The organism is Okeania sp. SIO2F5, assembly GCF_010692685.1.
Classification (GTDB): Bacteria; Cyanobacteriota; Cyanobacteriia; order Cyanobacteriales; family Microcoleaceae; genus Okeania; species Okeania hirsuta.
Genome location: NZ_JAAHGU010000009.1, coordinates 1 through 42,491 on the forward strand (window position 1 = coordinate 1; position 42,491 = coordinate 42,491).

Annotated in this window: 38 protein-coding genes and 1 pseudogene; 19 read left to right on the forward strand and 20 right to left on the reverse strand. The window is 37.5% G+C overall.

The annotated features are described in order from the left end of the window. Positions 1 to 335 precede the first annotated feature (335 nt). Positions 336 to 977 carry a TenA family protein gene (locus F6K27_RS06255; RefSeq protein WP_353735943.1) on the reverse strand — a complete coding sequence of 214 codons (642 nt, stop codon included), beginning with the start codon at positions 975 to 977 and terminating at the stop codon, positions 336 to 338. Between the two features lie 898 nt (positions 978 to 1,875). On the opposite strand from F6K27_RS06255, the gene F6K27_RS06260 reads away from it, so the two are divergent. Then, positions 1,876 to 2,814, forward strand: a complete 939-nt coding sequence (locus F6K27_RS06260) for a glycosyltransferase family 2 protein (RefSeq protein WP_124142887.1) — start codon at positions 1,876 to 1,878, stop codon at positions 2,812 to 2,814. Positions 2,815 to 2,931: 117 nt separating this feature from the next. Here the strand turns inward: F6K27_RS06260 and F6K27_RS06265 are convergent, their stop codons facing one another. Continuing rightward, positions 2,932 to 4,119 carry a hypothetical protein gene (locus F6K27_RS06265; protein ID WP_287274198.1) on the reverse strand — a complete coding sequence of 396 codons (1,188 nt, stop codon included), beginning with the start codon at positions 4,117 to 4,119 and terminating at the stop codon, positions 2,932 to 2,934. 589 nt (positions 4,120 to 4,708) lie between these two features. Here F6K27_RS06265 and F6K27_RS06270 point away from each other — a divergent pair. Then, positions 4,709 to 5,926, forward strand: a complete 1,218-nt coding sequence (locus F6K27_RS06270; RefSeq protein WP_287274199.1) for a glutathione S-transferase family protein — start codon at positions 4,709 to 4,711, stop codon at positions 5,924 to 5,926. A 127-nt stretch (positions 5,927 to 6,053) separates the two neighbouring features. Here F6K27_RS06270 and F6K27_RS06275 read toward each other — a convergent pair whose 3' ends face one another. The 5 genes from F6K27_RS06275 to F6K27_RS06295 all read right to left on the reverse strand — a co-directional run bounded on the left by F6K27_RS06275 (position 6,054) and on the right by F6K27_RS06295 (position 8,266). Next, a complete protein-coding gene (locus tag F6K27_RS06275) occupies positions 6,054 to 6,656 on the reverse strand; it encodes a hypothetical protein (protein WP_287274200.1) in 603 nt (200 codons plus the stop codon). A 302-nt stretch (positions 6,657 to 6,958) separates the two neighbouring features. Next, positions 6,959 to 7,165, reverse strand: a complete 207-nt coding sequence (locus F6K27_RS06280) for a DUF5615 family PIN-like protein (protein ID WP_275670261.1) — start codon at positions 7,163 to 7,165, stop codon at positions 6,959 to 6,961. Continuing rightward, positions 7,122 to 7,292, reverse strand: coding sequence for a DUF5615 family PIN-like protein (locus F6K27_RS06285; protein ID WP_287274201.1), 171 nt, complete (start codon positions 7,290 to 7,292; stop codon positions 7,122 to 7,124). Before F6K27_RS06285 ends, F6K27_RS06280 begins: the two co-directional genes overlap by 44 nt. Beyond that, entirely contained in the window at positions 7,289 to 7,519 is a 231-nt protein-coding gene (locus F6K27_RS06290; protein ID WP_287274202.1) for a DUF433 domain-containing protein, read from the reverse strand. The genes F6K27_RS06285 and F6K27_RS06290 overlap by 4 nt, the downstream gene beginning before the upstream one ends. A gap of 327 nt (positions 7,520 to 7,846) precedes the next feature. Further along, the gene (locus tag F6K27_RS06295) at positions 7,847 to 8,266 is read right to left on the reverse strand and encodes a hypothetical protein (protein ID WP_124142892.1); all 420 of its coding nucleotides are present in this window, start codon (positions 8,264 to 8,266) and stop codon (positions 7,847 to 7,849) included. 56 nt (positions 8,267 to 8,322) lie between these two features. Here F6K27_RS06295 and F6K27_RS06300 point away from each other — a divergent pair, with 56 nt between their 5' ends. Both F6K27_RS06300 and F6K27_RS06305 read left to right on the forward strand, forming a co-directional pair. Continuing rightward, a complete protein-coding gene (locus F6K27_RS06300; protein WP_124142893.1) occupies positions 8,323 to 8,607 on the forward strand; it encodes a tetratricopeptide repeat protein in 285 nt (94 codons plus the stop codon). 356 nt (positions 8,608 to 8,963) lie between these two features. Further along, positions 8,964 to 12,953, forward strand: coding sequence for a magnesium chelatase subunit H (locus tag F6K27_RS06305; protein WP_287274203.1), 3,990 nt, complete (start codon positions 8,964 to 8,966; stop codon positions 12,951 to 12,953). A 125-nt stretch (positions 12,954 to 13,078) separates the two neighbouring features. Here the strand turns inward: F6K27_RS06305 and F6K27_RS06310 are convergent, their stop codons facing one another. Continuing rightward, positions 13,079 to 14,764 carry an AAA family ATPase gene (locus tag F6K27_RS06310; RefSeq protein WP_287274204.1) on the reverse strand — a complete coding sequence of 562 codons (1,686 nt, stop codon included), beginning with the start codon at positions 14,762 to 14,764 and terminating at the stop codon, positions 13,079 to 13,081. A gap of 123 nt (positions 14,765 to 14,887) precedes the next feature. Here F6K27_RS06310 and F6K27_RS06315 point away from each other — a divergent pair, with 123 nt between their 5' ends. Both F6K27_RS06315 and F6K27_RS06320 read left to right on the forward strand, forming a co-directional pair. Further along, on the forward strand, positions 14,888 to 15,253 hold the full coding sequence (locus tag F6K27_RS06315) for an FAD-dependent oxidoreductase (RefSeq protein ID WP_287274205.1): 366 nt from the start codon (positions 14,888 to 14,890) through the stop codon (positions 15,251 to 15,253). Between the two features lie 156 nt (positions 15,254 to 15,409). Continuing rightward, positions 15,410 to 15,538 (forward strand): type II toxin-antitoxin system HicB family antitoxin, encoded by a 129-nt coding sequence (locus F6K27_RS06320; RefSeq protein WP_287274265.1) that lies wholly within the window; start codon positions 15,410 to 15,412, stop codon positions 15,536 to 15,538. 188 nt (positions 15,539 to 15,726) lie between these two features. Here F6K27_RS06320 and F6K27_RS06325 read toward each other — a convergent pair whose 3' ends face one another. The 5 genes and pseudogenes from F6K27_RS06325 to F6K27_RS06345 form a co-directional block, all read right to left on the reverse strand. Beyond that, positions 15,727 to 16,227, reverse strand: coding sequence for a hypothetical protein (locus F6K27_RS06325; protein WP_287274206.1), 501 nt, complete (start codon positions 16,225 to 16,227; stop codon positions 15,727 to 15,729). Positions 16,228 to 16,602: 375 nt separating this feature from the next. Next, complete coding sequence (locus tag F6K27_RS06330; RefSeq protein ID WP_353735944.1) at positions 16,603 to 16,770, reverse strand: type II toxin-antitoxin system RelE/ParE family toxin; 168 nt, start codon at positions 16,768 to 16,770, stop codon at positions 16,603 to 16,605. 50 nt (positions 16,771 to 16,820) lie between these two features. After that, on the reverse strand, positions 16,821 to 17,015 hold the full coding sequence (locus tag F6K27_RS06335) for a hypothetical protein (protein WP_287274207.1): 195 nt from the start codon (positions 17,013 to 17,015) through the stop codon (positions 16,821 to 16,823). A gap of 121 nt (positions 17,016 to 17,136) precedes the next feature. Next, positions 17,137 to 17,331, reverse strand: a complete 195-nt coding sequence (locus tag F6K27_RS06340; protein WP_287274209.1) for a hypothetical protein — start codon at positions 17,329 to 17,331, stop codon at positions 17,137 to 17,139. Then, positions 17,306 to 17,562: pseudogene (locus F6K27_RS06345) on the reverse strand (DUF2442 domain-containing protein). The gene F6K27_RS06340 and the pseudogene F6K27_RS06345 overlap by 26 nt, the downstream one beginning before the upstream one ends. A gap of 367 nt (positions 17,563 to 17,929) precedes the next feature. Here F6K27_RS06345 and F6K27_RS06350 point away from each other — a divergent pair. Then, positions 17,930 to 18,136: a hypothetical protein gene (locus F6K27_RS06350; RefSeq protein WP_287274210.1), complete on the forward strand. Its 207-nt coding sequence runs from the start codon at positions 17,930 to 17,932 to the stop codon at positions 18,134 to 18,136. 377 nt (positions 18,137 to 18,513) lie between these two features. Here F6K27_RS06350 and F6K27_RS06355 read toward each other — a convergent pair whose 3' ends face one another. Together F6K27_RS06355 and scpB are read right to left on the reverse strand one after the other, a co-directional pair. Then, positions 18,514 to 18,780, reverse strand: a complete 267-nt coding sequence (locus F6K27_RS06355) for a hypothetical protein (protein ID WP_287274212.1) — start codon at positions 18,778 to 18,780, stop codon at positions 18,514 to 18,516. 496 nt (positions 18,781 to 19,276) lie between these two features. Continuing rightward, positions 19,277 to 19,789 (reverse strand): SMC-Scp complex subunit ScpB, encoded by a 513-nt coding sequence (scpB, locus tag F6K27_RS06360; protein WP_287274214.1) that lies wholly within the window; start codon positions 19,787 to 19,789, stop codon positions 19,277 to 19,279. A 564-nt stretch (positions 19,790 to 20,353) separates the two neighbouring features. Here scpB and rpmI point away from each other — a divergent pair. The 3 genes from rpmI (at position 20,354) to F6K27_RS06375 (ending at position 21,579) form a co-directional block, all read left to right on the forward strand. Further along, on the forward strand, positions 20,354 to 20,551 hold the full coding sequence (gene rpmI, locus F6K27_RS06365) for a 50S ribosomal protein L35 (RefSeq protein WP_124142915.1): 198 nt from the start codon (positions 20,354 to 20,356) through the stop codon (positions 20,549 to 20,551). A gap of 18 nt (positions 20,552 to 20,569) precedes the next feature. Then, positions 20,570 to 20,926, forward strand: a complete 357-nt coding sequence (rplT, locus tag F6K27_RS06370; RefSeq protein ID WP_124142898.1) for a 50S ribosomal protein L20 — start codon at positions 20,570 to 20,572, stop codon at positions 20,924 to 20,926. Positions 20,927 to 21,048: 122 nt separating this feature from the next. Further along, the gene (locus F6K27_RS06375) at positions 21,049 to 21,579 is read left to right on the forward strand and encodes a tetratricopeptide repeat protein (RefSeq protein ID WP_287274216.1); all 531 of its coding nucleotides are present in this window, start codon (positions 21,049 to 21,051) and stop codon (positions 21,577 to 21,579) included. Positions 21,580 to 22,222: 643 nt separating this feature from the next. On the opposite strand, the gene F6K27_RS06380 is transcribed toward F6K27_RS06375, so the two are convergent. The 4 genes from F6K27_RS06380 to F6K27_RS06395 form a co-directional block, all read right to left on the reverse strand. Next, positions 22,223 to 26,302 carry a PAS domain S-box protein gene (locus F6K27_RS06380; RefSeq protein WP_287274217.1) on the reverse strand — a complete coding sequence of 1,360 codons (4,080 nt, stop codon included), beginning with the start codon at positions 26,300 to 26,302 and terminating at the stop codon, positions 22,223 to 22,225. Positions 26,303 to 27,335: 1,033 nt separating this feature from the next. After that, positions 27,336 to 27,746, reverse strand: a complete 411-nt coding sequence (locus tag F6K27_RS06385; protein ID WP_287274218.1) for a transposase — start codon at positions 27,744 to 27,746, stop codon at positions 27,336 to 27,338. A gap of 90 nt (positions 27,747 to 27,836) precedes the next feature. Continuing rightward, positions 27,837 to 28,028 carry a hypothetical protein gene (locus F6K27_RS06390; RefSeq protein WP_287274220.1) on the reverse strand — a complete coding sequence of 64 codons (192 nt, stop codon included), beginning with the start codon at positions 28,026 to 28,028 and terminating at the stop codon, positions 27,837 to 27,839. Positions 28,029 to 28,207: 179 nt separating this feature from the next. After that, positions 28,208 to 28,420, reverse strand: a complete 213-nt coding sequence (locus F6K27_RS06395; protein ID WP_287274222.1) for a hypothetical protein — start codon at positions 28,418 to 28,420, stop codon at positions 28,208 to 28,210. Positions 28,421 to 28,772: 352 nt separating this feature from the next. On the opposite strand from F6K27_RS06395, the gene F6K27_RS06400 reads away from it, so the two are divergent. Continuing rightward, positions 28,773 to 29,375 (forward strand): DUF1517 domain-containing protein, encoded by a 603-nt coding sequence (locus F6K27_RS06400; protein WP_287274224.1) that lies wholly within the window; start codon positions 28,773 to 28,775, stop codon positions 29,373 to 29,375. A 372-nt stretch (positions 29,376 to 29,747) separates the two neighbouring features. Continuing rightward, positions 29,748 to 30,626 (forward strand): hypothetical protein, encoded by an 879-nt coding sequence (locus tag F6K27_RS06405; RefSeq protein ID WP_287274226.1) that lies wholly within the window; start codon positions 29,748 to 29,750, stop codon positions 30,624 to 30,626. A 954-nt stretch (positions 30,627 to 31,580) separates the two neighbouring features. On the opposite strand, the gene ppk1 is transcribed toward F6K27_RS06405, so the two are convergent. After that, a complete protein-coding gene (ppk1, locus tag F6K27_RS06410) occupies positions 31,581 to 33,752 on the reverse strand; it encodes a polyphosphate kinase 1 (RefSeq protein ID WP_287274227.1) in 2,172 nt (723 codons plus the stop codon). 882 nt (positions 33,753 to 34,634) lie between these two features. Between ppk1 and F6K27_RS06415 the strand changes: the two genes are divergently transcribed. The 7 genes from F6K27_RS06415 to F6K27_RS06445 all read left to right on the forward strand — a co-directional run bounded on the left by F6K27_RS06415 (position 34,635) and on the right by F6K27_RS06445 (position 41,741). After that, on the forward strand, positions 34,635 to 36,443 hold the full coding sequence (locus F6K27_RS06415) for a choice-of-anchor Q domain-containing protein (protein ID WP_287300850.1): 1,809 nt from the start codon (positions 34,635 to 34,637) through the stop codon (positions 36,441 to 36,443). A gap of 109 nt (positions 36,444 to 36,552) precedes the next feature. Next, positions 36,553 to 37,473, forward strand: a complete 921-nt coding sequence (locus tag F6K27_RS06420) for an ATP-binding protein (RefSeq protein ID WP_375340851.1) — start codon at positions 36,553 to 36,555, stop codon at positions 37,471 to 37,473. A 374-nt stretch (positions 37,474 to 37,847) separates the two neighbouring features. Beyond that, positions 37,848 to 38,417, forward strand: a complete 570-nt coding sequence (locus tag F6K27_RS06425; RefSeq protein WP_287277881.1) for a DUF4255 domain-containing protein — start codon at positions 37,848 to 37,850, stop codon at positions 38,415 to 38,417. Between the two features lie 61 nt (positions 38,418 to 38,478). Next, complete coding sequence (locus F6K27_RS06430; RefSeq protein ID WP_287277879.1) at positions 38,479 to 39,294, forward strand: hypothetical protein; 816 nt, start codon at positions 38,479 to 38,481, stop codon at positions 39,292 to 39,294. A 418-nt stretch (positions 39,295 to 39,712) separates the two neighbouring features. Next, entirely contained in the window at positions 39,713 to 39,982 is a 270-nt protein-coding gene (locus F6K27_RS06435; protein ID WP_287277877.1) for a hypothetical protein, read from the forward strand. Continuing rightward, complete coding sequence (locus tag F6K27_RS06440) at positions 39,982 to 41,067, forward strand: phage tail sheath C-terminal domain-containing protein (protein WP_287277875.1); 1,086 nt, start codon at positions 39,982 to 39,984, stop codon at positions 41,065 to 41,067. The genes F6K27_RS06435 and F6K27_RS06440 overlap by 1 nt, the downstream gene beginning before the upstream one ends. Before the next feature lie 212 nt (positions 41,068 to 41,279). Further along, entirely contained in the window at positions 41,280 to 41,741 is a 462-nt protein-coding gene (locus tag F6K27_RS06445; protein WP_287277874.1) for a phage tail protein, read from the forward strand. The last annotated feature ends 750 nt before the right edge of the window (positions 41,742 to 42,491 follow it).

Here is a 42,491-nt window from a genome sequence, read left to right on the forward strand (position 1 = left end):
CGCATCCTTAAAACTTTAACCTTTAGCGATCGCCTAATTTATGAAAAATACAGCTCATACAGTTACTTTTATGTTACATTATCAATATTTATGTAATATGTAAAGATGCCAGCGCTCATTGCTATAAGTGGAATAAACTTTGAATAACAAATACCAACAGGGCTTACCAAAGAGAACTCAGAAACCGGGTTTCTGATAGATGTTTGTTGTTATGACTGACGGTATAAACTGGGTTTCTTTGCATAAAGTCCTCACTAACAGATAACTACAACTACTAAATCAGGACTTACGCAAAATATAAAAGTATGCACTCTTTATGACTTATGACTTCTAACTTATGATTTCATTTCCCAAGCTGCTTGAAAGAAATCTCGTTCGCAGAGCATGGCATAACAGTAGGTTGATTCTGCTTCTTGAGTATTATCTGCGTAACTGTCTATCACTTTCTCCAGCTTTTGCGTCAAATGTTCAAATTTCTGACTGCTGTAAGTACGAATCCATTCAGAATATTGATGATCTGGGATTTCTGGTGTAGCTAAGTGTTGTCCCAAAAAAGCATAAAGTCGCATACAAGGAGTCATTGCTGCAGCGATCGCTCCAATATTATTGCTCCAAGCTGTTGCTAGCAGAAAATCTGTGTAACGCCGTGTAGAAAATCCTGGCGTAATAGTTTCTAGGTTGACTCCCCATTTTGCAGCATAGTTTTGATGTAGTTGCAATTCCTCTTTTACCCCACCTGCAAGAGTATGAAACAATTCAAATATTTTCCAATCAGGAGATTTAGCTGCAGCAATACTGTAAGCACGGGCAAATGCTCTGAGGAAAAAAGCATCTTGCCCAACATAATAGGCAAAACTTTTATGAGGCAGTGTACCGTCAGCAATTCCTTCCACAAAAGGATGAGATAAACAGACTGTTGCTAATTGTTGATTTATTTTCCATAAATTATTTGATAAGCTGTTTTGCATTGAAACCATATATCTAAATAAAATTTTTGTCACAGGGAACATGGAACAGGGAACAGGGAACAGGGAACAGGGAACAGGGAATCTAAACTCTTCTTAGCTTATCATAATTTTCCATAAATTCATTTAGTGGTATTATATTATGTTTTAGTCTAAGATTATTCAACAAATTTCAGGAATGTAGATACAGCAGATTGCAGATAGATAAGGTACAAATATAAATGGTAAAGTGAATGCAAGTGCGGGCATCTTGCCCGCGACTGGTATACCTGAATAATATGAAATATGCTGATGATTTATGGAAAAATTTATTTTAATAGAAAATTATTGTTTCTTCCCTCTTCCTCCTTCCTTTTTTTAGGAAGTTATTGTTTCTTCAATCTTCCCTCTTCCTTCTTCCTTCTTTATTCTTCATGGAAAAATTTATTTTAATAGAAAATTATTGTTTCTTCCCTCTTCCTCCTTCCTTTTTTTAGGAAGTTATTGTTTCTTCAATCTTCCCTCTTCCTTCTTCCTTCTTTATTCTTTATTCTTCATGAAAAAATCTATTTTAATAGAAAATTATTGTTTCTTCCCTCTTCCTCCTTCCTTTTTTTGAGGAAGTTATTGTTTCTTCAATCTTCCCTCTTCCTTCTTGCTTCTTTATTCTTTATTCTTCATGGAAAAATCTATTTTAATAGAAAATTATTGTTTCTTCCCTCTTCCTCCTTCCTTTTTTGAGGAAGTTATTGTTTCTTCCCTCTTCCCTCTTCCTTCTTGCTTCTTTATTCTTTATTCTTCATGGAAAAATCTATTTTAATAGGAAATTATTGTTTCTTACCTCTTCCTCCTTCCCCCTTCCTTTTTTGAGGAAATTATTGTTTCTTCCTTTTTCCTTCTTCCCCTTTCCTTCTTCCTTATTCCTTCTTCTATGAAATATTCTATAGTAATTCCTATTTATAACGAAGAGAAAAATCTCCCAGAATTATATCGGCGTATCAGTGCCATTCTGAATAGAATGGATGGAGATGTAGAATTAATTTTAATTAATGATGGGAGTCGCGATCGCTCTCTACAAATACTCCGAGAATTACATCAACAAGACTCTCGAATTTGTTACTTAAGTTTTGCCCGTAATTTCGGACATCAAATTGCTGTTACTGCTGGTTTAAATTTTGCTAGGGGGAAAGCTATTGTAGTTTTAGATGGAGATTTGCAAGACCCACCAGAATTAATTCCAGACTTAATTGAACAGTGGCGACAAGGTTATCAAGTTGTCTATGCTCAACGCACAAAAAGACATCAAGAAAGTTGGTTAAAAAAGTTGCCTGCTTTTCTATATTATCGGATTTTAAAACATTTAGCAGATGTGGATATTCCCATTGATACGGGAGATTTTTGTTTAATGGATAGATGTGTGGTAGATGTGTTGAATAAAATGCCAGAAACTAATCGTTATATTCGAGGTTTAAGAGCATGGGTTGGTTTTAAACAAACAGCAATTAAATTTGAGCGCGAACCTCGTTTTGCTGGTGATATTCAATATACTTTTGCTAAGTCTTTAGCTTTAGCAATTAATGGTTTAGTCTCTTTTTCTAAAGTACCTTTACGACTTTCTACTTATATAGGATTATTTGCTGCTTGTATTGCTTTATTGATGGCTTGTTTAGTTTTATATTGGCGGATTTTTTATCCAGATTCACCATTAACTGGTTTGGCAACAATTATCATGGCAATATTCTTTTTAGGAGCAGTACAATTAGTAAGTATTGGAATTTTAGGAGAATATATCGGACGTATTTATGAAGAAGTGAAAGGTAGACCTCTTTATACTTTATCTGAAGTGGCAGGATTTGAGGATAAGAATTAATACCATCAGGACTTACGCATACAACTCCCTTGAAAACGACATATGTAGGGGCGAATAGCATTCGCCCTCAATGGCATTTGCCCTAAATTGATGAGGGAAGCGGTTTCTTACTCATTTTTAGAGAACTGACTGAAGTATACGTGCTAACAAACGAATTCCATCAGAATTTTTCATATCTTCCCAGGAAAGTGCCCAACCTTCAGATGCTGTTATTAACGATTCATCAAGTTCTGGGTGAAACTGGGTAGTTAGTGCTTTCCGGCCGTTATCCCAATAAATACCGGTTGCTGCCACCTCACATAACGGATCGCCACTTTGAGTATGTGTTGAAGCTAAAATTTCGACACCAATGGGTGCATCCATTAGGCTTTGTAGGTCTAGTATCGAGGCCGCTTCAAGGCTGTAAGCAGTTATCGCATGGTGAATTTGCTGATAGGCCCAACATACGAACCGCATTGATTCTTCTGATACTTCGTTGCCATGAAATGCCTGAATGTGCAGATTGTTCTCGTACTGGAGTGCTACATCAATGATGGCATCAAAACGTTTTGCTACTACACGATATGCCTCCGTGATTTGAGTCGGAACATGAGGAATCTCAAGATCCCGGTAGGGGTATAAACGTGTATTAGAATGGCTAATTTCTTCATTCTTAGCAACTGCAAACGATTCATCATTCCAAGATTGGGCGACAGTACCATAACTCTTTTCGACCTTCAGGCGATTTGCCACCTCGGCAATGCGACGACTGACAGCAACAAACGCTGGTTGTTGTGATTTTTCTAGACGATCCACAGATTCACGGATTAATTCTACATGGGCCTGCGCCGTAAGCTGATGAGATAGACAAATGCCAATGAAAGGCACCTGTTTTAAGAGGAATTCAACAATCAGTTGCGTAGCATCTGAACGAGGAAATGCTGGCGAAAAAGTATCTTTTACATGAACATCCGGTTCGCCCCCTTCCAATACTATAAGTTTGGCTACCCTTGCCAGGGAAGCAAAGCGCTTTAGGTCAGAAATACCATGCTTCCAAGCGGGCACAATAAGGGTAGGTAAACCCAGTATCTGATCGACAATATAGGCCACGTTCTCTGATGCAATGACCCCAACTTTATCCTTGGGTCGTTCGCCAACATGCTCCCAGGGTTCAATAACTACAACACTTTCTGCAATTTCTCCAGGATCGACCAGAGAAAGATCGTCTACATGACGACCCCAGGTAGGACTACGGTCACCGAGAGGATTTGGTGTATTACGTTCAGCGAGAAAAGCATCAATTAAAACTTGACTAGATTTAGACATTTATAGTGCCTCTGATTTTATTAGGACTTATATTTTACAATTTTTCTGAGTGCAGCCTTAATTCCTTAACAAAAAAATCAGAAGGTTTTAGATCGGTAATTTCAATGACACAATTATGCGTCCAGAACAACTGAATTCTAGCATTTCGGATATTTTTCCACCATCTTGGGGTCTGGTATCGCGCGATCAGCGACAAGAAGAGGATTGACTCAAAGGAAAATTTTTCTCTATTATCCCTTTAAAAGGGGAGGCTTTAAACCACAATTTTTCGGTAAATAAAGCTTTTAGCCTTTTTCGACTCTAAAAAAGTGCGCCTGTTTTAATTCCCTTACCCTCAAAAATTCAGAATTTGGGGGTGAGGGGGGGAAGAAAAATCAAAGAAAAATTATTCCTCCTACTTTCTCTGTCTTCCCACCCTCCCCAAACTTCCCACACTCCCCACCCTCTCAACACTTAGCCCTATTTAATTTTTGGGCGAAAGTATGAACAATCGCATGGTTTCCTATATTCCTCAAGCTGCTAACCGTCAGACTCCGAATCGGATAAATGAAGTTGTGATAAAATTAAACATTATTTTCTGGAGTAACTTATGATATCGACCAAATCTTTGCCTTTGAGTTGGGAAGAACTACAACAACTCGCCACATTTGAGCGAGATACCATTAACGGACCAACCAATTCCCAAGCAAGATTGCGGCTGTTTGGACAAGCCGAATCAGATGTGCGAGTTACTCTTTATCGCGATCATCATGCTTGGTGTCCTTATTGTCAAAAAGTGTGGCTGTGGTTAGAGGAAAAGCAGATTCCCTATCGTATCGATAAAGTGACTATGTTCTGTTATGGAACCAAAGAAAAGTGGTATAAGCAAAAAGTGCGATCGGGAATGCTTCCTGCGCTAGAACTTGACGGTCAGTTAATTACAGAAAGTGATAATATCTTATTAGCATTAGAAAACGCATTTGGTCCATTAAATCGGGTGGGGATGGGCGATCGCCCATCGCTGCCTCTGCGCCAGCTAGAACGCCTACTCTTTCGCGGTTGGTGTAGTTGGTTGTGCTACCCCACGCGATCGCAAAGGGACGAACAACGCAGTCGAGATCAATTTACCACCATCGTGGCTCAAGTTGAAGCAGCTCTTGCCAGTACTCCAGGATCTTATTTTCTGGAAGAATTTGGTATAGTTGATTTGGTTTTTACTCCATACATCGAGCGGATGAATGCCAGTCTCTACTACTACAAAGGCTATTCATTGCGGGAAGAAAACCCAAAGCTCTCTGATTGGTTTGATGCTATGGAAACCCGATCCACCTATAGAGGAACACAAAGCGATTTTCATACCCATGCCCACGATTTACCACCGCAAATGGGTGGATGTTATCCTAACCAAGAATCTCAAACTGAGATTAATCAAAAACGAGTCGATTGCGGTCCTTGGTTCGGATTACCAGATGTGATGTATCCAGAACCCGAAACGTCTCGAGCAGAAGCTCTGCACCGGGCGATCAAGCATCGTCATAATATCATTCGCGTTAATCCAGCCGACGATCGCCTTTTTGATGAAGCCTTGCGTTGTGCTCTGACTTACATGATAACAGGAGAACTCTGTCCGCCACCATCTGCTTCCGATCCAGCCCTGCGCTACCTGCGCGATCGTATTAATGTACCCAGAGATATGTCTATCTATGCTAGCAAACGACTGAGAGAAGCATTAGAAACGACAGCAGCTCTATCTGGCGATCGCCAAGGAATACCCATTCCATTACGCGATCGGCGCGATCAAAACCCCGCTAATTTTACCCAAATTTAACAATGGAGTGAGAATTCCCCTCTGCAATCCAAGGTTTGAAGAGGGGAACCCCTATTTGATTTTCAATAAAGGACATGGGATACTATTAAACTTTGGTGTTGAAGGCAAGAAAAAACCGAGTTTAATTTCAATCTGCTTCCCTTTTGCTTGACAATAAAAAACTTATTGTTCCGAAAATTTTATCTAAATCGGTAATAGCAATTCTCAACTTGCTTTTTGTGAATTCATCGGATACTAATTTTCCAAATTGCCATAATTCTCCATCTGTTACTATCCCATACACAGCAAGTTCCTCGGCTTTATTTAATTTTTGCACAGCAATCAACTCAGCGAGACATTGCCCCCATCCCTCACTAAAATCATTCTTTTTTGCTTCAACAACAACGACGATTGGAAAACCCAAAACAGTTTTACCTAATTCTGACTTTGTTGAGAACAAGTAATCAGGCGTTCCATTTAGTTTAGTATCGTATGTTATGAACTTGTGGCTCCAAAGAGTATACTTATCAATAAAACTTTTATAAACTTCTCTTAAAATTGGATAAATAATATTTTCACATCTTGAGTATTCAGATGTGTATATATCCATGTTCTGTTCGCTGAATTTCAATTCCCTGACAAACAGATCAGAAGGTTTTAAATGGGTAATTTCAATAAAGTCTGCTTCCAAATACTTGATCTTATACTCTTGTTGAACTTGAGCAATAGTTTTATAATCACTAAAAGCCATTAATAACTCTTACCTCTCAACGTGAAACTCTTGATTTAATTGCATTATATCTTAATTTTCTGCTTTTTATCGTTCAAGTCCCGCTAGAACATCGGCGGTGTCAAAGGCTAGGGTGTTATACTGGCTAAAGCTGTAACTTGTGGCAGGGTCAAGAATTGAAGGTTTCACCATTGCTTTACTCCAGCAGCTTTTAACTTCCCGGTGTTTGTCTCGTCGGTATGGACTGTCTTTGAGGGAAGTATAGCAAGCAAGCGCTCGCAAAACAAAATGTATGCGATCGCAGCAGGTAAAAACCTAGTGCATCATGATAAAGCAAGCAGGGATAAAGTCTCATCTTCGTCAAATAATTTGATCGCGCTAAACTCCCGACGCAGCAAATTTTCAACTTGTAATGTCGAACAGTTCCCAAGGCGAAGCCAAATCACTTTCAGTGGATTTCCAAATACTAAACTCAGATCGTGCATATCAGCATCTTTCGAGACGATGATTAGATCGTTGTATGCATGCATAATCCCAAACGATTGGGTCGACTGTCGCTTTCATGCCCACATCTCGAAGGTGAAGGGAGTTTGGGAAAAAATCGCTCAAACGGTTTGGTAATTTAGGCGATAGATTCTCATCAAAAAGTAATTTCATGGGGATAATGGGGCACTCATAAACCGACGCTCGCGGTCAGCAGCATAAGCAATGCATGCTTTTAAATCTTCTCGCGTCAGATCGGGAAAATCGTCTAGAATTTCTGCTTCAGTCATCTCAGAAGCTAGGTACTCAAGGACTTCATAGACTGTAATACGCAAGCCACGGACGCAAGGCTTACCACCACCTTTTTCAGGCTCAATTGTAATGATGTCTCGGTAGTTCATAAACTGGCATGAGGAAAAAATGTTTACTTAGCATTATATCGAAAACTTTTGCTGCCCGCAGACAGAGAAGACTTCTAGAGCTTATCTGCAATGCGATCGCCAAGCTGTTCGATTTAGTACAGGGATAGGCAGGGAAACATTCAAGGATGAGTTGAGTTAATCCTGTGGTAAGTTCCCTATTGTTAACACACCTTACTGCTGTGGCTAGATTAGTTATGCAAAGGATTTTGTGAGTTACGCAGGAACAGAGATTATCTATTTATTGATAGATTGCTTCCCTGCTAACATAGCCTACGCGATCGGCGATCGTACTCAGCCAATAGCCAATTAACGACCATTTGTACCCGTAGACCAAAGTGGCACACCACGATTGGTGTAGACAACCACGTTACCATCTTGTTGAATAGCTAGGAAAGCACCTGGATTCCCATGAGTGTTTGAAGCCCAAAGAACACGGCCTCCATCTGCATAGATAACTAAATTACCATCTGCTTGCATTGCCAACACTCTAGCACCTTGGTCGTGAGTGTTTGTTGCCCATACTGACTGCCTGGATGGATTATAGAACCCCTGAGCGTATCTTTGGACGCGGTATGTGCTTTTGGCTTCCGTCCTCAGCCTGAGGAAGTTGTGGAAATTCAGGAACGAGAATGGGGAAAAAGCGGATGAGACCCCGCGTCGCCCAATAGCAAACCTGGTAGCTTCCCTTGCAGGTAGAAAAATACTCTCATCTCCCCATCTCCCCATCTCCTTCTCTATTTTTAAATAGATCCGTTTAGGGGTTCTATACAGAAGCTTTGGAAATGAGAAAGCAACTACTGGGGTCGGCACATCCAGATATTGCCACCAGTCTCAACAACCTGGCAGGTCTCTACAAATTCCAGGGGCGATACACAGAAGCGGAACCTTTATTTTTAAAAGCATTGACTATTTTGTTTTCACAACTAGGAGAAGAGCATCCCAATACTCAGACTGTTATGAAGAATTATGGAATATTTTTGCAGCAAGTCCTTAACGAAAATCGTCAAGGGGAGTTATCTGATCAAAGGAGTTTGCAGATTATCTCCCAGATGGAGAGCGAAGAGTAGGGAGGTGATTTCCGTTCTCGGTTTGTTTTTTACCTCAGTAAAATGCAGGTCAGAAAATTAGTTAAGTTCTGTCTTATTAAATTCATAAGCAAAACTAATTACATATCCTAATTTCTCATCATCAGGTAATTGATAATTTATACCCTCATCCCAGATTATTTTGTATACAAATCGCCTTAACTTTTATGAACAAAGATTGAGAGTATATACTCCTCATTTTGTCAATAAATGTAACGAAAAATTTCCAAATTCTTATAGAATTGTATCAAAACAAGAACTTACCCTACCTTTTTTTCACATTTTCTGGTAAATATACTCATTAAGTATCAGCAATTATCCTCAAGGAGCAATACTTAATGTTCACATCTGTTAAACCCGCCGTTCGCCACATTGTCCCAGAAGACTTGAAAGGGCGATCGCTCTTAAAAGTTGTATATATCGTTCTAGAAGCACAATATCAGAGTTCTCTCTCAGCAGCGGTGCGCTCTATCAACGAAAAAAGTCCTAATTTGGCCATTGAAATTAGTGGCTATTTAATAGAAGAACTCCGTGACCCACAAAATTACGAAAACTTTAAAAAAGAAGTTTCTGAAGCTAACATCTTTATCGCTTCCCTAATTTTCATTGAAGACCTGGCCGAAAAAGTAGTGGAGGCTGTTACCCCCCACCGAGATAAGCTGGACGCTGCTGTTGTATTCCCTTCCATGCCTCAAGTGATGCGCCTGAATAAAATGGGAAGTTTCTCAATGGCACAACTAGGTCAGAGCAAAAGCGCGATCGCTCAGTTCATGCGGAAGCGGAAGGAAAAATCTGGTTCTTCTTTCCAAGATGGAATGCTGAAGTTGTTGCAAACTCTGCCGAAAGTGTTGAAGTATATGCCTATTGATAAGGCGCAGGATGCTAGAAACTTTATGCTTAGTTTCCAATATTGGTTAGGGGGTTCGTCGGAAAACCTGGAAAATTTCCTACTGATGTTGGCAGATAAATATGTTTTTAAAGATAAGAAAAACAGCTCTCTCCAATATGTTGATCCAGTAGTTTACCCAGACATGGGTGTTTGGCATCCCCTAGCACCTAAAATGTTTGAGGATGTTAAAGAATATCTCACCTGGTACAACAGTCGCAAAGATATTTCTGAAGATTTGAAAGACCCTCTCGCTCCCTGTGTTGGGTTGGTATTGCAGCGGACTCACTTAGTTACCGGAGATGATGCTCATTATGTTGCTATGTTGCAAGAATTGGAAGCAATGGGAGCGCGAGTTGTGCCTGTATTTGCCGGAGGGTTAGATTTTTCCAAACCAGTCGATGCTTATTTCTGGGAAGTTGCTGCTAAAGGAGTTGAACCCACACCATTAGTAGATACGGTTATTTCTTTAACTGGTTTTGCATTGGTAGGGGGACCTGCTAGACAAGACCATCCGAAAGCTATTGAATCGTTGAAACGTTTGAATAGACCATATATGGTAGCTTTACCTCTAGTTTTCCAAACTACGGAAGAATGGGAAGAAAGTGAACTTGGTCTCCACCCCATACAAGTAGCTTTGCAAATAGCTATTCCAGAATTGGATGGAGCGATCGAACCTATTATTATGTCTGGACGGGATGGGGCGACCGGAAAAGCGATCGCTCTCCAAGACCGCATCGAAGCTGTTGCTCAACGTGCTCTCAAGTGGGCAACTCTTAGACGTAAACCTAAACTGAATAAAAAAGTTGCTATTACTATTTTCAGTTTCCCACCAGATAAAGGAAATGTTGGTACTGCTGCATATTTAGATGTATTTGGTTCTATCTATGAAGTTGTCAAAGCACTCAAAGGTAACGGTTACGATATTCAAGATTTGCCAGACTCCGCAGAAGAGTTGATGAAGCAAGTCATCCATGATGCGACTGCTCAGTATCAAAGTCCGGAGTTGAATATTGCTCACCGGATGTCAGTTGCAGAATATGAAAGTTTGACACCATATTCCGAACGTTTACATGAAAATTGGGGACCCCCTCCAGGAAACCTGAATAGCGATGGCGAAAATTTATTAATCTACGGTAAGAGTTTCGGCAACGTTTTTATTGGAGTACAACCAACATTTGGTTATGAAGGCGACCCGATGCGGTTGTTGTTCTCTCGTTCCGCTAGTCCCCATCATGGTTTTGCTGCTTACTATACTTATTTAGAACAAATTTGGAAAGCTGATGCGGTGCTGCATTTTGGTACTCACGGTTCTCTCGAATTTATGCCTGGTAAGCAAATTGGAATGTCTGGAGATTGTTATCCTGATAATCTGATTGGTAGTATTCCCAATATCTATTATTATGCAGCGAATAATCCTAGTGAGGCGACTATTGCTAAACGTCGGAGTTATGCTGAGACTATTTCTTACTTGACTCCCCCTGCGGAAAATGCTGGTTTATATAAGGGTTTGCAGGAGTTGAACGAGTTGATCGGTTCCTATCAAACTTTGAAGGATAGCGGACGAGGTATTCCCATTGTCAACACTATTATGGATAAGTGTCGGATAGTGAATTTAGACCAGGATGTGACGCTGCCAGAAAAAGATGCTCAGGAGTTGACTGCTGAGGAACGGGATAAAATTGTTGGGGATGTTTATCGCAGACTGATGGAAATTGAGTCTCGGTTGTTGCCTTGTGGTTTGCACATTATTGGTAAACCTCCTAGTGCTGAAGAGGCGATCGCTACTTTGGTAAATATTGCTAGTTTAGACAGAGAAGAGGAAGAGATAACTGGTTTACCTCGAATTATTGCTAATAGTCTCAACCGAGATATTGAGGAACTTTACCAAAACAATAATAAAGGTATTTTGGCAGATGTGGAGTTAGTTCAGAGTATTACGGAAGCGACTCGTGCTGCTGTTGCTGCATTAGTGAAACAACAAACCGATGCTGAAGGTCGAGTTTCCATGGTGAGCAAACTCAATTTCTTCAACATGAGGAAAAAAGCACCTTGGATAGAAGCTTTAGAAGCAGCAGGTTTTCCTGATGTTGATGGGGAAGTTATTAAACCTCTGTTTGAATATTTGGAATTTTGCTTAGAGCAGGTTTGTGCTGATAATGAATTAGGTTCTCTGTTACGAGCGTTGGAAGGGGAATATATTTTACCCGGACCTGGTGGTGACCCTATTCGCAACCCCGATGTTTTGCCTACTGGTAAAAATATGCACGCTCTCGACCCCCAGTCTATTCCTACTGCTGCTGCTGTTAAGTCGGCAAAAATTGTGGTTGACCGTTTATTGGCGCGACAAATGCAAGAAAATGGTGGGCAGTATCCAGAAACTATCGCCGTTGTGTTGTGGGGAACCGATAATATCAAGACTTATGGTGAGTCACTTGCTCAGGTAATGTGGATGGTAGGTGTGAAACCTGTACCTGATGCTTTGGGTCGGGTGAATAAGTTGGAATTAATTCCATTGGAAGAATTAGGTCGTCCGCGCGTTGACGTCGTGATTAACTGTTCCGGTGTGTTCCGAGATTTATTTATCAATCAAATGAACCTTTTGGATAAAGCTGTGAAAATGGCAGCAGAAGCAGAGGAACCAGAAGAGATGAATTTTGTCCGGAAGCACGCTCTCAAGCAAGCAGAAGATTTAGGAGTAAATTTACGTCAAGCTGCAACGCGGGTATTTTCTAATGCTTCGGGTTCTTATGCTGCGAATGTTAACTTGGCAGTAGAGAATAGTACCTGGGAAGATGAGTCGGAATTACAAGAGATGTATTTGAAGCGTAAGTCTTTTGCCTTTAATTCTGATAACCCCGGAATGATGGAAGATAACCGGAAAGTATTTGAGTCAGCATTGAAAACTGCCGATGCTACATTCCAAAATTTAGACTCGTCAGAAATTAGTTTGACAGATGTGAGTCATTATTTTGATTCCGATCCGACAAAAATTGTAGCGACTCTCCGGGATGATGGGAAAAAACCATCTTCTTATATTGCAGATACAACAACTGCCAATGCTCAGGTGCGGTCTTTGTCAGAGACAGTACGTTTGGATGCGCGGACAAAAATGTTGAATCCAAAATGGTATGAGGGAATGTTGTCTCATGGTTATGAAGGAGTGCGGGAGTTGTCAAAGCGTCTCGTGAATACCATGGGATGGAGTGCGACTGCTGGTGCCGTGGATAATTGGGTTTATGAGGATGTGAACGAGACCTTTATTAAAGATGAGCAGATGCAACAGCGGTTGTTGAATTTGAATCCGCATTCGTTCCGGAAGATGGTAACAACGTTGTTGGAAGTGAACGGACGTGGTTATTGGGAGACCAGTGAGAGTAATTTGGATAAGTTGCGGGAGTTGTATCAGCAAGTGGAGGATAGGATAGAGGGGATAGAGTAATAATGAATAATTAATAATTAATAATTAATGGATAATGAAAGCTATCTCTGATTATTAATTATCTATTGGTAGGGTGGGTGAATATTTGCCCGCCCTTTTTTAATTCTGTCAATATTGCTTAATACCTATTTTTGATACATGGGATGTGCTTCAATACAACCTTCTGAAATAGCTGCATCCCCAAAATCTTTAAACAAAGAGTTAGTATTGTAAATAGTTAGACATTCTTGACTTCTAGTTATCGCTGTATAAAGAAGCTCTTTGCTATGTGCATTTTGTTGCTTTTCATCAGGGTTAAAAAACACCAATATATTACTTAATTCCCATCCTTTGAAACTATGAATAGTAGCAACCTTTATCCTTCCACCTTGCATCCAAAAAGCAGTTTTGTACCTCCGTCTTATTTCATCGACCATATATTTAATCTTTTTTGAATCTCCAGCATAAACTTTTTTCAGCTTCTCATTTTCTTCTTGAGACTCAAAAGCAGCTTGATAAGGTAGACTGAGCTGATTTAGAGCTTTACAGACTTCCCATCCATCTTTTACAGTACAAACTAGAATAGCTATGTCTGCACGAGCATTATTTCTATCTTTAGTTAAGTTTTTAATGTCTACTTTTAAGGCTTCAATTGATTGTTTATATGTACCATTAAACCATAAATTGCGCACCAAAAGATTGCCTTGAAGTGGTTTGACTGATTCGACATTATCTTCAATTTCTAGTTGAGGATAATTAGTAAGAAAGTTAGCTAGTTTTGCTGTTTTTTCTGGGATTCTAAAAGACTCTTTAAGTTTCACAGGACGACCTACTAGAGTTGTTATTTGTTCACCACCATATATGTTTTGTAGACGATCTTCAAAAAACATAAACTCATGGTTTTCTCGACAAATACTTAATAAATCATTAACCCAAGCACGTTGAAAATCTTGACCTTCATCAATGAGTAATACATCTACAGGTGTTTTATCATTTCGATTATCTACTCTTCTGTTTTTCTTATGAATTTTCTTTTCATCAGTTATCTCCTCCTCTGATGAATTTTCATCTATAAAAAGACGGTGATAGTGACCTATTTCAATCTTGTGATAGCAATCTAGCTTACCATTTTTTTGACCATAATAACGAGCTAGACGTTTGACTAAGTCCTTAATATAATTTACCAATGTAATATTAAAGCAAACTACAAGAACCCTTTTTCCTTCTGAAGCTGCTATTGCTGCTTTGTGAACTAACAACAATGTTTTTCCAGAACCAGCAGCACCTATGACTCTGGTACCACGAGATTTTTTTTCCTTCTTTAGTATTTCCCGTTGCTTTTTAGTCAGGTTAAGCAAATGTTCAACATTTGTCATGCCATGTTTAGGTAAAGCTAGTGCGTTAGCTAAACGATCTGCTAATCCTATTTCCTGCATTAAGTTTGCAAATAGTGAACCATGTTGAAGATTGCGCTTTTCTAGGATTTTTTTGAGATTTTTAGGTTCAAGATAATCCCATCCAAAAACATTAGAATATTTATCTAATATAGTTTCTAATTGCCTTTCAATATCAGCAGTTTTATGTTTGTGAAAATAAACAAAAGGTTGGATTAAACTAAGAAGTTTCTGGTTAAGTATTTTCTTAGAACCTAAAATAGGTATCTCATATTTAAAAATAGAATCGCGATACTTATCCACCTGTTTGAAAGGACAGTCTTCTTTTTCCCATTTACCAGTATTTTTGGCGCGAACTTCCCACTTATATTCCTCTTTCTTATTGCGTTTAATTTGATAAGCATTTAAATTCCAATCTTTGACTTCAAAAATTCCCATACCAGCATCTTCGCAAAATATGATAATATCAGATCGTTTTAATTGCTAAAGATAACCGTCTGGAAACATTGAAACCTTTAATTCTTGAAGTAAATCAAGCTTTAGAAAGTTTGAATCAAGGTAATGTTATTTATATTCAATAACTATAGAGGGGAAATAGCTCTAGCTATGGATGCTCTTGACCCAGATGCTAGATTACCTCAATTACTACAGCAATGGAAACCGATTCTACCTCGGGTTACTAATTATCAGGTGAGTTCCATCAGTTATTCTTGGATGAACGATCCTTGGTCTAAGGGAGGTTGGGCGTATCCTAGTGAATCCCAAGAAGAAAAATTATTTAATGAACTTAGTCGTAGTGAAGGACGAATTTATTTTGCTGGAGACCATACCTCTTCTACAAGAGGATGGTTACAAGGAGCATTAGAGTCTGGAGTGATGGCTGCGAAACAGATTCATCAGGCGACATCAGAGCGCATATCTAGTTAAAGACTCACAAGCAAAAGCCTATTAACTCAAACAAATTAGTGCAATTATTATCAAATATCATCTAGCAAATTAAGCTAATGCTACAACGAAAGAATCCTCTACTGGAGTCAAGAAACAAGAGCATTTATAGCAGAAGTTCCAGAATTACCAGGTTGTATTGCTGATGGAGAAACCTATCAGGAAGCAGTGCAAAATGCAGAAATAATTATGCAAGAATGGATTGAAACTGCTCAAGAATTAAGACGAGAAATTCCGACACCAAGAACACCCTCAATATTGGCATAATTTATATAATCTTTGAGCGATCGCCCAGCATAACCTCAGAATCACCAAGCATCCTCTAAAAATCGCCTCATCCAAAAAACAATCAAATTACAAAATTGAACGATGAGCAAATGCAGCAACGCCTGTTGAATTCGATATTACTTTTTCGGTAGATTAGAAACGTTTCACCCTATTAATATCAATTAATGTCAGACATATTTATAAGCTCGCCTCGCGGTCACTGGGTTAAACTGAGTATCCACAAATTCCACTGGATCGTGGGTTTCAATCCACAAATGAGCGCCACAATCTAAAGGTTGATAGGGTTTATAAACTATACGACACGGACCCTTAATAATTATCTGATACCCCAAATCATTGCGGTTTCTCTGCTTAACAGATACTACTGGCTTCAATTTATCGGGAGTCATTAGAGGATCGTGCTTAATTCTCTTGCCATTTTTTTTAATTTTCTGTTGATTGACATGAATTATCGTCGGTTTCTTTCGTTCCTGATGACACCAAATACCTTTCGGACCTCTTGTACCTGGTACAACCACAGGCATTTTCCGCTGACCATAAACAGGAATTTTCCAAAATCCTTTATGCTTATAAGCACCTCTAATTCTACCTTGAGAAAGTAGAACTCTTACTCGTTGACAACAAATACCTAATAAAAAAGCAGCTTCTCTTGTTGTAATAGTAGTCATTTGTACTATAGCACTATAGTTTTTATATAATACTAATTATAAATTTATACTTCTCAAGTATAGTCATCCTATTAAGAAAATGTGTAGCAAATGTAACATATTTTTTGATGATGATCGGATAAAGCTGATGGAGAAACCTATCAGGAAGCACTGCAAAATGTAGAAATAATTATGCAACAATGGATAGAAACTGCTCAAGAATTAGGACGAGAAATTCCTACACCAAAAATTCGGTCAATATTGACATAGATAAAATAGGCGATCGCCCTGCTCATAACAAGAGCGATCGCTAACTTAAATTATCCATCAATATCCTGAGAGAAAATCATCTCCAAATCTCGATAACCGCTAATTACTCGCACTACTTGCACCCCATCATCTATTGATGTAATTTTCTACTGGAAAACTTCTGAGACCAAGTTCTAACTCATCACATTTTTGCCCCATTTCGGGAAAATCAGCTAACAGTTTACATTGCTGTTTAATTCTATTAATAAGTCTTCTAGCAGCATTAGAATTAAACCTAGCAATATAGCGGTTAATTTCCTTTAATTACTGTTTTGCTAAAGGAGATATAATAAATCGACTCATTATTAAATTATCCCTTGTTTCATTTCAGTTTCGATGCACTTAATATCTGCCTCCAACTCTGCAAATACCTCTTCTCCATCAATTCCTTCACCACGATCTAGCTCTTCTATTCCCATTCTTATTTTTTCTTTTAATTCAACAAAATGTTTGGCGCGAATACTCTCTTTTTCTGATAAAAGTCGCAATGCTTCTCCCACTACTTATGTAGCGGACGAATACCTACCACTATTAACTTGTTCCTCAATAAATTTTCGCGCTTCTATACTTAAAGATATGTTCATAAAAACGACCTAAATAATTGTCAAATTATTATTAAAATTATAATCCTAGTAAGAAAATATAGCAAGTTGCATAATTTACAAAATTACCTACACAAAAAATACGGTCAATATTGCCATAGATAAAACAGGCGATCGCCCTCCTCATAACAAAAGCGATCGCCACCATAATTAAACTAACAATACCTGCTACTTTTACACCAACGAACCTACTTGATACCAGGAGCGGGGGCACCTCTTAATAATCCCTCAGTGCTAATATCTTCGTCTATTTCTTCCCAATGAATACCATAACCACCACCACATATTTCCCATGCTTGTAGTTGTTCAGCAGTTATTTCAGACGAGGATACCAAACTAAAGGAACAGTAATAGTTCGTCCATCCATCAGTTCAACACTGAAAGTATCCTCTTGTATTTGTACATTTTTAACTCGCTCATCAGCTTGAGGTGTTGAAATACTCATCCCATTTCTCCAAAAAAATTTGTTGATTAACTTCGACAATTGATTTAATTTTTCTTAACTCTTTAAGACTAAACCCAATATTTTTACCTAGAGATACAGAATTGGCAGAAAGATTATCTCTATCAAAATGATTGCCTAAAAAGCTCAAAAAAGAAATCTTGAAGAAGGAGACAGGAGACAGGAGACAGGAGACAGGAGGAAAATTATATGGGGATAGTCAACGAAGGGCCGCTCCGCGTCTACGCTCCCCCAAGTAATGCGTGAACACCCCCGTTGACGGTGGGGTATTAAACCCACAAAGAAAATGATAAATAATCAATTAATAACAGTTCCAGAACAAGGTTTGGCAGCAAAAAAAAATGGATAATTGTTAAAAATAGCATCAGAAAGTCTTGATGTTTTTATTACAGTAGACAAAAATTTAACTTCACAACAAAATCTTCAACAAATTGATTTAATAATAATCGTTTTAATTGTTAAAGATAACCGTATGGAAACATTGAAGCCTTTAATGATTGAAGTAAATCAAGCTTTAGAAAGCCTGAAAAAGGGTGATATTACTTATATTGAATAAATTAATAGATTAATAGTTGAGCGATCGCGCAGTGTAAAATAGGAATTTTTATTTCTTTTATATAGTTTTATTGTATCCACTAAATAGGGCTTGCTGATTAAATATCAAAGCATTGACTGATATTGGTTTGCTGCCTTTTTTTGCCTTGAAAAAGTGCAAGCTTTTCGGTCGCTCAAGCTCAAAAAGCTAGTGTTTTGGGGCGATTATGGCAGAAAAATCACTCTTACAATTTTTCCGACTACCTCCTCTACAATTCCCATTTCTCCCCTCCTGGGAGGGGTTAGGGGTGGGTTGTCTCCTGTCTCCAGTATAGCTGTCTCCTACCCCTACTAAAAGACTTTTTCAGCAAACCCTAAATATGATGGGGCAGGCAATGATTATAACTGCCAAGACCAACCAAAGGGATTGATAGAAGAGCGATACGGCTGACTCCACGCTCCGCGAACGCCAATAATAGTTGCCAGAAACGGAATTTTACCAGTCCTCAAAATGCGGTCGCGCACATATTTAAAAAAACTCAATCCCAACTTATGAGTAGTAGCCACAAGAGATATAAATGTATCCCAAGCTTTTGTCCCCTCAGCAGTCTGAGTTTCGTAACTGATATTGCGTCGTTGAACCATACTCCTGGCTGCTAATACCATTTCTCTGTCATAATGCGCTTAATAATTCTTACCCAAACCTGAATTTTACTAATAGCTGTTATCTTTGATTAAGCGCAACTTCATGGAGAAATGGTATAACTCCGCCGGATTATTATGCAATGGCAATTGAGGATGGTCTAAGGCCAACAACAACTCCTAAATTTGAAAAGCAGTTAATCGTTTTCGTTCATACAATATTCTTATTTTGGCTACCCTTATTGATTGAACCCATATACTCGCTCTTCTATCATCCCTTTGATTGGCCTTGGCAGTTATAATTATTGCCTATCCCATTAGACATCTGGTAAAAATCAAAAATCAAATTAATTATTACACATAAATTATCAATTATTTCCCCTCCTGGGAGGGGGAGGGGCGAGGGGTGGGTTCCCTACTGCCTACAGCAAAGCTGCCTACTGCCTCATTTGGAGGAGATGTCTATTATATTGAGTGGATACGATTCTGCCTACTTAAGAATTATTTGTATTTCCAAATTTTATTCCTCTTCATCATTGGATAAAGAATTAAGGTCAAGTGATAATTGTTGGGGAAGTTGATCTAGTTGGAAATACTGATGAAATTTATCTGTGACTTGTAACCAATAAGAACGAGATTCCTTTTGACGACGTTTACGAACAAACCCCAAGGTAACAAGTTCTGGAACGTGCTGATAAACTCCTGAACCACGAATATCTACTAATTCTGATTGAGTAATACCTCCTTTGAGGGCGATCGCTGCTAAAGTCCTCAGAGCACCTACTCCCAACTCTGGTTGAATCAAAGATTCTATCAACTCAGCAAAAGTTGCTTTGAGTTGAAGACTATAACCTTTTTCTGTTTCTATAACTTCTAAGGCAGTATGTCGATGGGCATATTCAGACATTAATTCGATTAAAGCATCTTTAACTTGGCCACGCTCACATTTGGCAATTTCAGCAATTTCAGAAATGGAGAGGGGTTGTCCTTTGAGGTATAAAATTGCCTCAATTTTACTAGGAAGACTAAACATTTAGTATCATTACTTTGGGGTTCAAGAATTTATAATTTAGAATTTAGAATTACCTCTTCTTATAAATAAGAGGATTGGATCGATGGATTTTTTTTCTTCTCTTGGTCGATTGGATATGGCTCCGAAAGCTGCTCTGATCAGAGCAGCTTTCCTTACGGAATGCTACCGCAAACGCGGTTCGCCATCCCTCCACCGCTTTTTTCTCCATGAATGGAGAGGCTTTATACCTTAATTTTTCGGTAATTGTGATTAGAAAACTTTGCGCTTCATTGATGAGCAAAGTAGTCTAGTCTGATTTTTTTATCATAAGGTTGTTGTTAGGTCAAACTTGAAGTCCAAATCTAATATCATGTCCGGTAGCAAAGGTCAGGAAGAAGGAAGAAGGAAGATGCAGGAAGCTTAAGAGCAAGAAAAAAAGTTAAGTCCTATATAAATCATCAATTATTTATCCCTGTTCCCTGTTTCCTATTCCCTCTTTTCTGGACATATCCAATAAAATAGGTATTTGATTTTAACAAATTTTTGTGCTATAATAAAACATTGTGTCTAAAATTACTGCAAATCATGCCAAAACTAAAAACTCGCAAGGCGGCAGCTAGACGCTTTAAAGTAACAGGCAGTGGAAAAATCATGCGTCGTAAAGCTTTTAAGAGTCATCTGTTGCAACATAAAAGCTCCACTCGCAAGGGTCGTCTGTCTAAAATGGCTCTTGTCCATGAGACTAATGAAGAAAATGTACGTTTAATGCTTCCATATTTGTAAAATTTTAGGGGGAAATTTATGACCAGAGTCAAAAGAGGTAATGTTGCCCGTAAACGCCGTAACAAAGTTCTTAAACTAGCTAAAGGATTTAGAGGTAGACAGTCTAAACTATTTAAAGTAGCTAACCAGCGAGTTATGCAGGCGTTACGCAATGCCTATCGCGATCGCCGTAAACGCAAACGGGATTTCCGTCGTTTATGGATTACTCGGATAAATGCTGCAGCTCGTCAACAGGGCATGAGTTATAGTCAACTGATAGGTAATATGAAAAAAACTAATATTGCCATTAACCGTAAAATGTTAGCCCAATTAGCAGTTTTAGATCCTGAAACTTTTGCTAAAGTAGTTGAATTAGCAAGTCAAGCTAAAGGATAATATCAACTAGAAGATTTAGGGAGTTGGGAACCGGGAATTTTTATAACAGTTACTTCCTACTTCCTACTCCACTCCTAAGATTTCAAATCTAGCCTTATTACTTATAAAAATTAATATTAATTATGGATAGCACTCTACCAGTTTTATACCTATTAATACTACTGATATTATTGTCTGTGGCAGGTATATTTGTCATTCGCCAGATTGCGAAGACAAGGAAAACTGAAATTCAGCTTTCTAATTTGAAAAGTAAACTGACAAAAGAACAGGGAACAATAGATGAATATTATCAGCTTGGCAGTATATTTTTAGAAAAAAAATTGTATTCTCAAGCAACTGAATGTTTACAAAAAGCTCTGAAATTAAAAGGTTCAGAAAATTCAGAAAGTTTTGCTAAAATTTATAATGCTCTTGGTTTTTCTTACTTTGCTAAAGAGCAATATGATATTGCTATTAGGCAATATAAAGAAGCATTAAAAATAGACCCTAGTTATGTAACTGCCTACAATAATTTGGGTCATGTTTATGAGAAGAAAAAATTAACTGCTCAAGCTTTAGAAGCGTATGAATCAGCACTAAAATGTGACCCAAACAATGATACTGCGAAAAGACGTGCAGAATCTATGAGAAAACGTTTAATACCATCTTCATAAAATCTTAATTAGTTAACTATTAGCTATCTCCAGAAAATAAACTTGCTCTTTATTTAACATAAGCTAGAGTTGTAACAGTCACTTACAAAATAATTTTTCGTGTCTTTGGCGTGAAAATCTATTCCCTGTCCACAGTTATATCATGTCCGGATAATTAGTGATAAAAAAACTTTCTCCTTCTCTTCTCCTTTCTTCCCTCCTGACTCCTGACTCCTGTACGTCGCCAATCTGACGGCTCCCCTACCTGACTCCTCCGTCGTTTATTTATAACTGTTCAACCGGACATGATATTATATCATGTGCTCCCTCCGGGGGAGCTGCGCTAAGGGATAATTACTGATAACAAAGTTTTTGTTTGTAGCTTTGCTCTAGCCCTTACAATATTTATATTAGGGATAGAGCAAAACTACGAGCCTAATTATAACTGTTCTACCGAACATGATATTAAGTGTTCCCTGTTCCCTACTCCTGCAAAAAGTCTATTCTTTTTCGCAGATGTGTATTAGACATCTCCAAAAATAAAAAATAAAATCAATTCTTATCCAGAAATTATCAATTACTCCCCTCCTGGGAGGGGGAGGGGTGGGTTCCCTGTTCCCTGTTACCTGTTCCCTGTTCCCTCTTTTCTGGAGATGTTTATTAGCTATTGACTACTGAGCTTCATCGGAATTTTGATCACAAACTCTGTACCTTTTCCAAGATTAGAGTTAAATTTTAGGCTACCGCCATGTTTCTCAACTACAATTTCATAGCTAATAGACAATCCTAGTCCAGTACCTTTACCAATATCCTTAGTGGTAAAAAAAGGATCGAAAAGATGTTCTTTAGCTTCTGGTGCAATACCAGGTCCATTATCCCGAATACACATTTGTACAAATTTACCAACAACTTTAGTGGAAATGTCAATTAGACTTGGTTCTAATTTAATTTGTTCGGTAGTCCGCTTTGCATCTTTTTCTTCAATAGCATCAATGGCATTACTAATAATATTAATAAATACCTGATTAAGCTGTCCTGGATAACATTCCACTGGTGGAAGATTACCATAATTTTTAACAATCTCTATTGCCGGAAGATGATCTCGCCTATTAATGCGATTGTATAAAATAGTAAGAGTACTATCAATTCCTTCATGGAGGTTAGCTTGTTTCTGTTCAGCTTCGTCAAGGCGTGAAAAACTTCTCAAAGATTTGACAATATCTTCAATACGATTAGCTCCCACTTTCATTGAGTTAAAAAGTTTCGGTAAATCTTCCTGCAAAAATTCTAATTCTATAGCTTCTATTTCTTCCTGAATTTCAGGATGTGGGTTAGGGTAATGGGTTTGATATAGCTCAATCAAATTGAATAAATCTTGAGTATATTTCTTAGCATGAGAAAGATTGCCATAAATAAAACTTACGGGATTATTAATTTCGTGAGCTATTCCTGCTACAAGTTGACCCAAACTAGACATCTTTTCATTTTGAATCATCTGAGTTTGAGTCCGCTTCAGTTTCTTGAGAGTAGTTTCTAATTCTCTTGTCTTACTGCGACTTTGATTATATAGTTCTGCTTGAGTCAAGGCAATATCTAACTGTTCCACTACAGCTTTTAGTAAACTAATTTCTGTATCACTCCAGTGGCGTATCTGAGTGTGATTATGACATACTAATGCTCCAATTTGACCTGATGTTTTTTGAAAGGGAACAGACAGAAAAGATTGAATTCCTATTGATTTGAGCAATTTTCTAAAGATTCGATCTGGTTCTAGGTCATTATCAACTACTTTGATAACTTCTAAATGCAAAGCCTTTTGATTAATCGAACCTAATATTGAAGCTGGATATTTATCTGGTATATCGGGCAAACCTGGAATTTGAGATACATTACTAGAATACCAATAAGGTTCTTCTGCATCAGTGCAATACCAGGAAAAAAGGCATCGATCTGTTTGCATCAACTCCCGAACTCTATTGAGAGTAGTATTTAAAATAGTTTCAATATCCAGAGACTGGCGTATCTGACTGATAATTTGGTTAAAAAGTTGTTCTCGTTGAGCCTTTTCTCGTAACTTTTGTTCAGTACCCTTGAGTTCAGTAATATCTCTTGTCATACCTACAATACCAATAATATTGCCTTCAGCATCTTGAAAAGGTGTTTTTGTTGTGAGGAAGGTTCTGAGTTGACCTTGTATGGGCACAATTTCCTCATAATCTTTTGAAATGCCACTATTAATAGTTTGGCGATCGTTATCTCTGATTTCTCGTACAACTTCTAGAGGCAATATAACTGTCTCATTCTTGCCAAGAAGATCGTCAACTGATTTATTAAAACTATTGGCAAAAGCAGAGTTAACTAACAGAAATTCTCCTTGTAAATTTTTGGCAAAAATTAAATCTGTCGTACTATTAATTACTCCATTTAATAAGTTATAACTCTCTTTGATTTTGGCTTCTGCTTGCTTGCGATCGCTAATATCCCTACAAATACAAATAAGTCCTACATCTGTCATTGTCAAAGCAATTTCCTGGAAGAACTTTGTACCATCTTTGCGTTTAGCAACACACTCTCCCCGCCAAAAACCTTGTCGATCAATTATAGAAAAAGCTTCTTTCTTAATACGTTCTAATTCTTCCGGTTCATATAAAATTTGCCAACTTTTACCCAGTAACTCTTCTGGGTTATCGTACCCGAGAATCTGCACATGAGCATGATTTATGTATGAGTAATGTTCTCCATCAACTAAAATTGCAATCCCATCAATTGCTGCTTCAATTGCCATCATTTGCTGTTTGAGTTGTTCTTCTACTCGCTTGCGTTCAGTGATATCTGCATAAGTACCGAGAATACCGAATATTCTACCCTTTTCATCAACTAAAGGAACTTTGCAAGTATCTAACCAAACCAGATTGCCATTAGGTAGCTGTCTTTGTTCAACTAAGTGCATTTGTGGTTTGCCAGATAACATAATTTCTTGATCGCTCTGTTGTTCTAATCTTGCCTTCTCCTCACTCAAGGCAAAATTATAGTCTGTATTACCAACAATTTCTTCGCAAGATTGGTGATTTATTTCTCTAATAAACGTACTATTACAACCTTTGTAAATACTATTGCAGTCTTTCCAGAAAATAGCTTGGGGCAAAGTATCTACAATAGTTCTGAGTAACTGTCGTTGTTCGACTAATTCAGACTGAATTTTTTGGCGTTCTGTGACATCATGCGCCATACTGAAAAGACTAATTAGCTGATGAGCATCATCATAAAACGCAAAATTGTGCCACTCACAAATAATAATTTTTCCTGTTTTAGTTATGTTTTCATTAATATTGAATGTTCCTCCTGTTCCTGCAAGTAACTGTTGAATTACTTGAGCTACATCATCCTGAGCTGAGGGAGGAACAAGATTAAATTCTGAGGTTGACTTACCAAAGACTTCTGCTTTGCTATAACCAAAGATTTTTTCTGCAGTATGATTCCAGTCAACAACGCGAAAATCAGCATCAAATTCTATTGCAGCTAGAGGAGACTTTTCAAAAAAATATCTTAATTTTTTTTTGCTCTGACGCAAGGCAGCTTCAGTTTTCTTTAGTTCAGTAGTGTCAAGAATAATGCCATCCCAATAGACATTTCCATCTTTTTGTTTGCATGGCATTGCAGTTGCTTGTAGCCACTTGAGCTTGCCAGAAGGAGTGGTAATTCTATATTCTGTTTGCCATATTGCTTCAAGTTTGAATGCCTGAGTTACAGACTGCTGAACAGTAGGGAGATCGTCGGGGTGAACTAATTCCCACAACATACTATTATCCTGAAGGGCAACTTCTGGATCGACTTCGTAGATATCATCACAACCGTCGCTCAGAAAAGTAAATTTTCCTATAGGATCTGTAGGAGATTGGTAATATTGATAAAAAAGTCCAGGGGTGCTAGCAGCAATACGTTGCCAACGATATGTAAATTCTTGTAGTTGTGCTGCTGTGTGCTTTTTCTCAGTGATATCTTCGATGGATACTACTATACCTATTACATTTCCTTCTTGGTCATGGAGTGGTATTTTGTTGGTATCGATCCAAGCTTGACTACCATCTGGACGATGTTGGGTTTCTGTCATATTAAACTCTGGGGTGTTAGTTTCCATAATTCTAAAATCGCACTCCCGATACCACTCAGATTCTTCTTTGGTCGAAGGGAGATCGTAATCAGTTTTACCCATAATTTCTGTAGGTGATGAAAAACCACAAATTTGAGCAGCATAACGGTTGCACCCTAAAAAAACGCTGTTGCGGTCTTTCCAAAAAATCATTTGAGGTAAGCTATTGATAATTGAGTATAATAACTGTTGCGACTTTTGAACCTGTTTCAATTCAGTGATATCTTGAGAAAATGTTACTAAATAACTAATTTTTCCTTGACTATTACGCAGAGGAATTTGATGGATAGCTAAATAGCGTTCTTCTATATGATCATTTAGTTTGACTTGGGTAGTTTTTTCTACTGGATGTCTATGGTTTGTCTCCCTGCTGAATTTTAAAATTTCTGTTTGATCTTCATTGCTGAGTTGTTGAAAAGCACGATTACTATAAAATATTTCCTGGTTCGTCAAATTTTGACAAATCAAGTTTTCAGGTAAAATATCTAATATTTGCTCCAACTGATATAAACGTTCTTGAATAATAGCATTTTCATTTTGTAAATCAACTAACTGTTTTTGCCAGGTGCGCAAACTATTGACATCAGATTTCATAACTTTTTACTCGCTAATATTAGGAAATTATATTATTTTGATTAGTTGAACATTCACTAATATCATAACTAATATCATTGTTTTTGACATCTGTATTTATATATAGTTAAAGCGTACTAATTTTGATGGGGTTCACAAAAATAAGAGCCAATAACTCTACTGCTATAGATTATGTCATTAGCTAGGTAAAGACTAAATACCATTTTGGTTTCAACTGTAAAAATATTTGACAGGAAAAAGACAAAATGATGATAAAAAGGAATCAGAATAATGATATTGTCCATAGCAATTATTTTCTGGGTTTGCTGGATGACTTTGCACTCTAAAGCAAATCCTTCTCTGTAGCGATCGCTATAATTTGCTTGCTGGGGTTGAAATTGTTTTTCTCAGATTAGATCGCCATATTTATTAATATTACTGACATCAGTATTTTTGAAGAAGGAGACAGGATACAGGAGACAGGAGACAGGAGGAAAATTACATGGGGATTCGCTCCCCCAAGTAATGCGTGAACACCCCCGTTGACGGTGGGGTATTAAACCCACAAAGAAAATGATAATATTATGTCCGTTTAATAACGTTATGGAAAAAACCGAGCTTCTAGCTTCAAAGAAGACTATTTAGTTTTTTAAATGTCTCCTTACTGACTAGAGTTGAGTAGTAGTTACCCATCCTCTGATTACCGGATTTAATTTATTAGTTTTTTAAATGTCTCCTTACTGACTAGAGTTGAGTAGTAGTTACCCATCCTCTGATTACCGGATTTAATTTAGCGGTGTTGGTGATTTGAGGTATGATATCAAATTAGTTAACAAAAAACTTTCTCTTATACTACTCTTTCTTCTTACAGCGCTTTCCGTTGTTATGAGGCACAGTAACAACACTTGGCAAACCAGTTTTTTAAATGTTGAGGATTCATTGACTTAATTGCCACAGAGATGATTCTATCAACCATTTTTGCTGTAGTTGGAGAAAAGCTCCGTAAAAAAGATTTTAATTGTGACCACCATAATTCAATGGGATTAAAATCCGGTTAGTATGGAGATAAATTTATGACTTTAGCTCCTACAGATTCAATTCTATGTTCAATTGATGCTAGTTTATGTGCGGGTAAATTATCCATAACTACTACTGATCCTGGCCATAAGTCAGGCAGTAAAAAATGTTCAATAAATACTTTGAATGCTTTGCTATCCATGGAATTATTTATTGTCATTAACCCTACTACTTCTTTAACACTTATTGCACCAATTACTGTAACTTTTTGACCTCGATAAAATGGCTTCATTTCATATACTCTAGTTCCCTTGTTTGAACCGGCATGAGTTCTTGTTAAACCAAGCATTACACCTGTTTCATCTATAAACACTAAATTTTCTGGGTCTATATCTTTCACTTTTTCCCCATATTCTGCTCTTAATTTTTGAACTCTTTCTGTCCCCACTTGGCTACTACGAAGTGTTTTTTTTACGGCTTAATCCCAGTTTTTGTCAAGCTCGAAATATGGCAGTACGACTTACCAAATTTCCTGTTTTTATCCAAATAATTCACATAATTCTTCTAAAGTTGCATCCGGATGCTCTGATACCAGTTGTTTTAAATCTAAATCTGCATTAGCCAGATGACTAAACCTTGGTTTCCCAGGTTTTAAGGGTTCTAAATTTCCATCTTTTTTCTGTTGCTTTACCAGTTTTTGCACTAAACTTTTAGCAACAGAAAATATCATGACCACCCGACGAATTGATACTTTCTGGTGAATATGTGCAGCAACTATTTTTTCTCGGAGTTCTGTTGGATATGACTTGATAACTACATGATTAAATTCTTATTTCTAACTGTACCTCATAACTTGGGAAACTACTGTATTTCTTCCCTCCTGACTCCTGAGGACTGACTCCTAAATAATTAATTAAGATTAATACCATACACGCTCTTCAGCAACGCCAATTTAGCTATTAGTGTTTGAGCTGATGCAGATGTATAAAGGTAACATATTTCTGCTAATTTTCGATTTTCTGCTAATTTTCGATAATGAGTTCTGATACTTTTGGAGGATGGTTTAATCAGCGTTTTCAATCCTTTCAGTTTTTTCATGTCTATAGATTTGGCAAATTCCATAAGTCTTTCTTCCATACCGTGTAATGTGACGTTTGGACTTTAGGGGACTTATTTCCCCTCCTTGAGGTGTGCCCACCCCCATTCCCCAGGAGGGAAGCTAGAGGGGTGGGTGGAATTGCTTGTTGTCAAACACTCGCTACTTTAGCCATTGCTTGATTAATTTTCTATAGGGAGATTAACCTATCCTTCCTAACAACGCATGAGAGAGAAAAACATTTTTATTATGGCTAATTAATGAGATTTGATATAACCACTAAATTTTAATCATAACTGATTATCCAAACATGATATAATTAACGTTTATTACTTTTGACTTTTTAATTTTGACTTTTGATTTTTTTGAAGGTAAATTATGAGTTCTTGGCAAGATAGTTTCAAGAAATTTACAGGTAAAACTCGATTTGTTGTCTCTCGTTTATTTGTTCACTTAGCGGGTTCAGAGGTAACGCCTTTATTGGGTGTTTTGAATCGAGCTGTGAGGGAGATAGTTGCATCAGAAGGTAACTTGGAAGTAGCAGGAGAAAGACTGGTTGAAGTCTGTCAGAGTCTCCTACAGTATGATACCTATTGGCAGTCTGCTTCTAATGAGGGAGATGTGATCTGGGATGAAGGAGAAGCAGGAGATTTCTTTGACGAACTCTTTACAGACTCAGCCTCTCGTTACCTAAGCTCTGGGGACAATGAAGATTATGAGGCAGATGACCAACCTTTAACTTTATCACCTACTGGTAATTTAGTAGTAATGCTCACAGTTGCTTTTCAGGGAGAAGTGCCAGATATTGAAGCCGATCTTGCTAGCATGAATGCAATGACTGTAGCATTAAAAGCCTTAATTAATCTGCATTATCAAGAAAAACTGCGAGGTATTCAAATACATTTTTCTCCAGCACGTTTAGGGGATGAGTTAGACAATGAACAACTATTACTCAATTTTTCAGAATTGATTCCCCTGTAGGTTATTTCAGTTATCAGTTAGCCTCCTCCGGAGGAGCTACGCTAACAGTACCTCTCCAATAAGGAGGCTACGAAAATACGGAATTTTCTTTTTTTTATCCCCTTAAAAGGGGAGACTTGAGACTACAATTTCTCGGTAAAACTTAAGATAGTTCGGTTGATCAAAATAATTGGGTCGCGCAACCTCGCCTTTTAAGGCGATCGGGTTTTTGGAGGGTTGCTCACGCATCCCCTACTTCCCCTCCCAGGAGGGGTTAGGGGTGGGTTAACTTCTGACTTCTGACTTCTTTATTCCCCTCTCAAAGGTAAAATAAAGGTATAATAATAAGTAACACTCACTCAAAATTAGATTATTTAGGAGCGATCGTAAAATATGTTGCGTAAATTGACGGTATTGTTTATGTGTTTAACATTGTGTTGGACAACAGTCGCTTGTGGCAGTTCAAACACAACTTCAGATCAAAACTCAAATCCCAATATTTCCTCCAACCCCATTAAGCAAAACCGAAACCAAGTAACCCAGGGGCAATATCCTGTACAACAGGCAACTTATAATGATGCTAACGGTGAGTATACATTAATGTTGCTGAATACTCCGTCAGGTACACCACCGATGTATAGTACGACAGATTTGCAAATGGCAAGTTTGACTGAGGAAGAAATTCAGGAAGGCAAAACTAACTATGCTGAGATTAATGGCAACCAAGCTAGTTTACACATTAAACCAGACTTTAAAATTGAATATGTACATAACGTAACTGAAACTCAAACCGATCCCCAAACAGGTAGACAAGAAACAATAATTGTGCGTCGGGAGTCTAATTTCTGGACACCTTTTGCTGGAGCAATAGCAGGTCAGGTAGTTGGTGGAGCAATTAGTAATATGTTGTTCAGACCTCAATATTATGTACCGCCAGTTTATCAACCAGGTGGAGTAATGACTGGTTATGGTGGGTATGGCAATAGCTATGACCAAGCTGTTAACCGATATCAAGAACGTTATCAAGCTCCACCAGCAGCAGTGAAAAATCGTCAAACATTGCGTACTACAGGTGTAACTAATTCAACTAGAAGTAACAACACTCGCAGACAGCAGCAAAATCTCAATCGTTCCACAGGAAGCGGTGCTAGTGCCAGTGACTTGCGTCGTTCCAATCAAGCAAAACCTCGCCAACAACGTCGTAGTTTTGGTAGTGGTGGGTTATCTCCCTCTCGTCGCGGTGGTGGTTTTGGATCTAGACGACGCCGATAAATTAATCACATTTATCTAAAATTATAGCCACAACAATTAATTAATTTGAGCAGGGGCGAAAATTTGTTCGCCCCTAAATTTTGAATTAATTAGCTACTTATATCATGTCCGGTTGAACAGTTATAAATAAACGACGGAGGAATCAGGTGGACCTCCTCAGGAGTCAGGAGGGAAGAAAGAGGAGGAGAAAGTTTTTTTAATCACTAGACATCTGATGGAAAATAAATAAACCTTTTAATTAGAGCAGGTTTTGGATACGAAAAAATCACCCTAAAAAATCATTTTTCGTGCCTTTTTCGTAAAAATATCTTAAAAAAATCTTATCTTTTGCCTGTTGCCTACTCCTGCAAAAAATCTATATCTTTTTCACCAGAGGTCTACTAATTATCCAGACATGATATTACTGTTCTTCTGTAAGAACAGCAGGGAAGAGGGAACAGTGGGAAAAATATTTCCCCTGACTCGGATCATCAGATTCTTCTAAATTTTATGAGTTAATCATCCTCTGAATATTGTGGATTAAGCACTAATTTAATTTTTCAATTTGCACCTGCTTTTCCTTTAGTAATATATCAAAATTAGGCATTGCTGAATTAAGGTATGAAAGTAAGTTTATAGGGAATAGGGAATAGGGAAAAGTTAATAGGGAAAAGTTAATATTAACAAGTAGTTCAAACTATCCAAAATAAAAAATACAAAAGACAAAATTATTAAATCATACCTAGAATCAGCAACGCCCAAAATTAAAACTTACTTTCACAGTTTAAACCAAAATACTATCTTCTAGTTTAATTTAGTCTAGTAGACATCTGGTAAAAATCAAAAATCAAATCAATTCTCACACTAGATATATCAATTCTTTCCCCTCCTGGGAGGGGTTAGGGGTGGGTTCCCTACTGCCTACAGCAAAGCTGCCTACTCCCTATGGGTGGAGGAGATGTCTAGTGCCTATATCTAATTATTGATTGATGTTTCCATCAAAATTTTATGAGAACCCAATTCTGGAGAATTATCAACAGGGCGACGCTGAATATACTGACCATCTGATTGTAAATCCCAAGCTTGACGGTTGTCAGATAACAGAATACCCATAATCTCTTGCAACTCTTTCGTTAAGTCAGGATCTTCAACAGGCGTAATAGCTTCTACCCGACGGTCAAGATTACGAGGCATCCAGTCAGCAGAACCAATATATAACTCCTCTTGAGCATTATTATAGAAGTAGAAAATACGAGAATGTTCTAAATAACGCCCAATAATACTTACTACCTTAATATTTTCACTTACACCCTCTAAACCAGGACGCAGACAGCAAATACCTCGAACAATCAAATCAATTTTCACCCCTGCTTGAGAAGCTTGGTATAACTTAGCAATTATTTTCGAGTCCACCAAAGAATTCATCTTAGCAACAATGCGACCTGTTTTTCCTTTTTGGCAATTCTCAATTTCACGATTAATTAGCTTAATAAAGCGATTGCGCATATTTACAGGAGCTATTAACAATTTCCGATAAGACTGCTGGCGCGAATATCCTGTCAAGAAATTAAACAAATCTGTTAAATCTGCTCCTAACTCTGGGCGACTGCTAAATAAACCTAAATCAGTATAAAATTTAGCTGTTTTGGGATTATAGTTACCAGTGCCAATATGAACATAGCGACGGATATGACCTTCTTCCTGACGCACCACCATCACAATTTTCGTATGAGTCTTCAGACCTGCTAAACCATAAACAACGTGAACGCCAGATTGTTCTAACTTCCGCGCCCACTGAATATTATTTTCTTCATCAAATCTTGCTTTCAATTCCACCAATGCTGCTACTTGTTTGCCATTTTCTGCTCCAGCAATTAAAGCATTAATAATAGGTGAATCTCCAGAAGTCCGGTAGAGAGTCATCTTAATTGCCAAAACATTAGGATCGTGGGCAGCTTGAGTAATGAAACTTTGTACCGTACTTGCAAAAGAGTGATATGGATGATGTACCAATACATCTTTCTGGCGAATGACTGCAAAAAAGTCTATACCATTATTCTTATTATGGTCAGAAGTTGCTATGCGATCACCATAATTTCGCAACCGTGATGGCATAGTAGATGCCCAATTTGGATCTTTGAGTTGTGGTAATGGTAACCCCATGAATGACATCAAATCTTTTAAATCAAGTAATCCATCTACTGTGTATATATCCTTTTCTGATAGCTCCAACTTTTCCATTAATATCTTTTTTAATGTACTCGGCATTGTTGGATTAATTTCCATTCTCACTACGGTACCACCAATACGGCGTTTTTGCAGTTCTTTTTCAATTACCAATAGCAAGTCATCACCTTCATCTTCTTGCACTGATAGATCGGCATCACGAGTAACCCGAAAGAGGTGATATTCCTGGATATCCATACCAGGAAACAGAGCACCCAAATTATGAGCAATGACTTGTTCGAGAGGCACTCCCATCCAATGTACAGTTTCATTCTTTTCTTGCGTCTGTAATTTTTCTGGTAAGGGCAAAAACCGAGGTAATATTTTGGGAACTTTGATTCTGGCTAATAAATCTTCCTGAGTTTCAGGATTTTTCAGCATTACTGCTAAATTAAAACTGAGGTTAGATAGATAGGGAAAAGGGTGACTAGCATCAATAGCTAAAGGTGTTAATACAGGAAATATATGTTCTTCAAAATAGTTTTGTAAGTATGTTTTTTGTTTTTGATTTAGGTCTATATAATGTAGGATATGAATGCCATTTTTTACTAATTCTGGTCGTAAGGTTTGCTCAAAGAATTGATGTTGTAAAGAAACCATTGGCAATAGTCTTTGATTAATCCCATCAAGTTGTTTTTGGGGGGTACGACCGTCTGGAGTTAATTTATTTACTTCAGCTTCTATTTGTTTTTTCAGAATTGCTACTCTGACCATGAAGTATTCATCTAAATTAGAACTAAAAATTCCTAAAAACTTTAAACGCTCTAATAAGGGAGTACGGGGGTCTAAACCTTCAGATAAAACTCTACGGTTAAACTCTAACCAACTAAATTCTCTATTAAAGTAGTATTGTGGATCGCTAAAATTTTTTTCTACGTTAGTTTCTGCACTTTCTGTCGCATTCTTTTTGTTTTTGGACATAGTTAATTAAGGTATATTTTGATATTTGTTCAAATTAATATTGATTGTAAGGTAGTCTTGAACCTTTGTAAAGTATACTTTTTTAATAAATAGTTAGTATAGTTAGATACTTTTATTAATCTAGTTAAATTGGTGGTAAAGTTCAATTTTTTCACAGGATGAAGTGATAGAAATAAGATAGTAATTTTTTGGACTTTGTTTGTGATAGCAATCCTATTTCAGTTGCGGGTAAAAATATCTTTGAATTTAGGGAACTATTAACAGGGAACAGGGAATAGAGGTAAAAGTTTCAGATTTTTTATATATCCTTAGATTTTTGACAAATTATTTCTGATTGCTATCTTTCTCTAGATAAGTTATGGTTTGGTAAATAAATGTTTAAATGATGGTATTGAAGAAGGAGACAGGAGACAGGAGACAGGAGGAAAATTACATGGGGATTCGCTCCCCCAAGTAATGCGTGAACACCCCCGTTGACGGTGGGGTATTAAACCCACAAAGAAAATGATAATAGTTGAATTTCTTTGAGTTTCAGTAGCACAAATATCTGTGCTATTTTTTAGGAGTAAAAATTTGTAGCCTTAGCAAAAAAAATAATGCTTTGTTTAACCGTTTTTTGTGGATGAAAATCTATGTATTATGAAGATTGCGTAAAGGTATTATGAAGATTATGTAAAGCCACTAAAAAATCACTCAAAAGTAATAATGTTTATGTTATAGTAAATTCCAAGCTTTGTTCCATGAATATCCCGAACCTCTTGCTGTGTCATACAAGATTTTATTATTAATAAAAGCATTGTAAATTAAGCTGATGGTGTTTTGATCCAACAAAGCCCTAAATCAAGATAAAGTTAGGCAAAATAAACAGGAAATTCTAATCTTATGGCAACTTTTAATGTAACCAACACCATGGATGCGGGTAATGGCAGTCTGCGGGCTGCTATTGCGATGGCAAATGCTACGCCGGATGCCGATACCATTACCTTTGATAGTTCCCTCACAGGAATGACCATCGGACTGACCAGTGGAGAATTATCGATCACCAATCCTCTCACCATCAATGGATTAGGTGCAAATCTGCTGACAGTGGATGCACAACAGAATGGCTTCCGGGTCTTCAATATCGATAACGGCAATAACGATCTGATTGATGTATTCATAGATGGCTTAACCATTACTGGAGGCAATCCAATAGGTGGTGGTGGTGGAATTTTCACCTCCGAGAATCTGACCGTTCAAGACAGTATTATCTCCGGCAATACCTCAACTGGCATTGAGGGGCAATACGACATAGGCAGATCTATTGATGGTGGTGGAATCAATAGTTATGGTGGTTATTTGAAAATCGTCAACACAGATATTATTAATAATGAAGTCAAGGGACAATTAGCCGACGGAAACCCCGAATTTCAAAATGATTTTGGTGACGACCCTGACGGTGGTGGTGTATCCATCCGCAATGGTCAGCTCAACGTTGTTGATAGCACTATTTCCGGTAATAAAGTCACTGGTGGTCTGAGTGACGGTGGTGGGATTTATGGTTGGTATAGTGACATAACGGTTACTAATTCGACTATCTCTGGCAATACTCTTGAAGGAACTGCCCTGGGTAGCGGTGGTGGTATTTATAACCGCCATGGTAATACGACAATCGCAAACTCAACCATCGCTAATAATTCGACATTAATGACCAGTGAGTTCGGATCTGCTGATGGGGGCGGTATTTTTAGCCGTAATGGCGATCTAGAAATTACCAATTCAACTGTCTCAGGTAATTCAGCAGTTGGCCTAGATCGAACAGATGGTGGCGGAGTTTACAGTAAAAATGGCAATTTAACCGTTGCTAACTCTACTATTTCTTATAACAGTACTGCGGGTAATAGCGCTGATGGTGGAGGTATTTTCAGTAGTTCTGGTATCGCAACAATTACCAATTCTACCATTTATGGTAATTCTGCTGATGGACGTGGAGGTGGTTTATTTAGTGAAGGGAGGACAAACCTCACCAATACCATCATTGCCAACAGCACTGGTCGCGATGCCGTGCTGAAGACTAGCAAGATCGACACTAACGTCAATAATTTGATTGAAGACGGCCATTATAATCCATTTTTATCAGGCGATCCTGGTTTGGGTCCCCTACAAAATAACGGTGGTTCTACTGAAACCCACGCCTTACTCTCTGATAGTATTGCTATTGATGCCGGGGATAACGGAGGTGCAACAGGATTAACGTTCGACCAACGGGGGCAGGAATTCGATCGCATTGTCAATGGTACGGTAGATATCGGTGCTTATGAAGTACAGGAACCTCAGCCACCAGCTCCCGAACCTCAGCCACCAGCTCCCGAACCTCAGCCACCAACTCCCGAACCTCAACCACCAACTCCCGAACCTCAACCACCAGCTCCCGAACCTCAACCACCAACTCCCGAACCTCAACCACCAACTCCCGAACCTCAACCACCAACTCCCGAACCTCAACCACCAACTCCCGAACCTCAACCACCAACTCCCGAACCTCAACCACCAACTCCCGAACCTCAACCACCAACTCCCGAACCTCAACCACCAACTCCCGAAACTGAATCTTTACTGTTTAGCCTAAAAAACAACCAAACTCTAGGTGGAGTTATAGCAATGAGCGCTGGCATCTTTACATATTACATAAATATTGATAATGTAACATAAAAGTAACTGTATGAGCTGTATTTTTCATAAATTAGGCGATCGCTAAAGGTTAAAGTTTTAAGGATGCGTTAATCTGAGTTACAAAACTATTCAAGCTGCCTGTCAACAATTGAAAACTCAAAAGTCAAAACTTAAAATTGAAGATTCTACACATCCAACACTCCACACTGAACATCTCAAAAAACTTTGGGATTTTTGTCGAACTCAAGCTCGTCCTCAACTAGAAGGTTTAGCGCAACGCATTGAAACATCTGCAACTTGGGATGACTTGGTTTTACCAGAACAACAACGTCAAGTGTTGACAGATATAGCGACTCACCTGCGACAAAAAGCAAAAGTTTACCAAGAATGGGGTTTTGCCAGTAAAGGGAATCGAGGTTTAGGTATAGCTGCCCTGTTTTATGGTGAAAGCGGAACTGGTAAAACTATGGCAGCAGAGGTACTAGCTAATGAATTTCACCTCGATCTTTACCGCATAGACTTGAATGCAGTAGTGAGTAAATATATTGGGGAAACAGAAAAGAATTTAGGGCGTATTTTTACTGCTGCCGAAACTGGAGGAGTCATCTTACTATTTGATGAAGCTGATGCTCTATTTGGCAAACGAACTGAAGTACAAGATAGCCACGATCGCCACGCCAATGTTGAAGTATCTTACTTACTTCAGCGCATGGAAGCATATCAAGGTTTAGCCATTCTCACCACAAATTTAAAAAATGCTTTAGATTCTGCTTTTCTGCGCCGTATTCGGTTTATGGTGTCTTTTCCGTTTCCAGAAGCACCTTCACGGACGAAAATTTGGCAACGCATTTTCCCATCTCAAACACCAACTCAAGGTTTAGACTATCAGTTACTAGGACAACTTAAGGTAGCTGGGGGCAATATCCGCAATATTGCTTTAAATGCAGCTTTTATCGCTGCTGATGAAAATGAACCTGTAATGATGAGACATATTCTGCAAGCTGCGCAACGGGAGTATCTCAAATTAAAAAGGTTGTTGACTGATGAAGAAACGAGAGGATGGTATTAATATAGCGCTACGCACAAGTTAGAAGTCAAAATTCAAAAGTCAAATACTTACCTGTTTCGCTCTAAAAGTAAAGTAATATTTCATTTTTCCCTCAAAGCTTTCTTTTATTGTTATTCTTTTTTTACCTTGGATTTTGTTTGTTATGGCAATTCCTATAACGAGTGATATTATGTGTCCCCTCCTGGGGAGCTACGCTATTGGTAAAACACTGATAATAGTAGCTTTAAGCTGCGCTAAAGTGCAACTTGGCATATTGTGGTTGCTAAAGCCCAAATACAAACAAGAACTTTTTTATAACTAATTCCCGAACATGATTTAATCTCTCAACGTAAGACCTAAAAACCTTTTTAATGTTAATCCAAAGTTGACTGCCTATGATCGAGTATGTTATCTCATTTCTCAAGAATAAACTTAACAACTACATTCGAGTCAAAACTGGCTCCCAGGGTTTTGAGGTCGTATTTATTCAGGAACGAAATCAGAAAGAGATTTCCTTCCAAGATAATGCCATTACTACGTTATTAGTCAACTTAGAAGAAGACTATACTTTTCGTTCTGGTGCCGCTTATGAAAGGATGCCTCATGGGGGTGTGAACGCGCCAAATAACCCTAATCTTTACCTCAATTTATATGTTCTTTTTGCCGCAAATTTTACAGATTACAGTCAGTCTTTAAAGTTCTTATCCCTAATTATAAAATATTTTCAAAGTCATCGGTTATTCGACCATAATAACTCTCCAAATCTCAATGATGAGATTGAAAAGTTGACCCTTGAATTGGTTAATTTGCCTTTTACTGAACAAAGAGAAGTATGGGCTGCTTTAGGTATGTCTTATATACCTTCTGTTATTTATAAAGTTAGAATGGTTGTCTTTACAGATACAGATAGTCTCGGAATTGATGCCGATATAACTGATGTAGAAGTGATTAGTCAAAATCTCTAGTTTTGATGTTAAAATGTCACATAATTTGAGTCTAGATGATGAATTATAAAAACTATTTGAATTGAGTATTTTTCACGAATATTATCGCGACAATATATGTCCTGACTTTCTTGTTGAGCCAACAATTAAATGTAGTAAAATCCTGAGTGGTCATCGTCTGATTGTTAAAAATAAAGTCAACGGAATAGTGGTTGTTGCACCCGTAGATTCAGAAAATAAACCAGAGTTTGAACTTGCTGAAAATTTGCAATTAACTTTTAAGTTAAAACTCAAAAATAAAAATTTTATAGATTTTACAGAAATTGATTGGAAACCAGTTGATAATTCTATCTATCAATATAATAATCAAAATCATACTCAAATAGGAGAGTCAGACTTAGAAATAACTCAAACTCAATTATCTATCCAAAAATTGCCCAAGGGACAAAATATTTTTGGCATTGTAGATATTTATAATAATTCCTCATTGCCTAAAAAAATGAGCAAAAGTAGTGAATATAAAATCACCTTTCATGCCAAAAAACAACAGTGGTGCTATTACCTAATAACTGATAATATAACTAATGGCAATGAATTCTTGATTCTAGATAAAGATACAACTAGAGAAGCAGAAATTACATTTACTCGATTTGCGAAAGCCGAAGCTGAAAAAAACGATCCAATATTTTCGGCACTGAGTCAACAATTTCCTCAATCTCAACAGTATCTCTTTAAATCTGACTTACAAATTCCCTGTCAGGAAGGAGGCATAAAAAATATTCAACTTGTACATCATAAAAATGGAAATGGAGAAAGTGAAAATGTCTGGATAGAACATTTACCTAATCCACCCAATCATAACGGGATTCAAGTTATTAATGCTCTCAAATATCTTTGACATACTCTCCGGCCTAAAGGCACGGAGATTCTCCTGAAACCAGGATTCTTGGTTCAATGAGTCCACTTAAATCAGATACGCAAGCGATACCTAAGCCAGAGATGGTTCTCTCCCCAAGCGTTTGCTCTATTTCAAGAGCCTGTTCCCGTATGCCCTACGGTACAGTTCAAACCTTAAAAGACTTTGGTTCTCTGGTACTTGATGCTTAAAGCTTTTCCATGCACAAGCATTACTGTGCAAAACCCCATAACTTTAGTTTTCAAGGTGCTAGTTTGCTACGATTAGTAGCTAGGTTTTTAGAGTGGTTGAATACCTTTGCCACTTATATAAGTATAACACAAAGTCCCCCTTTTAGGGGGAGGCTTTAAACCCAATTTTTCGGTAAAATTTGCCAATCAAAACAAATAAAGGACTAATAATGGTAACATATAAAACTCCCAATGTTTATGTTGAAGAAATTTCGACAATTCCTCCCTCAGTGGCCGAAGTTTCTACAGGAATTCCAGCTTTTATTGGTTACACAGAAAAAGCAGAAAAAGATGGTGAAGATTTAACGAATGTACCAACTAGAATTAGTTCGATTCTTGATTATGAAACTTTGTTTGGTAAAGCTGAGGAATCGAGCTTTGATGTAACAACAAAAGATGGTGAATTGGGACTATTAGTAATCCCGACATTAAATATTTAATGTATTATGCTTTACGCTTCTATTTTGATAACGGAGGAGGTGCTTGTTACATTGTTTCTATTGGTAACTACAGTGAAGATCCTAAAGCAAAAGCTGATTTTGTCGCAGGTTTATCTGCTTTAGAAAAAGAAGATGAACCTACCTTAATCCTACTTACTGATGCAGTTAACTTAGCAACAGAGGATGATTATTACGCTCTTTGTACACAAGCTTTAGTGCAATGCAATAAACTAAAAGATCGGTTTGCTATTTTTGACGTTTTGCCAGAACAAACATCTACAGGAGGTGTTAGTAATTTCCGAAATGGAATTGGTACAGATTATTTAAAATATGGTGCAGCTTATTATCCCTACCTCCAGACATCACTGAACTATTATTACAGCGATGATTCTGTAACTATTACTACAACTCCTGCTCTTCCCTCACCGTCAACTCTAAATTCTATCAAAAGCAGTAATACCGCTCTCTACAACAAAATCAAAACTGAAATAGGCAAACAGCGAATTGTATTATCCCCAAGTGCTGCTTTAGCAGGAGTATATGCCAAAGTAGATCGGGATAGAGGTGTTTGGAAAGCACCTGCTAATGTGAGTTTAGCATCGGTACTTGGTCCAACAGTTAAAATTAGTAACGAAGAACAGGAGGATCTTAACGTCGATCCTACCGCTGGAAAATCCATCAATGCCATTCGTAGTTTTACCGGAAAAGGAACCTTAGTTTGGGGGGCAAGAACCCTAGCGGGTAATGACAATGAATGGCGTTATATTCCTGTGCGCCGACTATTTAATCTGATTGAAGAGTCAATTCAAAAATCTACCGCATTTGTTGTCTTTGAGTCTAATAATGCCATTACTTGGTTGAAAGTCAAATCCATGATTGACAGTTATTTAGAGGGGTTATGGCGACAAGGGGCGCTAGCGGGTACGACACCAGAAGAAGCTTTCTTTGTGAATATTGGACTTGGTAAAAGTATGACACAACAGGATGTTTTAGAAGGACGAATGATTGTGGAAATTGGAATTGCAGCAGTTCGTCCTGCTGAGTTTATTATCCTCAAATTCTCCCACAAATTACAGGAATCATAGGATTAATAATGGATAATGGATAATTGATAATTGATAATTAATCTCTAAAAATTGAAAGCTTCTCTTGACAAAGAGATAATGAATTAATTATCAACTAATAAATAATTATTCATTATAAATTGCAATTTACTATAAGTATTCTGGGGTTTTAATTAGTGATATTGAACTTCAAAAAACTACTAAATATTGAAATTTCAAGGAAAAAATAAATTATGGCAACTACAGCAGAAGAAATCAAAAATAGTTATCCTATTCCGGTATTTTATTATCGAGTCACTATAGATGGAGATGACTCCCACGCTTTCTCAGAAGTATCGGGATTAAGCATTGAATATGAGACTATTACCTATAGAGATGGCATGAGTTATAAAGATGGGGCAAAGCATATGCCAGGATTAGACACTCCTGTTAATCTAACTCTACAAAAAGGGATAGTTAGACAAGATAGCTATTTGTTGAACTGGATAAGTACAATTAAATTAAATACGGTACAAAAGCGAGACATTAGGATTGACTTATTAGATGAAACTGGTGAAGCGGTTGTTTCTTGGACGGTAATAGATGCTTTCCCTAAGAAATTAGATGCACCATCATTTAATGCTACTAGCAATGAAGTCGCTATTGAAAGTTTAGAATTAATGGCGAGCAATCTTAAGATTGAGTATGCTGGATAATTGATAATTGATAATTGATAATTGATAATTACTTGATAATTACTTGATGATTAAGACTGATAGGATTGAATTAAGTAGGGATTAACTATCAATTATCAATATAAATTTTGCCATTTATATCATTAGGAATTACACCCGAAAAAACACAACATTTGTAGGGGGTTTCTGCCATTCGCACCCTGGAATGGTTGTATAGTTTCACATTTTCCGTAATTCCTCAGAATGGATAATTGATAATGGATAATTACTTGATGATTAAGACTGAGAGGATTGAATTAAGTGGGGATTAACTATAAATTATCAATATAAATTTTGCCATCTATATAATTAGGAATTACACAGGGAGGAACACACCATTTATAGGGGCGAATGTCAAAAATATCCCTAGAATGGTTGTATAATTTCACATTTTGCGTAATTCCTCAGAATGGATAATTGATAATGGATAATTACTTGATGATTAAGACTAAGAGTATTGAATCAAGTAGGGATTAACTATCAATTATCAATATAAATTTTGCCATCTATATAATTAGGAATTACACAGGGAGGAACACACCATTTATAGGGGCGAATGTCAAAAATATCCCTAGAATGGTTGTATAATTTCACATTTTGCGTAATTCCTCAGAATGGATAATTGATAATGGATAATTACTTGATGATTAAGACTAAGAGTATTGAATCAAGTAGGGATTAACTATCAATTATCAATATAAATTTTGCCATCTATATAATTAGGAATTACAC

Bases quoted from the DNA above. Each gene is read 5' to 3' on its own strand.
- F6K27_RS06255 (WP_353735943.1), bottom strand. From the start codon at position 977: ATGGTTTCAATGCAAAACAGCTTATCAAATAATTTATGGAAAATAAAT.
- F6K27_RS06260 (WP_124142887.1), top strand. From the start codon at position 1,876: ATGAAATATTCTATAGTAATTCCTATTTATAACGAAGAGAAAAATCTC.
- F6K27_RS06265 (WP_287274198.1), bottom strand. From the start codon at position 4,119: ATGTCTAAATCTAGTCAAGTTTTAATTGATGCTTTTCTCGCTGAACGT.
- F6K27_RS06270 (WP_287274199.1), top strand. From the start codon at position 4,709: ATGATATCGACCAAATCTTTGCCTTTGAGTTGGGAAGAACTACAACAA.
- F6K27_RS06275 (WP_287274200.1), bottom strand. From the start codon at position 6,656: ATGGCTTTTAGTGATTATAAAACTATTGCTCAAGTTCAACAAGAGTAT.
- F6K27_RS06280 (WP_275670261.1), bottom strand. From the start codon at position 7,165: ATGCATGCATACAACGATCTAATCATCGTCTCGAAAGATGCTGATATG.
- F6K27_RS06285 (WP_287274201.1), bottom strand. From the start codon at position 7,292: ATGAAATTACTTTTTGATGAGAATCTATCGCCTAAATTACCAAACCGT.
- F6K27_RS06290 (WP_287274202.1), bottom strand. From the start codon at position 7,519: ATGAACTACCGAGACATCATTACAATTGAGCCTGAAAAAGGTGGTGGT.
- F6K27_RS06295 (WP_124142892.1), bottom strand. From the start codon at position 8,266: ATGGGGAGATGGGGAGATGAGAGTATTTTTCTACCTGCAAGGGAAGCT.
- F6K27_RS06300 (WP_124142893.1), top strand. From the start codon at position 8,323: ATGAGAAAGCAACTACTGGGGTCGGCACATCCAGATATTGCCACCAGT.
- F6K27_RS06305 (WP_287274203.1), top strand. From the start codon at position 8,964: ATGTTCACATCTGTTAAACCCGCCGTTCGCCACATTGTCCCAGAAGAC.
- F6K27_RS06310 (WP_287274204.1), bottom strand. From the start codon at position 14,764: ATGGGAATTTTTGAAGTCAAAGATTGGAATTTAAATGCTTATCAAATT.
- F6K27_RS06315 (WP_287274205.1), top strand. From the start codon at position 14,888: ATGTTATTTATATTCAATAACTATAGAGGGGAAATAGCTCTAGCTATG.
- F6K27_RS06325 (WP_287274206.1), bottom strand. From the start codon at position 16,227: ATGACTACTATTACAACAAGAGAAGCTGCTTTTTTATTAGGTATTTGT.
- F6K27_RS06355 (WP_287274212.1), bottom strand. From the start codon at position 18,780: ATGGTATTAGCAGCCAGGAGTATGGTTCAACGACGCAATATCAGTTAC.
- scpB (WP_287274214.1), bottom strand. From the start codon at position 19,789: ATGTTTAGTCTTCCTAGTAAAATTGAGGCAATTTTATACCTCAAAGGA.
- rpmI (WP_124142915.1), top strand. From the start codon at position 20,354: ATGCCAAAACTAAAAACTCGCAAGGCGGCAGCTAGACGCTTTAAAGTA.
- rplT (WP_124142898.1), top strand. From the start codon at position 20,570: ATGACCAGAGTCAAAAGAGGTAATGTTGCCCGTAAACGCCGTAACAAA.
- F6K27_RS06375 (WP_287274216.1), top strand. From the start codon at position 21,049: ATGGATAGCACTCTACCAGTTTTATACCTATTAATACTACTGATATTA.
- F6K27_RS06380 (WP_287274217.1), bottom strand. From the start codon at position 26,302: ATGAAATCTGATGTCAATAGTTTGCGCACCTGGCAAAAACAGTTAGTT.
- F6K27_RS06390 (WP_287274220.1), bottom strand. From the start codon at position 28,028: ATGATATTTTCTGTTGCTAAAAGTTTAGTGCAAAAACTGGTAAAGCAA.
- F6K27_RS06395 (WP_287274222.1), bottom strand. From the start codon at position 28,420: ATGGAATTTGCCAAATCTATAGACATGAAAAAACTGAAAGGATTGAAA.
- F6K27_RS06400 (WP_287274224.1), top strand. From the start codon at position 28,773: ATGAGTTCTTGGCAAGATAGTTTCAAGAAATTTACAGGTAAAACTCGA.
- F6K27_RS06405 (WP_287274226.1), top strand. From the start codon at position 29,748: ATGTTGCGTAAATTGACGGTATTGTTTATGTGTTTAACATTGTGTTGG.
- ppk1 (WP_287274227.1), bottom strand. From the start codon at position 33,752: ATGTCCAAAAACAAAAAGAATGCGACAGAAAGTGCAGAAACTAACGTA.
- F6K27_RS06415 (WP_287300850.1), top strand. From the start codon at position 34,635: ATGGCAACTTTTAATGTAACCAACACCATGGATGCGGGTAATGGCAGT.
- F6K27_RS06425 (WP_287277881.1), top strand. From the start codon at position 37,848: ATGATCGAGTATGTTATCTCATTTCTCAAGAATAAACTTAACAACTAC.
- F6K27_RS06435 (WP_287277877.1), top strand. From the start codon at position 39,713: ATGGTAACATATAAAACTCCCAATGTTTATGTTGAAGAAATTTCGACA.
- F6K27_RS06440 (WP_287277875.1), top strand. From the start codon at position 39,982: ATGTATTATGCTTTACGCTTCTATTTTGATAACGGAGGAGGTGCTTGT.
- F6K27_RS06445 (WP_287277874.1), top strand. From the start codon at position 41,280: ATGGCAACTACAGCAGAAGAAATCAAAAATAGTTATCCTATTCCGGTA.